Below are 57,671 nucleotides of genomic sequence, written 5' to 3'. Positions count from 1 at the left end.
CAGGGCATTCAGGCTTTCCGTAGCCTGATAGGTTAAGAGTTCCGGTTTGGTACTGACCAAGTTTTGCTTCCTGCTTTGCAAACTTCTTTTGTTCCCATAGCAAAGTTGGTTTTGTCCTGAAGCAAACTATAAACGCAAGTTTCATTTTTATAATTGCAAGCTTTGATTATAAAAATGGAACTTGCGTTTTTACAATCAAAGCTTGCAATTATAGTTTATATCCGATAAAAGATAAGTTTGCATAGGGAGAAAAGGAAGTTTTCCCCTTATACAGCATAACTTTGCCGGGCTTATTCAAGGCAGCAGGCAACAAGTGTTCATGTAAGAGCCTGTAAGATATCGTTTCACGGGATAAACTTCACGCACACGGGCTTATCTACTTTTATATTTTGATGTATGTCTGTCAGCAATCCCGTGTCTGCATCTCTTTTATAGACCTGAATCATATTGCTGTCCCGACAGGCGACTAACAGGTATTTTCCGTTGGGAGTAATAATAAAGTTGCGTGGATGAATCCCTGTCAGCTGATAACCGGCCTTTGTCAGCATGCCGTTTTCCGGATGAATGCTGAAGATCGCTATTCCGTCCGCTTTCAGGCGATTGCTTGCATACAGGAATTTACCATCCGGGCTGATGTGGATATCCCCGCTTCCTTTGGCTCCTGCTGTGTCAGCAGCTATTGTCTGGATTTCTTTTAGGTTTCCGTCGTTATATTCAAATGCGATTACTGTCCCCGACAGTTCGTTAATGAGATACGCATAGTGTCCGTTCGGTGCGAAAGTCAGGTGGCGGGGACCCGACCCTGCTTCTACTTTATAAGAAGCCGGATTTCCTTCTTTCAGGAGGATCTCTTCATTATCAGGTTTGGCGTTCGGATGGATGATAAACTTATGTATCTGATCCGTACCCAGATCGTCGGCAAACAAGTATTTACCGTCCGGTGTGATGCGGACACAATGCAGGTGCGGTTTCTCCTGACGCTCCTTGTCTGCTCCCGAGCCTTTGAACTTCACTACCGTAGAAGCGGGGAGGAGCGAACCGTCTTTATCAATCGGAAAAACAGAAATGCTTCCTCCGCTGTAATTGGCAGTGATCACATTACTGCCGTTGGTGATGATGTAGCAAGGATCTTCGCCTTCGGTTTTCTGCGTGTTCAGTAGCCGGAAAGTGCCCTCTTCCTTATTGAAAGCAAATGCGTTGGCAGCAGCTTGATCGTTGCTGAACTCACTGACTGCATAAATAAACTTTCCGTCGGCAGACGGTACAAGATAAGATGGGTTTTCTACTTCCGCCTCGCTGAGCGCAGTTGCCGTTCCGTTTTCTTCGTTGAACCGGAAACTGTAAAGGCCCTTACTGTCTCCCGAAGTGTAAGTACCGACAATCATTGTCAGTTCCGGTTCTGCTTCATGGGAACTTTCGGTTCGGGAAGCTTTTTTTGATGTACAACTAGATGTGGCCATACCGATAATACAGATTGTTGCAAGAATTTTTAGCATATATAGATTCTTTTCAGTTTGATTGCTATTTCTTTAACTACGGCAATTTCACTTCTGTGATCCCGATTCGGTCGTCACCCAGCACAATGCGTAAATCACTGGCAGTTGTCCCTTTGAAATGAAAATCCAAGAGCTTGTTATACTCTTTTACGATACCGGAATAGACGGTGAGGAACTGTCCTCCACCACTGGATAGTTGTATCTCGAAATTAGTATCCAGTCCATTTTCGCGGCTGAAAGCTATGGATACACCGTCTACTTTGGCTCCGTTCTGTAAGGCAAAGGTAATGTAATCTCCTTTATTACCCTCCCAGGAAGTAGTTAAATTATTGTCTATTACATTATTTGCTGTTTCGGCGTTGGTACTGGCGCTTACCGGACTACTGTCTTTATCAGCTTCGGTGGTAGGTATACGACCGGGTTCCACTACCGTCAGTGTGCCGTTCAGACGGATATCGGTAGAGGAAGCTCCGACCATCAGCGTGAAATCTCCCGGTTCTACTACCCAGTGCATATCGGCATTGAGCAATTCCAGTGCTTTGCGGTCAATAGGGAAAGTTACTTCCTTCGTTTCACCCGGTTGCAGGTGAACTCGTTCGAATCCGGCAAGGTTCTTTTCGTAAGTAGTGACGCTGCTTAGTACATCGCGTACGTAAAGCTGCACTACTTCGTCTCCCGCCCGTTTGCCTGTGTTTGTCACTTTGCAGGTGACGAATGTTTGCTGGTTAGGAGTGATGATGGCGGGAGAGATTTTCAAATCACTATATTCAAAAGTGGTGTAACTCAGTCCGTATCCGAACGGATATAATGCACCGTTGGCACGAGACATATTGCCTTCCATTCCCGGATTCTTGCCTCCGTCTATTTGTGAAGAGGGCTTGCAGGGGAAGTTGAAAGGTATCTGGCCTACCGTTTTCGGGAAAGTGACGGTCAGTTTTCCACCGGGATTGTACTCTCCGAAAAGTACATCTGCTACCGCCTTTCCACCTTTCGAACCCGGATACCATGCTTCGACTATGGCAGGAACAAACTTATCTGCCCAGTTGATAGAAAGCGGACGACCATTGATAAGAACGAGTACAACCGGCTTTCCCGTAGCTGCTACTGCTTTCAGCAAATCGAGCTGACGACCGGGAAGATCGAGACTGCTGCGGGATTTGTTCTCTCCGCAAGTGCGTTGCCCACCTCCCAAAACGACTACAGCTACATCCGCCTGCTTCGCTTGGTCGACAGCTTTTTCTATTTCTTTCTGCTCTTCATCGGTCAGAGGATAATCAATCAGTTCCGATTCCGGCCAGTTGGCATCTACCAGATCACAGCCCTTTGTGTAGAGTACTTCTGCCTTTCCTTTCATCTTTTCCTGAATACCTTTCAGTACGGAAGTGACCTCCACAGCCAGTGGACCGTAATGAGTCAGTGCATACGAATGTTCGTCTGCGTTCGGACCGCAGACTGCTATTTTTTGAATGCCCGAAGCATCTAACGGCAATATGTTTTTATCATTTTTCAGTAGTACGATAGATTCCCGGGAAGCCTGCAAAGCTATTTCCTCATTGGCTGCCTTCTCCACTTCTTCATCAGCCCCTTTCAAATCAATCTGGTAAGGATGATCGAATAATCCGACGAGGAACTTGACTCTCAGAATATCCCGTACACGGTCGTTGATGACCTCCTCGCTCAGTCCTCCTTCTTTGACCAGCTCCCTTAGTGGTAATACATACGAATCCGGTGAGCGGAAAGTACAGCGCACATTCAGTCCGGCTTCCACGCTTTGGCGTACCGCTTCTTTCATGTCCTTGGCTGTTCCGTGTTTGGTATAAAGGTATTCTACCGCATCACTGTCCGAAACCACATATCCACGGAAACCCATTTCTCCGCGCAGACGGGTGGTAAGCCAGTAATAACTGCTTTGAATCGGGAATCCGTCATAGTCATTGTATGAGCTCATGACTCCCAATAATCCGGCTTCGCGGATAACCCGCTTGAAAGGATAGACATGGATCATTTCCACTTCACGTGGCGACATTTGCGGGTCGACACGTGCCATGTCTTCGCGTGCTCCTTTATTATTACTATAGGCGATAAAGTGCTTTCCGGTTGCTGCTATCTGATGGTTGTGTTGCATACCACGTACCATTTCTATACCCAGTTCGGCAACCAGATAAGGAGACTCGCCGTATACTTCTTCGTAGCGTCCCTAGCGTTGGTCGCGACCTACGTCCAATATAGGTGCATACACATTGGTATATCCCAACATGCGTGCTTCCCGTCCGGTGATCAGCCCTACCTGGTGAATCAGCCGGCGATTCCAGGTATGTCCCAGCCCCAGTTGGGTAGGGAAGTTGGTAGCTTTATAACTTTCCACTCCGCGAATCCCTTCATTGGTGAAGTCGGTGGGAATGCCGAGTCTTGTTTCTTCTATAAAAAATCGCTGGACTTCATTCAATGCCCAGGCATGGCGGGAGGCGGGCCATATGTTTTCATTGTCGGAGGGAGGAAGTCCCCATTGCTGAAAACCATTCAGATGTTCGTCAATAGCTCCGATTCCGTCTTTCCACAGTTGGTTTTTCCATTCGGGAGTAGGCAGATCATCCTTTAATACTCTTTTGTATCCATAAAGCGTCACCATCTGACATGTTTTTTCTTCCAGTGTCATTTGGCTGAGCAGGTCTTCTATACGTGCGTCGATTGTGGCAGTCGGATCTTCGTACACGTCTTTGATTCCATTCTTGTTAAAGTCAATCCATCCTTTCTTATACATTTCTGTGCGGACAGGTTTATAAACAGCAGGTGTTTTAGTTGCCTTCTGTGCAGATAACAATGTGCTGCTTCCCAGAAAGAGTGCGGTGAATAAAAGTTTCTTCATGGTATATGATATCTTGTTTTTGATTTCTGCCTGTAAAGATAATGCCACTTATCGGAAAATAACAGCAATTTTCGTACAAATTGCCTGCACTGGGAGTCCATACAAGTGAGGTGAATATAATATTTGCTAATGAAAAGCCGGGAATAGGAAAACATTTCTTATCTTTGCAGCGTATTTAAAATTTCAGACCGTTATAAAGTCATGGGGTTGACTGGATTTGACAGCGGGCAGAAATGGTAGGTAAGCATGCAGTGGGTCGGTAATTTCCACTTAAATCTCAGTTATCAAAACTTTATCTGGCGAAACTAATTACGCTCTTGCTGCTTAATCGAATCACAGTAGATTAGCTTAATCCAGACACTAGGTGTCAGGACGAGACATCACTCGGAAGCTGTTGCTCCGAAGCATTCCGGTTCAGTGGTGCAGTAATATCGGGGATAGTCAGAAGCGGCCTCGCGTTTTTGATGAAACTTTAGAGGATAAGGCAGGAATTGATGGCTTTGGTTCTGCTCCTGCACGAAAATTTAGGCAAAGATAAGCATGTAGAAAGCTTATGATTTCCTCGTTTGGACGAGGGTTCGATTCCCTCCAGCTCCACAAATAATATTGATAATCAGGTGTTTATGTTGTTTGCACCCCAAAATGCACCCTGAAATAAAAATGATAGTCTGATTATCATTCTTTATATCAAAAACTATCTGCCTTTCTTAAATAAATTAACTATTGTGATGATTTGTGATATTCTATTTTAATTTTTATCTTTTTGTTTGTTCTTATCAAGGCGATTTCCTATCTTTGAAACATCATTAGGGCTTGACTGGAATTGACAGCGAGTTGGAATGGTATGTAAGCATGCAGTGGGTCGGTAATTTCCACTTAAATATCAGTTATCAAAATTTTATCTGGCAACGAAAATTATGCTCTCGCTGCTTAATCGAAGTATAGTAGATTAGCTTTATTTCCGCCAAAGTGGTAGAAACGAGATGTCACTCAAAAGCTCTTGTTCCGAAGCGTTTGATAAAGTGGCACAGTAAAATCGGGAATAGTTTGAGTTTTTCCTCGTAACTCTTACGAAATTTTAGAGGATAAGGCATAAGTTGGTGGCTTTGGTCTTGCTTATGTTCGAAAATTTTAGGCAAAGATAAGCATGTAGAAAGCATATGGTTTCCTCGTTTGGACGGGAGTTCGATTCTCCCCAGGTCCACAATACTTAGATAATTATTTTTTATGTATAAAAGTATTCCCGTACAGAATTTGATGTTCTGTACGGGAATATTTTTAAGTGTTCGATTTATATGAATGTTTCTTAACTATTTCTCTGTTATCGCTTTAGACATTAAAAAGAATGAATCCTCTCCTTCATAATAAACAATATCATAACAAGCATCTTCAGATCGATAAAGGGTTTCATCTTCCCTTTTTAATCCCAAAGTTTCTGTAAGATATTGTGGTATAGCATCAAACAATTTCTTTGGATTATCACCTATCGGAGAAGCACTCACATCAATCTTTACTTTAATCACAATTGCACACTCACATTCATGAAGAATGCCAACGGAATACGTTGCAAAAACCTGATTTATGCCCCAATCTCTATTATGCAAGTCAATCATTCCACTTGTTGGCATTTGTTTTATATTGTATAAATCCATAATTTTTGGAATGGTTTGACCAATTTTTAAGCTGTCAATGCCGTCGGATGTTAATTTATCGAATATTGATGCCAATGTTTTCTTTTCATCTATATAATCGGTGGCAACTCCCCAAGCATCATAATCAGACATGGAATGAGGTGCTATTAAAGAAGACCAAAAGGGTGAATAACTGGGAGCATCTGTAAATGGGGGAACTGAAATTTTGTAATAAGAGTTGTTGTCTATCGGATTCCCTTTTTTGTCAGCAAAGTAATATTTCTCATTTTCTGCCATTATGGCATATTGGGATAATGGGTAAAAACATGAAACGTTTTCTATTTTATTTTTAATTTCACCTTTAGAGTTTATTGCATATACATTCATATATTGATTGTCCCATTCATCTCTTAAATTGGCAATTGTATCAGCAACATATATCCAATCGTCTATAATACCTAAAGCTCGCGAATATTTAGGCTCTCCGATACTTTCTCCTTCTATGTTAAGTTGTCCCCATAATCCAGTTTTACTGTCTTGAAATAAGGCAACATTGTCAATGAAAGGTGAAATACTGTAAATGTTAGAAGGGAATCTCTGTGCTTTTTCGCCTTTTTCATTGAGTAAGAAGTTTTCTATTAAACAATATCCGTTTTCAAAAAAAGTGTATGAATATTGTTGGTACCCATTGGAACTGGCTTCAAATAATTCTTTTCCATTGGGGTCGATAACTAACCATTTGTCAGCTTCTTTGTTATATACAATAGCTTTTCCTTCATGGAAAGGGAAAGCGTTATCATAAATAGGTTCTATCACAACATTGCCTTGTGGATCTATATATCCGCATTTACGATTTTCTAACCGAAACCAAGCACGTTGCTCCGTAAAGAACGGAGATACACATAAGAATTCTTTCCCCTGATACGGAAGCAAATAAAAAGCAGTTTCTCCCGTTTCTGTTAGATAGTGAATACGTTCATCTGCAGAAACAACAGGAATTATTCCTTCGCTACATATGCCTCCTTGTTTATAACCTTTTGGAGTTCCTATCAATTTAGGAGTTGGAGTTGCGGAATAGTAAAGATATTGATTTGTATCATAATCCTGAATTCTAAACACTCCATTTACTGCATAAGACGGTCTTTTATCAAATTTGTTTTCAAACAAGATGTTTCCATTAACTCCAACCATGCCCCATTTCCCATGTTTTTCTTTTTGGAAAGCTACATGGGTCACTTCAGGGAAATCGGTATTTGACTTAAAAGAACAACTCGAAAGCATACCCATAAATATCACAAGCGATAAAAGCAAAGGACGAAAATACCAATTGATTGTTTTAGGTTTCCTTTCAGTATGAACATAGGGAATTTTGTCCAATGAATTTTCAGTATCCAAATCTCGCAGAACTTTTCGAATGGGTAACCCCTCTCTATTATCTTTATTGAAAATGCCATTCTTTATAAAAAGAGGCATAAACTCTTTTGCAAGGATCATTCCGCTTTGAGGATGTTTCGCAAAATAATCTCGCAACACACTGTTGATACTTGAAATACGTTCATTTTTCTTCATAATACGTCATATTATAAGTTATTCGGAATATGTCTTTCCATTAATTGTCACATTTGTTATACCACTTGTATCTTTACCTGCCATAGCAGCACCTTCCTTTACCGTCTGAATCAGAATAGAACCCATTTGTTCCAAAGCTCTGTTAAAATTTTCTTCTATTTGTTTTCTCTTTTGAGAAGGACTAAGGTAATCGCTACAATCCAACACTTTACCACTTTTATCGAGGGTAAAAACTTTTTCTAAGAATGAACTATTCCCATTCTTTTCATCTATTGTATATGCAACAGCGAAGGCTACAAATGCGCTATCACCATTTCCTATAAATGCGAGTTCATCAAAAATACCTCGTGTATCTAATAGCTTGACGCATCCTGGTATTGAATCTTTTTTATATGTATTATCCATTTGCCATACCTCAACAGGAATACTTGTCTTTTTTTCTGCCAAAATCCATTCCATTATTTTGTAACTTTCTCCTTCTTTTAAACTATCCTCAATGGAATGGACTACGTATTGTTTACCCCATTCTATGATTTGTTCATCGGAAGCGTTTGCAAACAGTACATCCTTCTGTGATGGTGAACAACCAAGATAAAACATCAAAATGAAAATAGAAGTAATAATTTTTTTCATAATGCCATATTATTTAAGTTAGAATTAAATTTTTTGATTAATCCATAAAAGGAGAAGCGATTAGACCTATTAAAATTACTATACAAAGTAGAATGATAATGATGATTGGGATCATCAGGCAACCGCCACATCCTTGTAGAAACTCCGCTTTACCTTTTGCAAACTCTATTTGGGCTTTCTCATATTCAGAAAGTCTTTCAGCATTTTGCTCCTTCATAACTTCATTGTTTGTTCATTGTTTATATCAATAACCATTAATGACTTCATTCATGTCATCTACAACTTTTATAACAATCCCGTCAGAATCCAATACAAAAAGTTTCTCTTCCACCACGTAACCGCCATAACTGTTTTTAGCCCTATATTTATGAAGAGCAAAATAAGTATTATTGTCTTTATTATATATACCAAAGGCTTCCCAACTTATTCCTTCATAACTATCAGGGTCTTTAAGATAATGCCGTTTAAGATAGACCCTTACTCCTGCCATAGCTTTTGTTTGAGATGGTCCTTTGTTGCTCCCGTAGTTTTCGATTCTATTGTTACCCTTTGAAGAAGTGCTGTATTCTCTACTTGAAATATTGAAAATTATAACCACAACAAGAAAAATCAATACCGCTATCCATTGTCGGCGTTCTTTATTTTTTTTATTTTGTATGTAGATGGGGTTTTGAATGATATAACCACAGGAAAGACATTTAATGTACTCTTCATTTTTTAACCCTTCATTAATTGTTAGATTTATACCACAATTGCTGCATTGCATTTGTTGTGGATAAGTATTTAGCTTTAATTGGTTATTTGGTATTGGGGCTTGTTTCGTCGAAGTACATGAACGAAGCGCAGAAAGCTCCTTGCGGAAATCAAGATTAGTTTTATTGAAATTTCCTTGCAAGTTAAGAGGGGGATTATATGTGCGAATCAATTCTTTTTCAACATTTGCATAATCATTATTTGCATAATAAAAAAGTAGCAGGTTGTCTTTCATCCATTCGGTCAGTGTACGTTCGTCAAATTCACCAAATGTAGTTTTTCCGTTTTGGGGAGAGTTTATGTCTCTTGGAATCAGTTTGAATCCCAATAAACATCCTAATGATTTGCGAATTGTGGAATTTCCGGCAGTGCCAGTGAAATGTTGTTTGTAGTCACGAATACGCAGACTTTTACTGCTTTTGCCTACATACACGACATTGTATTTCTCTTTTTTGTAATCAAAAGAGGTTAGTATAGGAGTGGTGGAAATTTGTACTTTTATGGGCAATGAGGACGTACTACGTAATACTATGATATAGTTACCGGGCTTGTCAGGTAAGACTGAAGCTCTCATTTTTTGAGGGTCAAATAAAGAAAATTCATCTTGTGAAATCATGTTGTTGGTTTCATATATAGCCGCCTGAGACCCCACTAAGCAGAGTTATACAAAAAGAAGCGTGGGTCTGCATGCCACGTCTTAGATGAAGGTCGTAGGAAAATACCTTGAGTACAGATATGGATATAGCAGCCCACGCTATAGCGTGAGAACCACTATGCTATCCTTGTACTCTTTGAAAATTTCCTACGTTTTCATCTACAAGATAAGCATAACGCTTCTAAAAATTCTAATATGTCTTGGAAAGAGCATACTCAATCCAATACAAAAATACAAAAAACAGCTAAATAAATGAAACCAAAGCCCCTGTTTTTTTATTACGTTTTACAATCTCAACCCTCTTTTCGGTTTGTTCTCTTCTTTTTGGGTGTGGCTTACACCCAGCTTTTCTTTGAGTTCCTGAAACTTCATTTTGAACCATTCGAGTATGGGTATGCCGTCAATGCACAGCCGGAATTTTCCCTTCTCCTGCGGGTTCCTCTCCACGGTTGCCGTCGAGTGCTCCGTCCTGAACTTCTCCTTGTGTTCCTTCGAATAGAGCCTTCCCTTGAACTCCACGGGTTGCAGGCTGACAATCCGCCTTGTCAGTTCCTCGGTGAACCCCACTTCCCGGCATTGTTCGGCTATGGGCAACAGTTCCTTCACGATAGGGAAATAGGTGTCTATCTGTTCCAGTCTGTTGTCGTATTCCCTGATTTTTTGCTGGTAGCTCCGGTCTATCTTGTTTATCTCGCTGTTGTGGCGGTTCTCCATTTTTGTCTGTTCCCTTTGTTCGACTTGTACTTGTCTTTGCAGATTGGCTATGTCCTGCTTCAAGCCCTCATTCTCCGCTTCCAGCCTCTTGACCTTGCTGCCGCCCAAAAGAGAACTCACCCCGTCCGCTATGGCTGTGGTTGCGTTCACCGCCGCACCCTTCATCTTCTGCACGTTGATTTCCCCCTTGACCTTTTTCAGCTTCTTCTGTGCTTCCTCTTCCAGCCCCAGCAGGTTTTCTATGTTCTCCTGCAGGCTGTCCTGCCGTTCCACCAGTTCCTTGTAATATTGCGAGGTCGGTATATGTTTTGCCAGCGAGCCGTCCACGCCTCTCTGCAAGCCGTACTTGTTCATGACTTGGGCATAGGTGTCCTGATAGTGTTTCAGCTTGTGCCTTGCCATGACGTCATCAGCGCACAGCCGCACATCCTGCGTGTTCTTCTTTCTGTACTTCTTCTTCCCGTTTTGTTCGTCTTGTCTGGCTTTCCTGCGCTCCCCGGTCACTATCGGTACGATAGTGGCGTGTATGTGCGGCGTCTTCTCGTCCATGTGCAGGACTGCCGACACGAGGTTCCGCTCGCCGTATGTTTCCCGGAGCCATTGCAGGTTGTCGTTGCACCAGCCGTCAAGTCTCCCGTCCTCTTCCATACGCTTCATGTCCTCGTTGCTTCCGGTGAGCAGCACCCGGATTGCCCTTACCTGGTTGGTACCTATCTTGCGTTTGATGCCTGCCGTCTCTATCCGGTGCGCTATCGCCTGCGTACGGTTCCTTACCCCTTCGGGGAACTGCACCAGTTCCCGGTTCAGGTGCGTTCGCGTTCTGTCCGCATTCTTCGGGTGTACGGTGCGCTCTATGTGTGTGGACATTGCGCCGTCCGCACCCTTTGCCTTTTCCAAATGCAAAACTGCATATCCCATAACTGTAATACATTTTTCGGTTAATACTTCCCCTGTCTTGCTTCCATGCCGCATGGCTCACGGGGTTTCAAAAGGGGCGGCGTCCCTTTTGCTCATTGGGGCTTTTTTAGCAATGCGTGCATTGCGTGAAGAAAAAGCCCTAATGAGCTATGGCTTTTTTTAAAGCCTTCCGTTGGCATGTGCGGTTACATCCTGATGCCTTTGCCTTTCCTCTCCGGTTGCCTTGCCTGCCGTTGCCTTTTCTCCGCTTCCGGCTTCTCCTGCCACCGTTCCGCTTGTCCTGACCGTTTACCACAAAGGAAGTCGTTCAGGTCGTTGTAGCCTCCGTATATGTGCGACGCGTCCCGTATGCGCATCCCGTATTCCTCCCGCAGTTCCTGAACGGCTTCCATTCCCGCCTTGTCGTTGTCGAGGAAGCAGTGGATGCGCCCGTAACCGCCCAATGGTCGGATTGCCTTGGAGAGGTTGGAAGTCGAGTTCAGCACGATGTAGTCCTGCCCGTCAAGTTTGGGGCGTCCGGGACACCTTTCCAGCCGCAGGGTGAGGAAGGAGAGGTAGTCCATGAAGCCCTCGAAGAGATAGCAGGTCTCCTTCGTCTGTTCCTGCCGTATGTGGGTGATGTCCTTCGGTGCTATGCACCCCTTGAAGAATTTGTTGCGTATCTCGTAGCCTCCCGAACGGTTGGGAAAACCGACGGCAAAGTAGGGCTTGCCGTCGGTTTGATAGCGCACCTCGCAACATTCTCTTTTTGCCAGTTCCGTATTTATCCCCCTCTGCCGCAGATAGGAGAATAGGGCGGGGGAAGAAAGCGGCGTCACCTCCAACTGTCGGAAGCTCGGTTTGGAGAAAGGTTGCCCGCCAAAAGAGAAGGAGACCGGGCGCACGTTTGGTGCCTGCTCCGCTATCCTTTCCAAGAGGTAGGGCAGGCTGTCGGATGCGTAGAGCTCCTGTGCCAGTGCGATGATGTTCCCGCCCCTGCCCGCGCCAAAGTCATACCATAGGTTGCGCTCGGTGTTCACCTTGAAGGACGGTTCGCACTCGTCCCTGAAAGGTGACTTGTACCATAGGCTGCCGCCCTGCCGTCTTACCGGGCTGTAGCCAAGACTGTGCAGATATTCCTCTATGCGTATCCGCTTCGCTTCATTCGTATTCATGTGGGTTTCTGTTTAAGTGGATATTGTTTTTTGTTTTCGCCCGTGCCTTCTGCATGTTGCGGGCTGCATCCGCTTTACTTTATTTCGCTATATATATGCACCCTGACTAAAGTAAAGCGGTTTCCGGGCTGTCATGCCCGTGCTGTTTTTCCTGTCGGCGGTGTGAACATCTTTTTTTGTTTTCGCCCGTACCTCTCTATATGTTACGGGCTATATCCACTTTACTTTATTTCCGTATATATATGGTACGTGACTAAAGTAAAGTGGTTTCTATGCCATACCGCTAATAGTGGAAATCGGGCTTGAAGGTGTATTTCCTGCCGTTCTCCTGCACTATCATCCGTTTGTTCTTCAATAGGGTAATGAGGTCTGTCACCCTGTTTCCGCCAAGTTTGACGCCCACAGAGGCGTAGGCATCCCTCAATACTCCCGCAAGTTCCTGATAGCCGTATTCGTCTTTCAGGGTGAATGCGGCTTCCAGTGCGATGCGGTGCTGCTGCTCGCTGATGTCCTTGTTGGGGTCGAATTTCCCCCTTCCTTTGCCCGGCTCCTTCTCCTTGAACCGGTAGCCGTCCAGCAGTTCGGGCAGTGCCTCCCCATTGATACGGAATGCGAACGGCTCGAAGTCCACCGCCCTGATGTGTGCGGCTTTGACCTTGCTTATGTCGGGGTTATTCTCGTCCTTCTCCACTTGCAGCACCGTTTCCGCCTTGTTGCTTAGCTCGGTTCCGATGTGACCCCTTGCGTTCTCGTCCCCCTTGTTCTGGTGCAGGACAGTATGGATGTGGATGTCCCTTTCCCCCGTCCATGTCATCAGATAGGAGATTACCGTTGTGGACTCACCGGGGTTGTTGATGTCGTGCACCATGTCCCGTATTCCGTCAATGACTACCAGCCCGATATTCTCGGTGCGGTAGATTGCCTCCCTCACGATTGCTATGCGCTCTTCGGGCGTGTACTTCCTTAGGACGAGGAATTCAAGGTCTTCATGGTTTCTGTCTGCGGGCAGTTCCGCCATGCGCAATATCCGTTTTGCCACCTTTGCGCAGTGGTAGGTGCTTTGCTCGGTGTCCACATAGAGTATTTTCCGCTTGTTTTCGGGCAGTTCAGCCGTGTAGCTTAGTACCGTCCCGTTTTTCAGTGCAGCCGCCACGATTGCGGAGACGTTGAACGTCTTCTTGCTCTTGGCTTTTCCGATTGACGCGCTGAAATTCCCCAGTGTGCCGATGACGGAGCCACGCACTTTCAGGATTTCGGGTGCCTTCTCGTAGTCTTCCGAAAGGTCGAGCCGTGAGGCTTGCCATAGGATTACCGCCTCTTCGGGCGTGACATTTCTTTCCTTGTTGTCCATACCGCACCTCCCTATCTGCGTCCCCCGCTTTTGTGTCCTGCCAGTTCCAGTGCCATGTCCGCATCGACGATGATTTTGCGTCCTATCTGCGTAATGGCTCTGTCTATCTTTCCGCTTTTTTTGATACGGTTTGCTGTGGGTATGCTGCACCCGAACAGCCGGGCTATGCCGCCTATCCCGTACACGTATTTCTTGTCCTTGTCGGCTGCCGGCTGGGCTGGCTTTGTTTCGCTTCCCTGCAAGGCATGGCGGTTCAGGAATATGAACTCTTCGCCCGTCATCTGCCATACGGGCTTTGATAAAAGGTCTCTAATTTCCATATCAGAATGAATTAACGTTTGTACTGCAAGCCCTGCGCATGGGCTTTTTACCTCGTTCGAACAGTGCAAAGTTACTTCCGGGTACGGGTGGTAAGGATGTGGATAGCGTGATTGTGGTGTCACGCTATCTCACTAAATATCAGAAGGTAATAAAGGGTGGTGGAAATTATTTTGAGTGGTAAAAGTGGTCGTGTCGTGGAGTGTCGGGACATATCACCGACTATCGGAATATTGACCGCATTTCCTTTGCAAATACCTGATTGCTGTCACTGGGAAAATCGGAAACGGGCTCTTTGTATTTTGACTTGTAGTATGCGTCGTCTATTTCCAGCAGGTTCATGATGTCCCCTTTCCATTTTTCTCTGTCCGGCTTGGGCAGCGTTTCACCCATAAGGAAAATGAGATAGCATACACGGGCTTTCTCCCTCGGTCTTATTTTCAGCCTGCTTTCGCATGGTTGCAGGTTCATGCTGGCGTAGAAGTCCAGTTCTGAAACGGCTTCGAACTGCTCGCCGTTGCATCTTTCGTAAACGGCTGACAAGAGTTTCATGGGGAAGTAGGCGGGTTGGCTTGTCAGTGTGGTGGCGGCTTCCTTTTCCTCCCCCTCCTTTTTCTTTTGGTCGGTCAGGTATTTTTCAAGGATTGCCAATAGTGAGCCGCCCAGCCTGCAAATGTCCCCACAACGGTTTTTCAGGCATTGCAGGGCTTCCCGCCTTGCCTGCCCCTTCTGCCTGTACAGTTCATCCAGTTTGGCTTTCTCCTTGTCGTATTCCCGTTTGCACCGTTCGTACCTTCTTTCCAGCAGTTCCTCTTCCTGACGGTCGTGTTCCCTGAAGCCTACCGCTTCCAAAGAGCCGTTGGCTTCCATGAGTTCCCGGTAATATCCGTTTGTGACTTTCATCTGTCTGTCGATGTCCCAGTCAAAACGGCTTTCATGCCGTCGGCAGACGTATTCGGTATCGAGACGGTCGAAAAACTCCCTGCAGGCGTTGTAAGTCGAGATGTTGCTCTCAATCTCACGTTTCAGACTGTTCAGCAATATGGAGAAGTGTGCGGTGTCCATTTCAAGCATGAGGCTGATGAGTGCCGTCTCAAAGGTCTGCGTGTCCCCGTACTGTTCATAGAAATCGGAAATGAACTGCTGTTTCTCAAAGGAGAAACTGCCGCCGGACATTATTTCGGTATATATCTTGTTGAGTTTCCCGTAGTGGGGTATCATTGATGTTATTCTTTCGTCCATAGTTATATCAGATTAAATTTAGTCATAGCGTTGATTTTAATCTCATCTGCTATATCAATATAGGGCTTCATCGCTTTGTAATCGCTGTGTCCCGTCCATTTCATTACTACTTGTACTGGAATGCCAAGTGCCAAAGCATTACAGATAAATGTTCGTCTTCCGGTGTGAGTACTTAATAATGCGTATTTAGGTGTAACTTCGTCTATTCGTTCATTTCCTCTATAATATGTTTCTCGTATTGGTTCATCTATTTCTGCCAGTTGTCCCAGTTCTTTTAAAAATTCGTTCATCCTTTGATTGCTTACAACTGGCAATGCCTTGTCATTAGGGAACGGCACACCTTTGTACTTTTCGAGTATTGCCTTGCTGTGGTCATTTAATTCAATAATAAGACTGTCTGCCGTCTTTATGGTAATAACTTCGATATGACCGTTTTTAACATCACTACGTTTCAAATTATACACATCGGAGTGACGTAATCCGGTGAAACAGCAAAATAGCAATACATCCCTTACTCTTTCAAGGTATTTCTTTGTTGGTGGTATTGGGCAGGTTCTTAGTTTATTTATTTCATTTTGGGTGAGGAATATCACTTTTTTGGGTGTACTCTTCATTTTAGGCGTGAATTTATCATAAGCCATGTTTTGGTGATACCCTTTTCGATTACTCCAACGTAAGAACCATTTTACGAATTTGATTTGTTTGGCAATGGAAGTGTTGCGCATGTTTTTTTCTGTACGCAAAAATTCTATATAGTCATTGAAATGTTTTTCCGTCCAACTGTCAAACGTAGTATTATGGTCAAATGTATAAATGTGTTTTTTGACTGTTGCAAACTTTTTGAGGGTTGAGGAAGACCAGTCATTTTGTTTGCTACATTCTGCTACAAATTCATTGAAAACTTTCATGAAGTCTAATTCAACCTTTTGCTTTTCCTCATGGTTTTCTTTCTTTTCCCCTTTTGTCTTTAGGTTGAACGCTTCCTTAATTTGTGCAGGGGTGGGTATTACATCTTGCACCTCGAATTCTTTGAACACATTCTGTATTTCGGTGTATTGCCGCAATAGTTCGGCGTTGATTTCGGATGCACTTTGCTTTAGCTTGTTGGTACAACCGTTTCTAACCCGTTGCTTGTCTGTGTCCCATTTTTCTACATCGATTCTATATCCCGTAGTAAATTCGATACGCTGACTGGCAAAGATAACACGCATACGGATTGGCACATTCTTTGTGACTGGAATACCGTCTTTTTTGCGGCTTTCCGGTGCAAAAATGATATTTCTTTTAATATTCATAATTGGGTGTGTTTGAAAATGACACCCAAAAATACACCCGAAAAATGAGATATACAATGATATTAAGAGATATTTAGATTAATGAAAGAAAGAGATAAATAACTGATTACATGATATTTGATATTCTGTGAAATTTTATAAAAAGGTTCGAGAGACACCCTCCAGCTCCACGATTTAGAAAATAAAGCTCTGAGTATTCAGAGCTTTATTTTTTTCTTTATACTCCTCTTGTTTCTCTGTTTTTACCACTGACCGGCTCTTCTCCTCTTTTTTAGATAAGGAGTCAATTTCTTATACATGTATTTACGTTTGTTCTCTTTTGGTATGCTATAAAAGAAGTTTTGTATTGTCAATAATTTTATGATTGTAATTGAATGCGGAATAATTGCAAATATACGCAAACAAGTCTTAATATTGAGACGTTATTGCCTTCTAATCTTTGAGAATGCTTAAATTTATATTTGTAACCGATAATTATCTTAGCAAAAATGGAAATCAATGTGAAACAAATTGAATTAAAGTTTCAGCGTTTCTTTACTGAAAACTTCCCAAAAGTAAAGAATTATGCACAGATGCTGCTTAGGTCAGAGATTGATGCAGAGGATGTAGCGCAAGATGTTTTCTATAAACTTTGGTTACAACCCGAGATATGGCTAGACAATGAAAAGGAACTGGATAACTATCTCTTTATAATGACTCGAAACATTATTCTGAATATCTTCAAACACCAGCAAATAGAACAGGACTATCAGGAAGGGTATCTTGAAAAGGCGGTACTTCATGAACTGATGGAAAGTGAGGACACGCTGAAAAACATATATTATGAAGAAATGCTGCTTGTCATTCGCCTGACTCTGGAGAAAATGCCGGAACGCCGGAGATTAATATTCGAGCTTAGCCGTTTTAAAGAACTTAGTTATAAAGAAATAGCGGAGAGACTCAATATTTCTATTCGCACGGTGGAGCATCAGGTTTATCTGGTGCTTATAGAATTGAAGAAAGTACTCCTCTTTTTATTTTTTCTGTTTTCATTTAAGTAGTGTTTTTGTTTTAGTTGTATTTAAAGTATAAAGGAGAAAAACGAGGATGAAAAATTATATTCAGCATATTATAGAGTTATTCGGGCATAATGAATATTCATTGGGCACGCGGAGAAGAGTGCAGCAATGGTTGGCAGATGAGAACCATGCGGAAGAAAAAAAAGAAGCACTCCATGCGTTGTGGCAGCAAGCGGGAGAACAGAAGGTACCCCGTGGCATGCAGCAGTCGATACAACGGATGCAACGAAATATAGGAATGCAGCCTGCCGGTTCCGATAAGAAGTATCAATTGCTTATATGGAGAGCGGCAGCTATTTTCTTGTTGGCAGTGTCGTCTGTTTCAATCTATCTGATGCTGGAGAAGGACAAGCCGCAAAAGGATCTGGTAGAATATTATATGCCGACAGCGGAAATACGTGAATTTACATTGCCTGACGGTACACGGGTGATGCTGAATTCGAAAAGTACTTTACTGTATCCCGAACAGTTTACTGGTAAAACGCGCAGTGTATATTTGATTGGTGAAGCAAATTTTCAGGTAAAGCAGGATAAAGAACATCCCTTTATTGTAAAAGCCAATGATTTTCAAATTACTGCTTTGGGAACAGAGTTTAATGTGAATGCCTACCCGGAGAATGATGAATTGACTGCAACTCTGCTGGAAGGAAGTGTGAAAGTAGAATTTAATAACCTATTATCTAATGTGATTTTAAAACCTAATGAGCAGATAACGTATAATAAACAGACCCGAAAGCGTAGCCTTCAAACGCCGCGAATGGAAGATGTGACTGCCTGGCAGCGTGGAGAACTGGTTTTCAGCAATATACATCTGGACGAGATTTTCACAAGCCTCGAACGTAAGTTCCCTTATACCTTTGTTTATAGCCTTCACAGCCTGAATGATAAAACGTATAGTTTCCGTTTCCAACAGAAAGCCACTTTGGAAGAAGTTATGCAGATTATAACTCAAGTAGCGGGAGATGTCAAATATGTAATCAGGGGAAATAAATGCTATATTACAGATAACGAATAAAGAATAATTGTTGAACCTTTTTTAATTTAATACATTATGCAAAAAAATATCCGGAAGAAATGGCCGTTTCTCCCGGATGTGAAATCATTCTCTTTTTAATATTAGCGTGTCTTGACGCTATTTCAATTGATCATAAAATAATAACCAATTAACTAATACTAAAAAGATGCTACAAATTTATGAAAAAATAGCAGATAATGTTGCTCAAAAGCGAGTATTTCTCATTTTTTTAGGTCTATTGTTGCTGCAGACCCTCGCTTTTGCTCAAAATGATAGTAAAATAACTATCAAGCAAAAAGATATCACTGCAGTAGATGCGTTGAAAGCTGTGGAACGGCAGTCGAAGATGTCTATTAATTACAGTGATTCCGAACTGAAAGGAAAGAAAATAGCCGAACTAAACTTGGAAAACGCATCAGTGGCAACTGCACTCGACGCAATCTTAAAAGGAACTGGTTTCTCGTATCAGATTCAGGGTAATTATATCATAGTTACCGAAAAGAAACCTGCTGCGCAATCTCAACAATCTCAGAAAATGATTAAGGGAAAAGTGACCGATGAGAATGGTGAACCTCTTATTGGGGTAAATATATCAGTGGAAGGTAGTTCTACGGGTACAATAACCGATTTTGATGGAAACTTTTCTATTAGCGGTCCCGGCAATGCCAGGCTGAGAGTATCTTATATAGGATATGCAACTCAAATGATTGCAGTTTCCGATAAAGAGTTTTATCCGGTTACCATGAAGCAGGATGCTGAGGTACTGGACGAAGTCGTTGTTACGGCATTAGGTATCAAGCGTGCGGAGAAAGCACTGTCTTACAATGTGCAACAAGTAAAAGGAGATGAAATAACCGCTATCAAAGACGCTAACTTCATTAATTCGCTGAACGGTAAGATAGCGGGTGTGAGTATCAACAAAAGTGGTAGCGGTGTCGGTGGTGCAACGCGTGTAGTAATGCGTGGTGCAAAATCCATCGAAGGAGACAATAATGCACTGTATGTAGTTGACGGTATTCCTTTGTTTAATACCAATATGGGAAACACCGACAGTGGTATCATGGGTGAAGGCAAAGCCGGAACAGAAGGTGTTGCCGACTTTAACCCGGAAGATATCGAAAGTATTTCTATTCTGAGCGGACCTTCGGCTGCTGCTCTGTATGGTAGTAGCGCGGCAAACGGTGTCGTCCTGATTACTACGAAGAAAGGACAGGAAGGGAAATTGCAGATATCATTTTCTTCTTCATCCGAATTCAGTAAGGCATATATGATGCCTGAATTCCAGAATACCTATGGAAATAAAGAAGGTATGTTCGAAAGCTGGGGCGATAAGCTGTCCAGACCTAATTCATATGATCCTAAGAGTGATTTCTTTAATACCGGAACTAATTTCATTAATTCATTGACACTGTCGACCGGTACAAAGCAGAACCAGACGTTTGCTTCCGTATCTTCTACGAATTCAAAAGGTATTGTTCCTAACAATGCTTATGATCGTTTGAATTTTACGATTCGTAATACAGCTACTTTTTGGATGATAAATTGCAGTTGGATTTAGGTGCATCCTACGTGAAGCAGAAAGATAAAAACATGGTATCGCAGGGACAATATTGGAATCCGGTGATATCCGCTTATCTATTCCCGCGTGGCGAAAGTTTCGATGATATCAAGACTTTTGAACGTTACGATCAGAGTCGTAACATTCCGATACAGTATTGGCCTATTGCCGATGCTACTTATGGTTCACAGAATCCTTACTGGACTGCTTACCGCAATATAGCAACCAATGAAAAGAGCCGTTATATGTTCAACGTCGGACTGACTTATAAGATCACAGACTGGATAAATCTTGCCGGACGTTATCGTATGGACGATACTCATGTCCAGTTCGAACGTAAGGTTTATGCTACTTCCGATCAAAAATTCGCCGAAGGCAGAAAGGGGCTTTATGACTATAGCAACTATAAAGACCGTCAGGAATACGCTGACTTTATGCTGAACATCAATAAGCAGTTTAATGACTTCAATGTTTCTGCCAACTTGGGTTATAGTTATTCTAACTACTGGTCGCTGGCAAGAGGTTATAAAGGAACATTGCTCGGAGTGACAAACCTGTTTGCAGCCAGCAACATCGACCCGTCCAACGGTCGTATTTCCGAAGATGGAGGTGACAGTCGCGTGCGCAATCACGCTATCTTTGCTAATGTCGAGCTGGGTTGGAGAAGCATGCTTTATCTTACTTTGACCGGACGTAATGACTGGAACTCAAGGTTGGTAAACACCGATGAAGAGTCATTCTTCTATCCGTCGGTAGGTTTGTCCGGCATTATCTCTGAAATGGTGAAACTGCCCGAATTTATTTCATATTTAAAGGTGCGCGGGTCTTATACGGAAGTAGGTTCTCCGGTATCTAAATCAGGACTTACTCCGGGAACAGTTACCACTCCGATAGTGGGCGGTGCGTTATCTCCCACAGGTATCTATCCGTTTACCGACTTCAAGGCAGAACGTACCCGTTCGTATGAATTCGGATTGAGTGTTCGCTTCTGGAACAAGTTGAGTGCAGAAGTCACTTATTATAAGTCGAATACATACAATCAGACATTTATCGGAGACTTGCCGGAGTTTTCGGGTTACAAACAAATTTATCTGCAGGCAGGTAACGTACAGAATCACGGATGGGAAGCCTCATTGGGATATAGAGACAGCTTCAAGGATTTTAGCTTCTCTTCAAACCTGACCTTCTCCCGCAATGTGAACGAGATTAAAGAAATGGTGGAAAACTACCATACCAGTATGAGCCCGGAACCTATTAACGTCCCGGAAGTAAGGAAAAACAACGGGCGTGTAATTCTGAAAGTAGGGGGCAGTATCAATGATATTTATGCCAATACCTTCTTGAAGAAGGATAGCCAGGGCTATGTTGAAATCAAGCAAGACGGCTCGTTCGGACTCGAGCAGGGTGAACCGGTTTTCTTAGGAAAGACCGTACCGGACTTTAATATGGGTTGGAGCAACTCATTATCATACAAAGGATTTGGCTTGAGTTTCTTGATCAACGGACGTTTCGGTGGTGTGGTAACTTCTTCTACCCAAGCTGTCCTCGACCGTTTCGGAGTATCAAAAACATCTGCCGAAGCGCGTGACGCAGGTGGTGTCTTATTGCCCGGACAGGGAAGAGTGGATGCTCAGAAATATTATCAGTTGATAGGTACGGGAGACTATACTACCTCCGGATATTATGTATATAGTGCTACCAACATCCGTCTGCAGGAACTGACTTTGAGTTATAAGTTCCCTAACCTTTGGTTTAAGGATATACTGAAAGATGTTACTTTGTCATTCATTGCCAACAATCCTTGGATGATCTACAGTAAGGCTCCGCATGATCCGGAACTGACTCCGTCTGTAGGAACATACGGTCAAGGTAATGATTATTTCATGCAACCGAGTGTAAGGAGTTTCGGTTTCGGTATTAAATTTAAATTATAATTGACCCATGAAAAAGATAAATCAATATAAACTATTGGCAGGCATTTGCGCTTTGGCGCTTTTTACTGCTTGTGACTTCGAAGAAATAAACACCAATCCATTCGAGATGACCAACGAAATGGGGATAAGAGATGGTGTTGCCATCGGAGGCGCCGTTGCAGCAATGCAAAGAGCTGTAGTTCCCGTAGGAACACAAGCTGACGATACAGAGGCTATTAATCAATATCAGGTTGCTTACAATTTGTCAGCCGATTCGTGGTGCGGATTTTTCGGACAGAATAACAACTGGTATAGCGGTAGCAACAATACTACCTATTACTTACAGGACGCTTGGGTGGCTGCTACTTATAAGAATTCGTATACAGAATTGCTTTCCTCATGGAAGGAAATCAGACAAGAATCCGAGAAAACCGGATCAATGGAAGTTTTCGCTTTGGCTCAGATTCTGAAGATTTCGGCATGGCATAAGACGCTCGAAACATTTGGACCGATTCCTTATACACATGCGGGTGAGCCTGCTTTGGTTATTCCTTTTGACAGTGAGAAAGACGCATTCAATGCTATGTTTGCTGACCTGACTGCTGCTATTGAGATATTGACAGCCAGAGTAGAACAAGGAGCAACCATTGTTGCCGATTATGATGCCGTATATGGCGGTGATACGAGAAAATGGGTCAAATATGCCAATTCGCTGATGTTACGGCTGGCAATGCGTATCAGTTACGCTGACGAAACGACTGCGAAGAAATATGTACTGCAAGCTTTGAAGCACGAAGTCGGCGTGATGACTGCTAAAGCGGACGAAGCGCAGATGAGCAGTGGAGCCGGAATGGTATTTCGTAACAACATAGAATGGTTGTCAAACCAATATAATGAATGTCGTATGGGATCCTCCATGTTTTCTTATTTGTTGGGTTACAAAGATCTGCGTCTGGGTGCTTATTTTGAAGCTTCTGCCAGCGCGTATGCAACAGAGGCTTATGACGGTAAAAAATATCAGGCAGTTCCTCCCGGCAATGCTTATCAGCAAAACACGATTTACACCGACTTCTCCAAGCCTAATATTGCTGCGAACACGCCTACTTACTGGATGCGTGCTTCTGAAGTGTATTTTCTCAGAGCGGAAGCTGCATTGAGATGGGGAGCAGAGTTTGGAGATGCGAAGGCACTGTATGAACAAGGTGTTGCCACATCCTTTGATGAAAACGGTGTCAGTTCGTCTGTAGATGACTATTTGGCATCCGGCTTGACTCCGATTGCCCATAATATGAGAGCCTCATATTATAGCTACAACGCTGCTGCTCCTACTGCCGCGACACCCGAATTCAGCGGTGGGACGGAAGAAAAACTGGAGAAAATCATTATTCAGAAGTGGATTGCTCTTTATCCTAACGGACACGAAGCATGGACCGAATGGCGCAGAACAGGTTATCCGAAACTGAACCAGGTGCAGACAAATCGTGGGCAGGGTGTGACCCGTGAAGGTGGTATCCGCCGTATGGTGTATCCTCTCAGCTTCTCTCAGTCGGCAGACGACAGAGCCAATTATGAAGAAGCTTTGAATCTTTTGGGTGGTGCTGATAAAGATAAAGCAATCACTCAGCTATGGTGGGATTGTAAAAATAGAATCTATTAATCTGTGATTTATATGAAAATGTTAAAACGAATCTTATATATACTTCCTATTATTGGGATGGTGTTTACGTCGTGTGTCGATATAGAAAGCAAAGACTTTGAGCATATCGGTGGTTACAATACGATGGATAACGAAGAAAGCGCACAATATTATGCGGATCTTCGTGCATGGAAGGCAACAAGCAAGGATTACGGTCGTCCCATTTTTTTCGGATGGTTTAGTAACTGGTCACCCGAAGGCCCTATCCGTAAGGGATATTTGGCATCATTGCCGGACAGTATCGATATGGTTTCGATGTGGAGCGGTCCGTTTGGTTTGAATGAAGCAAAATTGGCTGATAAGGAGATTTTCCAGAAGAAGAAAGGTGGTAAGATCACTGTCTGTTATATTTTGCATAATATCGGGACAGGTATTACGCCTACTTCCGTTTCAGAGAAAGTACAGGCTGAAAACCCGGAAGCCTCCAGTGAAGAGATCAATGAACTGGTAAAAAAGGCTACAGAAGAATATTGGGGCTTTACCAGTGGAGAGAAGGGTGCGGAAGATCACATTACAGCGATTCAAAAATATGCAAAGGCGTTGGTGGATACTATCGTAGCTACTGATTATGATGGTCTGGACATTGACTGGGAGCCGGATAACGGTGGTGACGGAGGAAGATATGTCGGAAGTTTGAAAGACCGCCGTGGTGGTCCGCGTGGAGAATTTCTGCATTATCTGGTAGAAGAGATAGGAAAATACTTTGGTCCGAAGGCAACTGAACGTCCGAATGGCAAGTACTACTATTTTATGATAGATGGTGAAATCTGGAATTCGAACAAGGAATCGGCTCCCTATTTCGACTATTTCATTACTCAGGCGTATGGAGATTCCAATCTTGACAGGAGAGTCAGTACCTTGCAAAGTTGGTGTGGAGAATACTATGACTATCGTAAGCATATCTTTACCGAGAACTTCGAGTCATCATGGGTGTCCGGTGGTGTTTTGCTGACTCAGGCAGCCTATAACCATGTCAATGGCCCGAAGGGCGGCGTAGGTGCTTTCCGACTCGATAATGACTATGATAATGCCCGTGATTACAATTTTGTGCGCCATGCGATACAAATCAATCAAGAGGCCTATAAGGAATATATGGACAGTCAATCTAATGAAAATACAGAACAGTAATGAAACGTATCAAAATCTTATATGCAAGTGCACTGGTTGCATTGTCTTTCTTCGGTGCTGGTTGTAACGATAGTGAAAGTGATCTGTTGACATCCAAACTTTATTTTGAGAGTAATGTGATAAGAGTGGAAGTGGAAGCGGATACTTATGACTGTGAATTGATATCACGTCTGTCAAATATGATGAAGAGTGATGTAAAGGTGAGCTATCAGATAGGCGGACAGGACCTAGTGGATGAATATAATCAAAAACATGGGACGACCGGACAGCTTCTGGCTGCTGATAACTATGAAATGCTGGGAGCTTCGTCGACCATTAAGGCAGGAGAACTTTATGCCAATCCATGTGAGTTGTTAGTGAAGAATATTACCAAAGGTGAAGATGGGGTGACTTATATTCTGCCTGTGTTAGTGAACAGTACGGATGTGGAAAAGATCAGCAGTACAAGTGTTACTTACATTGTTGTGAGGAAGCCGATTATCATTGATAAGGTGTACCGTGTGAATCCGGGGTGGTTTGATGTGCGTTTGCCGTCAGTGTACAAATCAACGGGTTCCGTCACTTTTGAAGCATTGGTTTATGCTTTGCGCTGGAAGAATTTGGGTACGATTATGGGTAATGAAGGTACTTTAATTATGCGTACCGGTGACTTGAATCACCCGGACAACGAACTTCAGATGGCGGGTAGTGTTGCGTTGCAGATGCCTGATGTGTCTGTGTTCCAGTTGAATAAGTGGTATCATGTGGCGTTCACTTATGATGCTTCTGCGGGAATGGCTACTCTCTATCTCAATGGTGAGAAAATAGCCGATAAGACTGTTGGCTCACTGACATTCGACTTGAACGAACGTTTCTGTATCGGCTATGCTTATGACTATGACAGTAGCCGTAAATGGAATGGATATATGAGCGAAGTACGTTTATGGTCAGTTGCACGTACTGCCAATCAGATTCGCGAAAATATGATGTTTGTTGATTCGAAATCAGATGGTCTGGTAGGTTATTGGAAAATGAATGGTGAAGACACCGAGCAACGTGACGGAGTATGGTATGTGCGCGATCAGTCGCCGAATCGTAACGATGCAACTTCAAACAATGGTCTGCGTGGTGAAAACGGTGGACGTCAGTCTTTCGTAGAGCCGACTGTGACAGAGATGAGGGTCAGACTTGAATAAGCTATAGGTTAGTTTTCAAAGTATATTAAGTGAAAAGAGGGCTGAATTCTGTATTGTGAATTCAGCCCTTATTTCTATTCATACGTAATACCGATTATTCCTTTGTGTCTTTGGGAATTACCAGGTGATATTTCTGTTATATTCTTTCTGTTTATTTTCAGATTTGTATTTGGAAACAAGCTTTTGATGCGTTGTATTCCTTCTTCCGTAATCTTGCCGGATAGCTCTAACCTTTCGATTTTCACTTTTGAAAGTTCGTCCGGTATATCAATTTCATTAATGAAGGTAAGCTCCAGCTGTTTTATTTCTTCAAGTTTCAGCAGTATGGAAGGGAACTCTTTCACTCTAAGGTTGATACCCCCGCCAAAACCTCCTGTTTTGGCGTCGGCTTTCAATCTGTTTATGAGTCTGGTGTTATCTGTGCTTTTCTTTCTGACCATCCAGCCGATTTGTGGTCTCAGGGCAAAACTCTCATTGTTTTGTTTGAGTCCGATGAAACCGGACCACAGTTCCAGTGGTGTTTCAATCACGGTATCATTGTATGCTTCAATATACTTTAAATCCACTTTTACTATCTCGCTCGGAAGTTTTTTACGACCCACAATCTGTTTTAGATTATTTCTTTTTCCTTCATTGTCATAAGGAAAGAATTTAATGATCCATCCATCAAAAGTCTCGGGAGCTCCACATGACTTTGGTGAATGACATTTAAACATATTACGCCAAAACTCTTGGTTAACGGTCCCCTTTGATGCCTTCACAAACTCCTCCAAAAGAGGTTCAAGTTGTGATGTCCACCATTCAAGTTTATATTCTTTTAGTTCTCTGGCTTTATTTAAAACTTTTTCCCAGTCTTGTGGTGTCCCTTCAAGCGTGATTTCCGGAATACCGCAAGCAATCATTATGGTGATAAATTCGAAGTATGATTTCACCGTTTCCATTATTGTTATCTCAGAAACGGTCTTTTCCAAAGAAGTCGTTGTAGAGAAATTACAAGTGAGTGTTTCGACCAGATTACCTCCTACTTCTTTTCTTATCTGTTCCGTAAACTGAGGGAGCATTTCTTCCCATGAAAGACTCGGGTCTTCCAGTTTTTTATTGGATTGTACAACTAAAGATTGTTTCCCGGAGAAATCTACAAAATATTTTCTCAAAGACTCATGGTTGGCATTCACATGTTGGGCAAAACCTTGGCTAATCAGTAACCAAATCATATCCGGTGATAAAACGAACGGTCTATGATCTGCATAAGCCTGATACATGCCGCGGAAAAAAGAATTATACCCAAAATGTACTAAACTGTCAGGAGATTCACTTTTGGCAATTACATTAAATGGAGGTTTCCAGATGTCTTTTTCTGTAATTCTAATGGTTAATTCATTATCAGATAACATCAGGTATCTGTAGATTTCATCGGGCGAAGCCACAGGATGCAACTTTTCGGGTTTGGAGAGTTGCTCAACTTCAAAAGTCGTTCCATTTTGAGCAGCTGCGGAAGTGCTGCATAGAATGAATAAATAGAATAGTAGTTTTTTCATAATACTAAATTTGTTTTATGGTTTGTACCTCAAATGTTTTCCTGTTGACAGATTATGGATAACAATATACAAATATACTATTATTAGAAATGGGATCGCAATGATATCGAATCTTTTTTATGACCTGTGTCTCTAAAAAAATAAATGCATATTATTCTAGAGATCTATTTATTCGGAAAATTGTAGTAAGTTTGCTCTGATAATCGAAGATAATGTCTCAGCGTAAGATCATACATATCGATATGGACGCTTTCTACGCCTCTGTAGAACAGCGCGATAATCCGGAACTTCGTGGCAAACCTCTGGCAGTGGGGCATGCCGAGGAGCGGGGAGTGGTAGCGGCGGCGAGTTATGAAGCCCGGCGCTATGGCGTCCGCTCAGCTATGGCTTCACAGAAGGCAAAGAAACTTTGTCCGCAATTGATATTTGTACATGGTCGAATGGATGTTTATAAGTCCGTCTCCCGTCAGATACATGAAATCTTTCATGAATATACCGATATAATCGAACCTCTTTCTTTGGATGAGGCTTTTCTGGATGTGACGGAGAATAAAAAAGGAATCTCTTTGGCGGTAGACATAGCAAAGGAAATAAAGCTCCGCATCCGTCAAGAACTGAATTTGGTCGCGTCAGCCGGTGTCTCTTATAATAAGTTTTTGGCGAAGATCGCCTCAGACTATCGAAAACCGGATGGCTTGTGCACTATTCATCCTGAACAAGCGCTTGATTTCATAGCCCGTCTTCCGATTGAATCTTTTTGGGGAGTGGGCCCTGTGACGGCAAAGAAGATGCATCTGCTGGGTATCCATAATGGACTTCAGCTACGTAAGTGTTCGCTTGAAATGCTGACTGCCCATTTTGGAAAGGTCGGGTCGCTTTATTATGAATGTTCCCGTGGCATTGACGAACGTCCCGTAGAGGCGGTTCGTATCCGAAAGTCTATCGGCTGTGAGCGGACATTGGAAAAGGATATTTCCGCCCATTCTTCCGTTATCATCGAACTATATCATGTGGCGGTAGAACTGATTGAGCGGCTTCAGCATAAAGAGTTTAAAGGGAATACATTGACTCTGAAAATTAAGTTTCATGATTTTAGTCAGATTACCCGAAGCATTACCCAATCGCAGGAACTGACTACCTTAGACCGTGTGCTGCCCCTTGCTAAAGAATTACTAAAAAGTGTGGAGTACGAACAACACCCGATACGGCTCATCGGACTTTCCGTATCCAATCCGAAAGAAGAGACGGACGAACAGCGCGGAGTTTGGGAACAACTGAGTTTTGAGTTTAGCGATTGGGAATAAAGCAGCCTTCAGATTGATAGTAACGACGGTTTTACGGAAGCTCGAACAGAGCCTCTGTTTACTTGGAACAGAGTGTCTGTTTACTTAGAATGAAGGCTCTGTTTGCTCTGAACAGAGCGTCTGTTTACTGGGGATAATAAGGTACTTATATACTTTTTCTTGAAGTCTGTACTTTTTTGTCATGAGGTTCGTATGATTTGCTCACCTTACTTTTTCAGAGATGTACTATCTTTGCCATACTTAAACGAACAAAAATACCATGAATCGAATGAAGCATTTTATTAGTTTTCTTCTGGTAGTTGCCCTTGGAAGTTTTTCTTTCAAAGCGAATGCCTATACTGAACGCAATATGCTGCAAAAAGCAGCAGACGAAACTACGTTGAAAAGTGTATTGGTAATGAAGCAGGCGTGGGTACCTTACCCGGCTTACACCGACCGTGCCGCATGGGATTCACTGATGGGACCTAACAAGCAACGTCTTATCGCAGCAGGAGAGAAGCTTCTCGATTACAAGTGGCAACTTATCCCCGCTACTGCCTATCTTGAATATGAACGTACCGGTAATCGTAAAATAATGGAAGTTCCCTATGATGCTAACCGTCAGGCATTGAATACGCTGATGCTGGCAGAACTGGCAGAAGGCAAGGGGCGTTTCATCGATCAGTTGCTGAACGGAGCTTACATGAGTTGCGAGATGAATTCATGGGTATTGTCTGCCCATCTGCCCCGACAAAGTAGTAAGCGTTCTCTTCCCGATTTCCGTGAACAAATTATTGATCTTGGTTCCGGTGGATATGGTGCATTGATGGCTTGGGTGCATTATTTCTTCCGTAAGCCTTTCGACAAAATCAATCCGGTTGTTTCTCTGCAAATGCGTAAAGCGATTAAAGAACGTATCCTCGATCCATATATGAATGATGATGATATGTGGTGGATGGCATTCAACTGGCAGCCGGGTGAGATTATCAACAACTGGAATCCTTGGTGTAATTCTAATGCTTTGCAGTGTTTTCTTTTGATGGAAAATAATAAAGACCGTCTGGCAAAAGCGGTGTATCGTTCGATGAAATCGGTCGATCAGTTTATCAACTTTGTGAAGTCTGACGGAGCTTGCGAAGAGGGAACTTCTTATTGGGGACATGCGGCAGGTAAGCTATATGATTATTTGCAAATACTTTCCGATGGTACAGGAGGCAACATATCTCTGTTCAATGAACCGATGATTCGTCGTATGGGAGAGTATATGTCCCGTTCTTATGTCGGTAATGGCTGGGTAGTGAACTTTGCCGATGCTTCCGCACAAGGCGGTGGTGATCCTCTGTTGATCTATCGTTTTGGTAAGGCTGTCAACAGCGATGAAATGATGCATTTTGCAGCTTATCTGCTGAATGGCAGAAAACCTTATGCAACAATGGGAAACGATGCATTCCGTTCCCTTCAGTCTCTGATTTGCTGCAATGATCTTGCCAAAGAAACGCCAAAGCATGATATGCCTGACGTAACCTGGTATCCCGAAACGGAATTCTGCTACATGAAGAATAAGAATGGAATGTTTGTGGCTGCCAAAGGTGGTTTTAATAACGAAAGTCATAATCATAATGACGTGGGAACTTTCTCTTTATACATGAATACGATTCCTGTCTTTATCGACGCCGGAGTGGGGACGTATACCAAACAGACATTCAGCAAAGACCGTTACACCATTTGGACCATGCAGAGCAATTATCATAACCTGCCGATGATTAACGGTGTACCGCAGAAATACGGTCAGGAGTATAAGGCGACAAACACTACTTGCAACGAAAAGAAACGCGTTTTCACTACTGATATAGCTAAAGCTTATCCGGCTGAGGCGAAAGTGAAGAACTGGAACCGTTCGTATGCACTGGACGACCGTAAGCTGACTATCACTGACAGTTACACTCTGAACGAAGCTGTAGCTCCCAATCAGGTAAATTTTATGACTTGGGGGAATGTGACTTTCCCTTCACCGGGTAAAATTCAGATTGAAGTAAAAGGGCAGAAAGTAGAACTGGACTATCCGGCCCAATTCAAAGCTGAACTGGAAACCATCCAATTGGATGATCCGCGCCTCTCTAATGTATGGGGCAAGGAGATTTATCGCATCACACTAAAAACAAACGAGAAAAAAGAGACTGGAAATTATAAGTTTGTTATTCAACAAGTGAAATAGAATTCAGCAGATAAAGTAGAAACAAGAAATAACGTATAAACAATTAAATCGCAGTAAGATGAAAAAAGTATTATTAGTCGGTCTTTTGGCTGTCGCCGGAGTAAGCGTAAGTGCTCAGAATCTGATCAAGAATGAAAAGTTTGCTACGGAAGTAACGAATAAGGTTACCAACCCTAACAAGGCTACAGCAGGTGAGTGGTTCATCATGAATAATGAGGCAGACGGTGTGACAACCATCGCTTGGGAACAAACCGGGGATGCCAAATATCCGAATGCCATGAAAATAGATAATTCGGGTGCAGAAAAGAATACTTCCTGGTATAAAGCTTTTCTGGGACAACGTATTACCGACGGCTTGGAGAAAGGTATCTATGTGCTGACTTTCTATGCAAAAGTGAAAGAAGCAGGGACTCCGGTCAGTGTATATATCAAGCAGACGAATGAAGAAAAGAATGATAACGGTAAGCTGAACACTACCTTCTTTATGCGTAGAGATTATGATGCTGATGCTCAGCCTAATGCTTCCGGTGCACAGTATAACTTCAAAATCAAGGATGCGGGCAAATGGACAAAGGTTGTTGTTTACTATGACATGGAACAGGTGGTGAATACTATCAGCAGTAAGAAGTCCAATCCTGATATGGAAGTGTCTGATACGGATGATGATGCTGCTATCCTGAAGGATTGTTACGTAGCTATCCTTGGACAGAATAAAGGTGGGGTAGTAGAAATCAGTGACGTGACTTTGAAGAAGAAATAAGAAGAAAATAAAAAAGAAAGAGCGGAGAACCAATCGGTTGCTCCGCTCTTTTCATGATATATATTAGTGTGTTTAATTACATGGCAGGCTGCTTCGTCAGCAGTTTTTGAAGTTTACCATTCAAGGTTTGGCACATAGCACCGTTTCCCATTGCTTGATAACGTTTAATACGGTACTGTAACATCATGATTTTTTCATTTGCATTCTTTTTCATAATTTGTTTCCTCTTTTTTTGCCCTCCACGTTTTGAAGAGCGGTTTTACATCTTGTTTTCTTTATTAACACTGCAAAGATACAAAATGTTTTTGAATTATATGCTGTAAAACATAAAAATCTTCTTTTTCTTATGAAATTTCTTTTTATAAGAGGTTCGAACACGGAGATGTTACAAACCTGTTACAATTTTCCCGCTGTTTTCCTTTGATGACAATATTATTCTTATCCATCACATTTTTATGTAGTTATCTAGGCATTCAGAAAATATTCTTGTATTTTTGTGAGACAGCAATCTTATTATCTAAAATAAACCAAACACTCTTATGAAAACATTCATCCATCTAGTATCTGTTTTGATTCTCTCGATTGTGCTGTTTGCCTGTAGCAATGCTCATTTCCTGAAAGAAGAGGATTATCGGAATCAAGTAACCAAAGACTTTGAACAAAAAAAACAGGCGCTTCCTCATGGAGACTTATTTACTGTTTTGTCAAATCCTGACTTGTCTGTGTATGAGCAGGAAGCTTTGATGTTTCTCTATGCGTATATGCCGATAGGGGATGTAACGGATTATTCGGGAGATTATTATTTGGAGAATGTTCGGCTATCCGGTCAGACACGTGCCGAGATGCCTTGGGGAGATAAGGTCCCGAACGAATTGTTCCGGCATTTTGTGTTACCTATTCGGGTGAATAATGAGAATTTGGATGACTCCCGCCGGGTATTTTATGGAGAATTGAAGGATAGGGTAAAGCATCTTTCCATGAAAGATGCCATTCTGGAAGTGAATCACTGGTGCCACGAAAAGGTGGTGTATCGTCCGAGCGATGCACGTACGAGTTCTCCGCTGGCATCGGTGAAGACGGCGTATGGACGCTGTGGAGAAGAATCCACGTTTGCTGTGGCTGCATTGCGTTCGGTAGGTATTCCGGCACGGCAGGTATATACTCCCCGCTGGGCGCATACGGATGATAATCATGCCTGGGTGGAAGCATGGGCAGATGGCCAGTGGTATTTTATTGGGGCTTGCGAGCCGGAACCGGTTTTGAATCTGGGATGGTTCAATGCTCCTGCTAGCCGGGGAATGCTGATGCATACAAAGGTATTCGGTCGCTATAACGGTCCGGAAGAAATTATGCTTGAAACTCCTAATTATACGGAAATCAATGTGACAGAGAATTATGCGCCGACAGCAAAAGCAATAGTGACTGTGACGGATGTGAGTGGAAATCCTATTTCCGGTGCCAGAGTTGATTTTAAGGTATATAATTACGCCGAGTTCTATACAGTAGCTACAAAATATACGGATGCTGACGGGCAAGTATCATTGACAGCCGGAAAAGGAGATATGCTGGTATGGGCTTCCAGTGAAGGAAAGTTCGGCTTTACCAAATTATCATTTGGAAAACAATCGGAGTTGGCCTTAGTGCTGGATAAAAAAGAAGGAGATATCTTTGAAGTGGATCTTGATATGGTTCCTCCTGTAGAGAATGCCAATTTGCCTGAAGTAACATCGGAGCAACGGGCAGAAAATGACCGGCGGATGGCTCTGGAAGACTCTATCCGCAATTCGTATATCGCTACTTTTCCGACTGCTGCGCAGATTGATTCTATAGTTTCCGGATGGAAAGGGACAAAAACTTCTAGTGTGAAGAAAAGTTTATGTTCTTTCTTAGTGGATGCCAGAGGAAATTATGATGTGTTAATTCGTTTTCTGCAGGAGGCTGATCGACAAGGAAAATTGCTGAAAGCTGCTGCGCTATTATCTATCATTAACGAAAAAGACCGTCGTGATGTTTCTTATGAGGTATTGATGGATCATTTCATGTATACAGAAGATGATTCTAATAGTTCATACGTGTGCGCTTTACCGGGGCCTGTTTGTATGAGTGATCCTCCGGAATTAAAAATACATGAAATTTTCAAACCACGTATTTCTATGGAGACATTGACTCCTTACAGATCTTTCTTCCAGTCAAAGTTTTCGGAAGCGGAAGTAGATACATTCCGTAATCGTCCACAAGCTTTGGTAGAGTGGGTAAACCGTTATGTGACTGTCGACGGAACGCATAATTCTCAGGGGATACCTGTTTCCCCGGAAGGAGTCTGGCGTTCTCGGGTGGCTGATTCACATTCGCGGGATATATTCTTTGTTGCGTTGGCACGTAGCATGAATATTCCTGCTTATATAAATAGTATGAATGGGAGTGTATCTTATTATATGACTTTTGAAGATAACGGTTATTTTTGGAATGAATCCGTGGATGTTAACTTCGATAAAGCAGAAAGCGTAGAAACGCCCAAAGGAATATATCGGATGTATGATGGAAACAAACCCATTGCAAATGGTGATGACAGAGTGAAGTATTATAGTAAGTTTACGATCTCCAGAATAGAAGATGGAAGGCCGATATTAATTGATTGTGATGAAAATAATCCTCAATTGAGGAATATAGGAGTATTGGATGCCGGTTATTATTTGCAGGTGACAGGTACGCGATTGGCTGACGGTGGTGTGTTGGCTAGAATTTCATCTTTTGTATTGCCGATGCAGAAAGATGACTTGAAATTGGAAGCTACAAAAGTTTCTTATCATTTACGTGAATCAGGTGAGAAAGTTGCTGTAATTGGCGGGTTTAATTCCGAGTCTCTTTTTACTCCAGTGGAAGAAATGGGGCAGAAGACAACACTTTTGGATAGGCAAAGTTTGTTGCAAGCTTGTGGCCGCGGCTACTTTATAGTCGGGATACTAGGTCCGGGGCAAGAACCCACCAACCATGCTTTGCATGATATTGCAGCTTTAAAATCTGACTTAGAGAAATGGAACCGGAAAATGGTATTGCTTTTCCCGGATGAAGCACAATGTAAGAAGTTCCATCCTTCCGAGTTTCCTGAGTTGCCTTCTACCGTTATTTATGGTATAGATACGGATGGAATTTGCAAACAGATAGTGGATAATATGAAACTGAAACATAAAAATAGTTTGCCGATATTCATCATTGCCGATACTTTCAACCGGGTAGTCTTTGTCTCTCAGGGATATACGATTGGTCTGGGAGAGCAATTGATGAAAGTAATACATGGATTATAAGGTGAAGCCAGAGTGCAATAATCGTTAATTCTTATTATTCATACATTGTTTTTGGAAAAGAATGATTACGTTTGCAGCAAATTATGGCAAAGTACATTTTTGGCATATTAGCATGCGCATTTCTGGCTTTGGGATTTACTCATATTTCCAACAAAGAATTGCAGGGATTTCAGAAAGAAACTGGAGTCCCGGCAATTGATATGTCCTACAATGAGGGAGCAAATTGCTGTATCTCTTCTGCCGGCTTTGATAAATCATGTAAAGAAACTCATTCGTTGCTGACTGACGGAACTTACGGCAGTAAAGTTAGCGACTGTATTTTTGATAATCTCTCTTTTCCAAGAAGCATTGTTCCTTTCAAGAATTTGAGGTTCAATACTACCAATACTGCAATTCTACAGATATTGAGCTCGTTGAATACGATGCTTCCGGAGAAACGTCTGAGCCATACTTGCTTTGATGTCAATTACACAAAATATTCGTGTAAATACTACGTCTATACATTAGCCCATATTCTTATTTAGGCTACATTGTTTTCCTTTGGCAGGGTGAGAAATGTCTTTCTCGCTGCCCCTCCTTATTATTTATTGTTCCTATAAACGTATGATATACTTCCCGGATACCAAGTTAGGTGCCGGGATCAAAATATTGTGTTTTTCGTTGTGAAACGGGAGTTACGTCGTATAGAAGCAAAGATGTATACCGAAGTGATTCAGGCAAGTAACATCTGCCGATTGTTTCTATATGGATGATGAGGAGTGCCCGATGGGATTAAACTTTCATGTGTGTCTAAATTTTATAATGATTATACCATTGGGCGCCTCTTCTTTTTTTGAATACTATTATATAACCTATATTTATATTGCTATGATTGATTTATTAATATCTACTTTTGCTATGATGGGACTAACCTTTCTCATCGGTTTTTTTGTTGCAGCGGTCATCAAGCTGATTGCCTATGCGGCAGATTCTTTTGATTTTTATAGTTCTCATCGTCTGGAACTGTTGAGGTTACACCGTTGGCGACAACATCGGCAGAAAGTAGAAAGGCTTGTAAGGCAGATGCCGCTTGAAGCCGAAGAGACTTTGGGAGATTACCGCGAAGATTTCAGTCGTGGAATCAACCGGAATTTTTCCGGCTATTCCGGTTATTATCATGGGGTAAGTCCGGGTGCTTCAGAAAAGAACCTGATGGATTATTATTATCCGCGGGATACACGTGAGTTCTTTCTCAAAGAAGAAGAGCTGGCACATACCAACAAAAAGAATTCAAAGAAATCTACTACCAACAAGCAATAAAATAACGTTTATTTATGGAAAATATTGATTTTGCCACCCTCTTTCAGGGCATTGGAACAATGATGGAAAGCGGCTGGCTGCTGGCTTCTGCCAGAGTCTTTCTGGTACTTTTGGGGTTGTTACTTATCTATCTCGGGTGGAAGGGAGTGCTCGAGCCTATGGTCATGATCCCGATGGGGCTAGGCATGGTAGCTATCAACTGCGGAACATTGATGATGCCGGATGGCACATTAGGCAACCTTTTTCTCGACCCGATGCTTTCGGATACGGATGACCTGATGAATACGATGCAGATAGACTTTCTGCAGCCTGTCTATACGCTGACATTCAGTAACGGGCTTATAGCTTGCTTTGTCTTTATGGGCATCGGAACACTGCTGGATGTGGGCTTCTTGCTTCAGAAACCGTTTGCGAGTATTTTCCTTGCTTTATGTGCCGAGCTTGGCACGTTCCTTACGGTACCCATCGCTTCCGCCCTTGGACTGACTTTGAAGGAGAGTGCCTCCGTTGCTATGGTAGGTGGTGCGGATGGCCCGATGGTATTGTTTACTTCGCTGGCTCTGGCAAAGCATTTGTTTGTCCCTATCACGGTAGTTGCCTATCTGTATCTGGGACTGACGTATGGAGGTTATCCTTATCTGGTCAAACTATTAGTTCCTAAACGTTTCCGTGCCATTAAGATGGTAAGTAAGAAGGCACCGAAGAACTATGACGCCAAAGTGAAACTGGCCTTTTCGGCTGTTCTTTGCGCAGTACTCTGCTTCTTGTTTCCGGTAGCTTCTCCATTGTTCTTTTCCCTGTTTTTAGGAGTTGCTGTCCGCGAATCGGGTATGAAGCACATTTATGATTTTGTCAGCGGTCCGTTGTTGTATGGTTCAACCTTTATGTTAGGCGTATTGCTGGGTGTGCTTTGCGACGCGCATCTGTTGCTTGATCCGAAAATACTGAAATTGCTGGTATTAGGTATCGTTGCCTTATTGCTTTCCGGTATCGGAGGAATTATCGGCGGATACATTATGTACATTGTCAAGCGGGGAAATTACAATCCGGTGATTGGTATCGCTGCTGTCAGTTGCGTACCTACCACCGCAAAAGTTGCCCAGAAGATAGTAAGCAAGGACAATCCGGATTCGTTCGTTCTGGGAGATGCCTTGGGAGCCAATATCTCAGGAGTAATCACCTCAGCTATTATTACGGGTATCTATATTACGATTATCCCTTATTTATAGCCTGAATGGTATCTGTCACTCTTTGGGCGGTGGTAACATTTCGTTCGTATTCGTCGATATGTACAGTGCCGCCCATCGATACTGATTCATTTTTATACTTCATATCGCTTTTGATGCTTTCACGTGCAGAGAAATGAAACTCCTGTATACCGGTTTCTGAGGCAATGCGAGCGATATTCTTCTCGTTTACGCCACATCCGGCAAGCAGGATGATTCTTCCGGAAGCCTGTTGCTGCAATTCTTTGAGTAAAGGAATGCCGATTTCGGCAGTAGGTTGCTGACCGGAAGTAAGAATGCGGTTGCAGCCCAGTTCGATAATCTGTTCCAAAGCCTTTTCAGGATTGCAGCATACATCAAAAGCACGGTGAAAGGTAACCGATAAGCCTTGCGAGGCCTTCATTAACTCTTGCATCGCAGGAAGGTCGATCTCTCCGTTTGCTGTCAGACAACCGAATACAACTCCGTCAGCTCCTAATTGCCGTGCCATTTCGATATCTTTCAGCATCGTCTTCACTTCGATGGGAGAATAAAGGAAATCTCCTCCGCGCGGGCGGATGATGACATGCAGACGAGTCGTTGTCAGCATCTCACGTGCTGTCGATATCTCTCCGTAAGAAGGAGTCGTTCCGCCTTCCGGAATACCTGCACATAACTCTACCCGATTGGCTCCGCCTGCCTGTGCTGCCAGGCAGCTTTCTACTGAATTGGCACAGACTTCAAATTGAAACTTTTTCATAAGCTGATACTTTTAGACTGCATGTTGCTGTGCGATACCGCCAACATGAAAGATAAATGGTGATAAGCTAAAAAAGGGCGAATTGCTTCGCCCTATATTGAATCTTCTTTTGAATATTTACTTATTTAGCGAAACTAACCGCACGTGTTTCACGGATCACGGTGATCTTCACCTGTCCCGGATAAGTCATCTCATCCTGAATCTTCTTGGCGATTTCACCGGACAAGCTTTCAGTCTGTTTATCGTCGATCTTGTCCGCACCTACAATTACGCGGAGTTCACGTCCTGCCTGAATAGCATAAGTCTTGGTTACGCCCGGATAAGCCATGGCCAATTGTTCAAGGTCATTCAGACGCTTGATATACGCCTCTACGATTTCGCGGCGTGCGCCCGGACGTGCACCGGAGATAGCATCACAAACCTGTACGATAGGAGCCAGCAAACTGGTCATTTCCGTTTCGTCGTGGTGAGCGCCGATAGCGTTGCAGATATCCGGTTTTTCTTTGTACTTCTCGGCAAGTTTCATACCCAGCAATGCATGTGGCAATTCCGGTTCTTCATCGGGTACTTTACCGATATCATGCAGCAGACCTGCACGTTTTGCCTTCTTCGGGTTCAGTCCCAGTTCCGATGCCATCACAGCACAAAGGTTGGCTGTTTCGCGGGCATGCTGCAACAAGTTTTGGCCATACGAAGAGCGATATTTCATCTTACCGATAATACGGATCAGTTCCGGATGCAGACCATGGATACCAAGGTCGATTGTCGTACGTTTACCGGTTTCGATAATTTCCTCTTCGACCTGTTTGCGTACTTTAGACACGACTTCCTCGATACGTGCCGGATGGATACGTCCGTCTGTTACCAGTTGGTGAAGAGCCAGACGGGCAATTTCACGGCGAACCGGGTCAAAAGCAGAAAGAACGATTGCTTCCGGAGTATCGTCTACAACGATTTCAACGCCGGTAGCGGCTTCCAGTGCACGGATATTGCGTCCTTCACGTCCGATAATACGTCCTTTGATTTCGTCCGATTCGATATGGAATACTGTCACGGAGTTTTCGATGGCAGTTTCGGTAGCTACCCGTTGGATAGACTGGATAACAATACGTTTTGCTTCTTTGCTGGCAGTCAGTTTCGCATCATCCATGATGTCATTGATAAATGACTGTGCCTGCGTTTTAGCTTCTTCTTTCAGTGATTCGACCAGACGTTCTTTTGCTTCATCGGCAGACAGACCGGAGATTGTTTCCAGCTTTTCTATTTCCTGATGTTGCAGTTTGTCCAGTTCTTCTTTTTTCTTATCAACGATCACAAGCTGTGCTTCCAGGTTTTCCTTTACAGCTTCGGCTTCCAGTTTCTTGCGCTGGATTTCCTCTTGACGCTGGCTAAGCACCATTTCGCGTTGTTTCAGTTTATTTTCCGCCTGCTGAATTTTTTGATTACGCAGTGCCACTTCTTTTTCCAAATCAGCTTTCTTGTTCAGGAATTTCTCCTTTACTTCCAGCAATTTGTTTTTCTTAATTACTTCAGCTTCAGTTTCCGCATCTTTCAGAATACTATCGTATTTAGACTTCAGTACGTACCGGAAAAGTACATATGAAAGGATTCCTCCTACGACGAAGCAAGCAATTGCTGTTGCTATTATTGCTATCATTCTTACATTAATTTAGTTATATAAATAAAAACGCACCGCCAAATATCAAAACAGTCATTGCTCGGATATTCTGCAGTGCGTGGTGTTTTCTTTATCAGTGAATAGCTCGGTGGCATTATTCTTTTTGGAAATAATCCTCCAGCAATTCCGTTAGTTCTTTTACCTTTTCCGTATACGGAGTGGTATCGTTACGTTGCATTAATTGCAGTTTCTCCAACGAGAACTGATAGGCTACCATGGCAATAATCTTTTCCGGTTCAAGGTTTTTATAGTATTCCCGGTACGCATTAAGCCTGATGTTTACCTGCTTGGCTGCTTCCCGTACCATTTCTTCTTCCTGTCGGTTAATGGTTAACGGGTAGTTTGAGTCTGCTATTTGCAGGTTTATCTTTATTTTATCGTTCATACATCTTTCTTCTTTACTCGTTTAATAAAGCGATGCATTTATCGACTTCACGCACTAATTTTGACAATCGCAGCTTCGTCTCTTTTACGTCGCTGCCGTTAAGGCTGATTGTCGTAGCTGTTTTTAGGTTTGTATAGTTGACTTCCAATTCATCATACTGAGCTTGCACCTTCTCGTTCTTTAACTTTTCGTTTTCAAGAAGTTTTCTCAACCCAGCATTTTCACGCTTTAATTCATCGTGCAAATACATTAAATGCCGTAGCTGCGTTTCAAAGGTACTCAATAACTTTTTTTCTTCTTCTGTCATTACTACACCAAAATTGTACACAAAAATACGATTAACTCTGATATTACAAAAACTTTTCGGGAGAAAATATGCTTTTTAGCCTTAAAATAGTGGATTACATGGGTGAAGGAGATAAAATACATGAGACTATCTGTGTAAATCTTTTCTTTATGAACAACCCGGCAGGTACAAAAGGTACATTAGGTACACCCTATAATTTTTTCACACACAGGCGTGCGTATGTGCGCACGTATATATATCGCGTATATAATTAATGTTCGTGCGTGTGTGTGCTAAAGGAAGCCTTAGAAAAGTGTACTTATTGTACCTGTTGATAACTTAGTGCTTTGCATGAGCCAAAGCTAAGCTTTACGACTCTTAAAGCATAGCTTTGGCTCACTCAAAGCACTGCTTTATACATTCCCCCTTTTCAAACTGCATTATTCATGAATCTCATGACTTTATTCTTTATCTTTTCTTGGTGATCACTTGTTTGCTACCCCTCTCTTCGTTACCCTGGTGCATTCTAAATAAACTCTTCTTTTTAGTGGTTTCGGTCTTTTAATTCGTTCATAAAATAATGTGGTTTCTATTATTATTGAGTTTCCTGTCGGTGGATAATCAAGAGATGAAAATAATTATTTGTTGAAGGAAAATTTCCTTTTCAGATGGAAAATAGGGCATTTTTGCGTCATAATGAACAAATATTGTCCTTTATTGATTTGTCGTTTTCCTTTTTTACAGAGATTTTCCAGTAAGTTTGCGTACCGAACTAACGGACTCAAATTATAAACATAAATATTTGTATCAGCTAACCATGAAAAAGTATTATTTACTATCTCTTATTTCTGCTTCTTTGATTGGAGCAACTTGTATTCAATGTACTTCTCCCAAACAAAAGACAGGAGAGAATACTCTTCCGCAAAAGAGTGAACTGTTTGTATCATTGCCTGATTATTGTCCGACTCCGGACGGTATGGCTATTGCTCCTAATGGAGATTTGATTCTGGCATGTCCCAATTTTGCAGATATCACACAGCCTGCTTGTCTGATGCGTATTACTAAGGACGGATCGGTTTCGAAATGGCTCGATGTTCCTGTGTTGGAAGAAACCGGATGGGCTTCTCCGATGGGGCTTGCCTTCAACGAAGAAGGTGACTTGTTTATCAGTGACAATCAAGGCTGGAGCGGTGCAGAGAAAGCAAAGAACAAAGGACGTGTACTTCGTTTGAAGTTTGAAAATGACCAGTTGAAAGAAACCATTACGGTAGCATCCGGTCTGGAGCATCCGAACGGTATTCGTATTCGTGACGGAAAATTATATGTGACTCAAAGTTCATTGTCGCAGATAAAAGACCCTTCCGGTCTGCTTGTCAGTGGCGTATACTGTTTTGACATGAACGATCGTGACATTGTAGTAACCAACACTTCGGCTGATAAGAACTTGCTGACTACGGTAATCACCAAAAATCCCGAAGTGCAGTACGGACTGGACGGAATTGTATTTAACGAGGCAGGCGACCTTTTTGTAGGCAACTTTGGTGACGGTGCTATTCATCGTATCAAGATGGACGCGGAAGGAAAAGTAGTCAGCAACGACGTCTGGGCACAGGATACGACTCAACTTCGTACTACAGACGGTATGTGTATCGACGATAAAGGTAACATCTGGGTAGCAGACTTCTCTGCAAATGCCGTTGCGCGTGTAGATAAAAACGGAAAGATTGAGCGCATTGCGCAAAGTCCCGATTGCGACGGAAGCGATGGCGGACTGGATCAGCCCGGCGAACCGATCGTATGGAACGGTCAGGTGATTGTATCCTGCTTCGACCTGGTGACCGGACCGGACAAGGTGAATACCAAACACGATAAGCCTTTCACATTGGCTAAACTGGCATTGGAGTAATATCCCGCGCAAATCTACTATCATCAATCTAATAAAACACATTATTAATAATATGAAACACTATCTATCGACATTTGCCGGTTCTGCTATCTGTGGCGGCTTTGCATTCGGCATCTGGCCCGAACTTTGGAAGACATACGGTCTGATGGGAGGCTGGCTGGCGGCAACGCTGATTATCGGCATCATGTGGTATATGAATCACTATAATGGAGCGATTCTGAATCCTCCGGGAAAAATATGGCTGGATCAGGGCTGGTGCATTGGTTCTGCCGGGATCACTTGGGGAATTGTCCGCTTTCAGGGAGATATTACTAATTTCTTTTATGCCGTACCCACGCTGGTATGCTGCCTGATTGGCGGCGCATTGGCCGGAATTGTGGTATGGAAAATCCGTTCGTGCGATTGTGCCCGGAAAATAAATTAAGGAGGAGGATACAATGAGTGAATGGTTGCAAACCTACAATGAATGGTTGGGCATGTATAATGCCGGAATCATAACAAGTATTTTCGGTGCTTTTGCCGTGACGTTTACCGTATTGATGAGCTGGCCTAAATTGGTGAAGGACTTCGGTCCGATAGGCGGTTTTATGGCAGCTGCCCTTATCATTGGTACTTTCTGGCTGGTGAATCACAAACTTCCCGGTTTCGGTTTTTCTACCGGGCTGCTGAATGATGCCGACGGTTTACCGATGCAATTCAGTCTCATTCATCAGGGAAACCGTGGCAGTGCTCCCTGGGTAGACATGGGATGGGCAATTGCGATGGGCTTTATTCTGGCTGATGTGCTGTGTGCGCCGAAAGGTACGCGCAGCGGATTACTGAAAGAAGCGTTTCCCCGTTGGCTGGTGATTATTCTGGGTGGTATTGCCGGAGGAATCTTTGTCGGACTTACCGGATATACAAATGCGGCACTCTAAATCAATTAACTGAAAAAGGAAAATATAACATGTATATATTAGCACACGATCTGGGTACTAGCGGGAACAAAGCAACTTTGTTCGATGAATCGGGGCTTTTGGTAGCTTCGCGTACTGCTGCTTACCCTACCGACTACGCTTCCGGCAACCGGGCGGAACAGAATCCGCACCATTGGTGGAAAGCTATTGTAGACACAACACAGGCACTTCTCGAACTGGTATCGCCCAATGATATCGCAGGAGTAGCACTTAGCGGACAAATGATGGGATGTCTTTGTGTGGATAAGAACGGTCAGCCGCTTCGTCCGCACATGCTCTACTGTGACCAGCGTTCGCAGGAAGAAGAAGCAAAGTTGACCGATAAGATAGACCCGCTGCATTTCTATGAGATCACGGGACACAGAATCAGCGCTTCCTACTCTGTAGAAAAACTGATGTGGGTGAAGAAGCACGAACCGGAAATCTTCGCGCAGACAGCAAAGATGCTGAATGCAAAAGACTATATTAACTACCGTTTGTGTGGTACTATTGCCACTGACCCTTCAGATGCTTCGGGTACGAACGCCTATGATCTGAATCGTTGGCAATGGAGCGAAGAAATCATTGAAGCGGCAGAACTCGATCTTTCTTTATTTCCGGAAGTCCGTTCTTCTATCGATGTCATCGGGGAAGTGACAGGCGAAGCAGCCCGTGAAACAGGATTGCTTGCCGGAACTCCCGTCATCTGTGGTGGTGGCGACGGCAGCTGTGCCGGAGTAGGAGTAGGCTGTGTGGCTCCGGGCAATGCATACAATTATCTGGGGTCTTCATCCTGGGTAGCACTGACGGTGGAAAAGCCGATTGTGGACGAACAGCGTCGCACGATGAACTGGGCGCACGTAGTACCGGGTATGCTGCATCCGTCGGGAACAATGCAGGCGGCAGGTTCTTCTTACAACTGGATGATTAACCAGTTGTGTCAAAACGAACGGACACTGGCGGCTCAGTCAGGACGCAGCGTATTCGAACTGATTGACGAACAAATTATCTCATCTCCGATCGGTGCCAACAAGCTACTCTTCTTACCCTATATGCTGGGTGAGCGTACTCCTCGCTGGAATGTTGATGCCAAAGGTGCATTCATCGGTCTGACGCTGGGGCATACACACGGAGATATGTTGCGCGCCGTCATGGAAGGCATCACTTTAAATCTCGGATTTATTGTGAACATCTTCCGCAAGCATGTTCCTATCGATCAGGTAACAGTGATTGGCGGATGTGCACAGAATCCGATCTGGCGTCAGATGATGGCAGATATCTATCAGGCGGAAATCCGCGTACCCAATTATCTGGAAGAAGCGACTTCGATGGGAGCTGCTATTCTGGCAGGTATCGGTGCGGGTATATTTAAGGACTTCTCTGTGATCGACCGTTTTGTTCGTATTGAACAGACCGTACAGCCGATTCCGGAGAACGTGAAGAAGTATGAAGCCTGGATGCCTGTTTTCGATCAGGCTTATCATGCATTGTGTGAGATGTACACCGAGATAGCGAAAACTGAACTATAAATTATATAATCGAATAAGAATACAATGAAAACTGTGATTGTGCCGGCTCCCGGCAAAATTGAAATACGAGAGGTGGAAACACCTGCAATCAATGCATATCAGGCATTGGTAAAAACAGAAATGGTGGCATTGTGTAACGCTACCGACAGTAAACTGATTGCCGGACATTTTCCCGGCGTAGATGCATATCCGTTGGCTCTGGGACATGAGAATGCCGGAATCGTAGTAGCGGCAGGCGAGAAGGTTCGCAACTTTAAAGTAGGCGATCGTGCGATCGGCGGCCTCATTTCCGACTTTGGCGCGCAAGGCATTAATAGCGGCTGGGGCGGTTTCAGCGAATATGTAGTAGTGAATGACTTCGAAGTGCTGAAGGAAGAAGGACTTGCCACACCCGAACAGGGATGCTGGGACAGCTTTGAAATTCAGAATTCGGTTCCTTCGCATGTGCAGCCGGAAGAAGCGGTAATTTCCTGTACCTGGCGTGAAGTACTGGGAGCTTTCAAGGATTTCAACCTGACTCCGGGAAAGAAAGTGATTGTAGTAGGTTCCGGTCCGGTAGGATTGAGCTTCGTAAAGCTGGGCAAACTCTTCGGCCTGGGGCAGATTGATATTGTTGATATGCTTCCTGCCAAACTGGAAGTTGCCCGCCGTATGGGAGCCGACAATGGATATACACCTGCCGAAATCAGCACACCGGAATTTATAGCAGCCGCCAACCGCTCTTACGATGCAGTGATTGACGCCGTAGGACTCGATGTAGTAGTCAATTCCGTATTGCCGTTGGTAAAGATGGGCGGAGACGTCTGTGTGTATGGTGTTATGACGAAAAATCCGACATTCGACTTGTCGAAAGCACCTTATAACTTTGACCTGCACATGCATCAGTGGCCTACCCGTTCGGAAGAGAAAGCGGCTATGACCACGCTGGCTCAATGGATTGAGGAAGGCAGACTTTCTGCATCCGACTTTATCACACACCGTTTCAAGATAGAAGAAATTGAAGAAGCCTTTGCTGCAGTGAAACGTGGCGAAGTATTGAAGTGTGTATTGATTTTTTAACTAACATAATTAAATACCTTATAAGAATGGAAACTAAGAATATAAACGAAGTAATTGCAAATTTATCAGTAGAACAATTGGCAGGAATGATTGACCATACATTCCTTAAACCTTTCGGAACAGCCGAAAATATAGAAAAACTTTGTGCCGAAGCCCGTCAGTATAAGTTTGCGATGGTAGCTATCAATCCTGCGGAAGTAGAAACTTGCGTGAAATTGCTCGAAGGTTCCGGAGTACGTGTAGGAGCAGCTATCGGTTTCCCTCTGGGACAGAATACGGTAGAATGCAAAGCATTTGAAACTCGTGATGCCATTGCCAAAGGTGCCACAGAAATAGATACAGTGATCAATGTCCGTGCTTTACAGAAAGGACAGACTGACATCGTAAAGAAAGAAATCGAAGATATGGTTTCTATCTGCAAACCTGCCGGAGTGATCTGTAAAGTGATTCTTGAAACTTGCTATCTGTCTGACGAAGAGAAAGAGACAGTATGCCGCATTGCCAAAGAGGCCGGTGTAGACTTTGTGAAAACTTCTACCGGATTCGGCACAGCGGGAGCCAATGTGCATGATGTAGCGTTGATGCGTCGTGTAGTCGGTTCGGAAATTGGTGTGAAAGCTGCGGGCGGTATCCGTGACCTGGAGACTGCTTTGGCTTTAATTCAGGTGGGAGCTACCCGTATCGGTACTTCAAGCGGTATTCAGATTGTGGAAGCCTATAAAGAATTGAAGAAAGGCATGTAATATCTCTTTTTCAGGATGGTAATTAAGGTAAATAAGAAATCAAAATGATAAAATCAAGATTAATGAAGCTGTTGAAGTGGGGGATGGCATGTTGCATGCTCGTCTCTGTCGTTGCCTGGCAAACGAAAGACACTTCTTTTCAGCCGATCGACACAAACGGTTTTATCGCCGAAATGCAAAAGCAGTTTGCAGAAGTGCAGGCGATAAGGAAGAAAGATAATCATAGAGAAGAATTAGATCGTAAAATGAGAGATACGCACCGGATGCTGATGCACACCTATCCGGTCTATTACGATTGGTGGCTGCAGGACGGACAAGATGCGAAGAATGAAAAAGATGGCAAAGATGTCAATTGGTTTAGAGGCACTCTCAGCCGTCAGCTTTCCATGCGTTTGCAGAAGCTGAATGTCACTACTACCGTCAATGATACTCCGGAAAGTATTACAGCCGCTTTTCAGGCCTATCTGAAAGCATGTGAAGCAAGACGTGCAAAGCGTCTGGCTTCATTCACTGCCAACAGTCCGGAAATTGTATTCACAAAGTTCAGAACACTGCGTCCTTCCTTCTTCGCTTATACCGAAGGAGCTTCGGATGCCCGTGCCGAATGTAATTACATTGCAGGCGGTACATTGTCGAAGATTAAGATGAACGGCATCTGGGCGGAAGAGGAAACACTGATGACAGATGAAGATGGTGTATATCGTGATCCGAATCTGCATTTCGATGGTCAGCATCTGCTTTTCTCATGGAAGAAGTCGGCTAAGGAAGACGATTTCCATTTGTATGAGATGGACCTGAAGACTCGCGATATCAAGCAGTTGACTTTCGGTAAGGGACATGCTGATATCGAAGGAATCTATTTGCCCGATGAAAATATCCTTTTCAACTCCACCCGTTGCGGAAGTGCGGTAGACTGCTGGTTTACCGAAGTCAGCAATATGTACTTGTGTGACAGAGAAGGACGCTATATGCGCCAGGTAGGTTTCGACCAGGTGCATACCGTTACTCCTACATTGCTCGATGACGGTCGTATCGTTTATACCCGTTGGGATTATAACGACCGCGGACAGGTATGGGCACAACCGTTGTTCCAGATGAATCCTGATGGAACAGGACAGGCGGAATATTACGGTATGAACAGCTGGTTCCCGACGACGGTGGCACAAACCCGCCAGATTCCCGGTACTCGTAAAGTGATGACTGTATTTATGGGACATCATACTCCTCAACATGGTAAATTGGGTATTATCGATCCCGAAGCCGGACGTGACGAGAATGAAGGAACGATGTTCGTAGCTCCGCTTCGCAAGCCCGAAGCAGAACGTATCGACAGCTACGGACAGTTTACTGATCAGTACCAGCATCCTTTCCCGATGAATGAAACGGATTTTCTTATTTCTTATACTCCGCTGGGATATTATGTCGGACATCCGATGGAATTTGGAATCTATTGGATGAATGTAGACGGAGAACGTGAATTGCTCGTTTCCGATTCGAAGATATCCTGCAACCAGCCTATATTGGTGGCTCCGCGCACCCGTCCCTTCCAGCGTTCGTCTTCGGTAGACTATACGAAGAATGACGGTGTGTATTATATGCAGAACATTTACGAAGGCAATGGTTTGAAAGGTGTGAAACCGGGAACGATCAAGCAGCTTCGTGTGGTAGAAATACAGTTCCGTGCGGCAGGTATCGGTGAAGTGAACGGTGATGATAAAGGAGGAGGTGCATTGGCCAGTTCTCCGGTAGGAGTAGGTAATGCTGCCTGGGATGTGAAGAGAGTGATAGGAGTGACCGATGTATATCCGGATGGCTCTGCTTTCTTTAAAGTTCCTGCACGCAGACCGTTATATTTCCAGGCATTGGATGAAAATGGCCGTGTGGTACAGACTATGCGCAGCTGGTCTACCCTCCAGCCGAACGAGGTACAGAGTTGTGTGGGATGTCATGAACATAAGAACACCGTTCCGGTGGCAGGACATCCGGTATCTATGGCAATGAACAAAGGTATTAAGGCTTTGACACCGGAAGATGAAATGGGAGAACGTAACTTCAGCTATCTGAAAGAAATTCAGCCGATCTGGGACAAGCATTGTATTTCTTGCCATGACGGAGTGAAACAGCCGATGAGTCTGAAAGGCGAGTTGCAGGTGTTTGATAAGCGAAGCAAGAGAAAATATGCACAGTCTTATCTGAGTCTGACGCATGCCCGTATGGATGGTCCCGACGGTCCGTGGAGAGGCAATGCCCATCATCCGGAAGTAAACTGGATCAGCGCTTTGTCCGAGCCGACTTTGTTACCTCCTTATTTTGCAGGGTCTAACACAAGTAATCTGATCAAACGTCTGGAAGAAGGTCATGGAGGCACCAAACTGACTCCGCAGGAGATACGTAAAGTTTCTCTCTGGATCGACTTGCTCGTTCCTCAGATCGGAGATTACCGTGAAGCGAACAACTGGTCACAACATGACCTCGAATATTACGACCGCTACGACAAGAAACGGAAAGCAGCTCGTGCGGAAGAGCAGGAGAATATTCGCCAGTACATTCAATCCCTTCAAACTAAACAACAGAAATAATGAAAAAGATATTAATACCTGTTAGTATCATAGCTGTACTTCTTTGCACTGCTGCGAAAGATGCTGATCAGACAGTTATTTCGCCGGATCGTCTGTTTTTGGCGGATAATGGAAAATCCTTGTTTGTTACCAACAGAGCAGGCAGCGAACTGATAAAAATGTCGGCTGACGGAAAGGAGATGGAACAAAAAGTGGAGTTCTCTTCTCCGGTCAACGCCATGACACAAGACCCTGACGGAAACCTCTGGGTAGTGTGCGACGGAAACTACGGCATGATGTACCAACTGGACGGAAAAAAACTTTCGATACAGTCTAAAATAAAAAGCGGTGCTACTCCTTCGGATATTTTGTACAACCCTTTGTCTCAATCACTTTGGGTAGCACAACGGTTCAACAACGAGCTGTGGGAGATAGACCCCGCAACACGTAAGGTAAAAGCGAAAATCACTGTCGGACGTGAGCCGGTGGCAATGGCTTCCTTTGCCGGTGACTCTTGTCTGCTGATAGCAAACAATATGCCGGAAATGCCGTCTACAGCCTATCCGCTTGCAGCCCAGCTCGATATCGTCGATGTGTCTTCAAAGAAGGTGGCAAGCCGTATCATGCTTCCCAACGGTTCTACAGATGTGAAATCGATAGCGGTAGACAAGAATCGTGCGTATGCGTATGTCACTCACTTGATTGCCCGTTATCAGTTGCCTACCAATCAGCTGGATCGCGGATGGATGGCTACGAATACGTTGTCCATTATCGATCTGAAGGCGAGAAAGCTGCTGACTTCCGTATTGTTGGATACTCCCCAAAAAGGAGCTGCCAATCCGTGGTCGGTGATTGTCACCCCGGATGACAAGCAGATTATTGTAGCTGCTGCCGGAAGTCAGGAGCTGGTTCGCATTGACCGCATTGCCCTGCACGAACGTCTGGCGAAGGCAAAACAAGGAGTGATGGTGACACCTTCCGTGAAGTCCTGGAATAATATACCGAATGATGCCGGTTTTTTGTATGGCATCCGCGACTTTATCCCTACACAGGGTAAAGGTCCCCGTTCGGTTGTTGCTACCGGCAATAAGATTTATACAGCCAATTATTATACTTCGGAACTGGTTTCTATGGATATGAACGGCAAGAATCTCAATAAACAAGTTTTGGGTGCTCCGCTGGCTTTCACCAAAGTAGGCAAGGGAGACATGTATTTCCATGATGCGACAATCTGCTTCCAGAACTGGCAGAGTTGCGCTACCTGCCATCCGAACGATGCGCGCATGGACGGACTTAACTGGGACTTGCTGAACGACGGCATGGGAAATCCGAAGAACACGAAGACACTGTTGCTTTCACATCAGACTCCGCCTTGTATGGCTACCGGTATCCGTAAGAATGCTGAAGTGGCAGTACGTTCGGGTGTGAAGTACATTCTGTTTATGGAAGGAAATGATGAAATCTATGAATCTATCGACGAATATCTGAAATCTCTGAAACCATTGCCAAGCCCTTATCTGGTGAATGGCAAACTTTCCGGGAAAGCGAAGAAGGGAAAGAAGATATTTGAAGAGAACTGTGCAAGCTGTCATTCAGGCGAATACTACACAGACCAGAAACAGTATAAGGTAGACTGGACCACCGGACCGGATAAAGGGTTGTCGATGGACGTTCCTGCTTTGAACGAATGCTGGCGTACGGCTCCTTATCTTTATGACGGACGCAGCTACTCGATGAAAGATATGCTGAAGATACACGGACCTCATAAGCCTGTTACTGAAAAGGAACTGGAAGAGTTGGAGGAATATGTATTATCCCTGTAGTGAGTAATCGGTGCTTGAAAGCTTCTTTATAATAATACTAATTCAGACTTATTATTTATGACAAGAATATATATTTCGATTTTGGCAGTTCTGTTCTCTGTGTCTCTGTTTGCACAGACAAAGACATTTGCCGGAGCCGATTATTCGCAAGGGATCGTATTTGTGATGGAAAACAACCGGATTGTATGGAAACACAAAGCCCCCGATTCAAATGACTTATGGATATTGCCTAATGGCAATATCCTTTTCACCACCGGACACGGAGTGCTCGAGATGACTCGTCAGAACGATACCATCTTTCATTATGAGTCCCAAAGTCCGATTTTTGCCTGTCAACGTTTGAAGAACGGCAATACATTTGTCGGTGAATGTGTGTCCGGACGGATGCTGGAGATATCTCCGAAGGGGAAGATTGTGAAGGAAGTCTGCATTTTGCCGGAAGGCGTGAAAGATGGCGGATTCGCCTTTATGCGCAATGCCCGCCGGTTGGATAACGGACATTTTCTCGTGGCACATTATGGAGATCAGTGTGTGAAGGAATATGATACGAACGGTAAAGTCGTGTGGAAGCTGGATGTTCCCGGCGGTCCGCATTCTTTGACCCGCCTGCCTAACGGACATACGTTGATTGCCGTAGCAGATAAGGACGGAAATCCCCGTTTGATAGAAGTAACCGGAGAAGGAAAGACGATTTGGGAACTGTCGAATGCGGATATTCCCGGAAAGCCTTTGAAATTCCTCGGCGGCTTTCAGTATTTCTCCGACGGACGTTTTCTGATTACGAACTGGACAGGACATGTGAATCCGAAAGATAAAGTGCATTTGCTGTTGGTAGACCGTCAGAAGAATGTGCTCTACTCTCTGGAGAACACTCCGGAGCTACAGACAATGTCTTCCGTGTATAGCGCGGATATACCGGCAGGAGTAGCTTCTTTTCATTAATCCATGCATCGTGCATGAAATATCACTGAGGTTTTCAATATGAAGTATCATCGAATAAAATGTGAAATCTATAAAGCGGAAGGGAAAACTTGGGAACGGATGGCAGAAGAATTACTTCTGTCCACCGTTCGTAGGGAGAGAGTCGTCCGCCTTATTTTCTTTACTGCCTGTAAGGATAATCAGGAATACCGGCAGCAACGAACTTTTCTGGAACAATGGGCAGACAGCCATTTTCCGTCTCCCCGACCGGTTGTTTCGGTGGTGGCCCAAAAGCCTTTGGAAGGTGAGTTGGTGCTGGAAGTACATTCATTACCGTTATCGGTTGATGAGGCAGTGACGCTGGAAGAGCGCTTTGCCTCTTCTGTCCGCTATCTGCGGATAACGTCTGCCGATTATCGGGAAATCATAGCGGGAGGACTTTGCGCTGATGATTTGAATCTCCCCATTCGTGAACAGTCGGAACAGACTTTCCGGAAAGCGGAAGAAATCCTGAAGGCGGAACAGATGAATTTTGGTGATATCGTCCGTCAATGGAATTATCTGGAAGGCATCACGGATATTGCACATGGCAATCAGTGCTATCAGGATTTTAATGATGTTCGTTCCCAGTTCTATGCTACTTCGGAGTGGCAGTCGGGGTATCCGGCAGCAACGGGAATCGGAGCGCAGCATGGTGGTATACAGATCGACTTCAATGCAGTGAGCGGAAAGATTGGGATTATTCCTTTGGATAATGACTGGCAAAGAGCCGCACATGTTTATTCGGATGAGGTACTGATTAGTCATCGACCGGATACGGAGAAAGGAACCCCTAAATTTGAAAGAGGCAAATCACTGTCCGACCATCAGCAGGAAGTGATTTATATTTCCGGGACGGCTGCTATTCGGGGCGAGGAAAGTATGGTGACCGGAGATGTGCTTTGGCAAACAGAGATTACTCTTGAAAATATCCAGCATCTGATCGGTCTGGAAGAGGGAAAGGAGAAACTACCGGAACATTCCGGTAAGCTGGAGCTTCTCCGCGTATATCTCAAAAACGAGAAAGATGCGCAGATTGTGAAAGAAGATATGGATAAACTTTGTCCGGGCGTTCCTGTCGCCTATCTTTATGCAGATGTGTGCAGGGAGGAATTACTTGTAGAGATTGAAGGTATTGCTCATTTATAAAAAGCATATCTTACTGATAGAAGATAATCACTTATAACGGAAAAACGAATGAAACTGATTCGACTGATAGCTTCACCGGTGTTAATGTATGTATTGGCGGGACTCTATGCACTTATATTGGCGGCAGCCACATTTGTGGAAAACTCGTATGGACCTGCTGCTGCCCGCGAACACTTTTATTATGCTCCCTGGTTCATCCTGTTGCAGTTGTTGCAGGCTGTCAATCTGCTGGCCATGTTTCTTCAGGGAAGCTATTTCAAAAGAATCAGTAAAGGAAGTTTGATTTTTCATGGGGCTTTTGTATTTATTTGGTTGGGGGCTGCTGTTACTCACTATGTAGGAGTAACAGGAATCATGCACATCCGTGAGGGGGAAACGGTGAGTAGCATGATGCGCGATGAAGGTGCAGGGATGGGTAACGCCTCCCTGCCTTTCTCCGTTACTCTGGATGATTTCAGGTTGCAACGCTATCCGGGTTCCCATAGCCCGATGTCTTACGAGAGCGATCTGGTGATAAAGAAGGGGGATGAGGCTCCAGTGCAGGCAACTGTCCGTATGAATAAAGTGATTGATATAGACGGATACCGGTTGTTTCAGTCGTCATTCGATCCGGATGAGCAGGGAACCATTCTGTCCGTCAGTTACGATCGTCCCGGAATGCAACTTACATATATAGGATACTTTTTGCTGTTTGCAGGCTTTGTGCTTACATTATTCAGTAAGAAATCCCGTTTCGGTCGTCTGCGCAGGGAATTGGGAGAGATGAAGAAAAACATGCCTTACTGTGTACTGTTTCTCTTGGCCTTGTCCGGTGTAGCCGGTGGGCAGACAGTACACGCACAGCAACCTTGTGTGTCTTCTCAGCACGCCGGGAAATTCGGAAGCCTGGTAGTGCTGAATCCTAATGGGCGCCTCGAACCGGTCAATAGCTATACCTCCGCTATTCTGCGTAAGCTTTATGGAGCCGATAAACTGAATGGCATCAACTCTGACCAGTTTTTCCTGAACCTGCTCTCTTTTCCCGACGAATGGGGAGCCTATCCTTTTATTAAAGTCGATAACAAAGAACTACTCCAGCGGTTTGGCAGGAGCGGTAAATACATTGCCTGGGAGGACGTTTTCGATTCGGAAGGCAACTATATCCTGACCGATGAAGTGAATGATATCTACGCCAAACCCGCTTCGGAACGGAAACGGATGGACTCGGATTTATTGAAACTGGATGAATCTGTGAATATCGTATATCGTATCATGCAACATCAGTTACTGCCACTTTTCCCGGACGAGAATGATGCACAGGGGAAATGGTATTCGGCAGGAGATGAACTGAATGTTTTTCAGGGAAAAGATTCTTTGTTTGTTTCCAAAATCATGGATTGGTATATCTATGAGCTGGGGAATGGAGTTCGTTCCGGCAATTGGGAGGAAGCGGACAAGATTGTCGGCATGATGAATATTTTTCAGCAGGCAAAGAGTAAGACTCCCGCTATTGACAACCAGAGAGTGAAAGCGGAACTTCTTTATAATCAGCTGAATTTGTTTTTCTGGTGTCGTCTGGCTTATCTTATCTTAGGCGGAATTTTACTTTTTATAGCCTGTGGTGAGATTATTGCAGACTTTAAATGGGGAAAAAAGGTATGCGGCATTTTAATTGCTCTTCTGGTGATCGCCTTTTTGGCTCATACATCCGGTGTATTGTTGCGTTGGTATATCAGCGGGCGTGCACCTTGGGCAAATGCTTACGAGTCCATGATCTGTACTTCATGGATGCTGGTAGGTGGCGGACTTTTGTTTGCCCGCCGGTTCCGTATTCTCCCCGCACTTGCAGGGTTATTAGGTGGAATAATGCTTTTTGTGGCAGGATTGAACCACCTGAATCCCGAAATTACTCCTTTGGTGCCGGTACTTCAGTCGTACTGGTTGATGTCTCATGTCGCCATTATCATGATAGGCTATGTATTCTTTGCGCTTTGCGCTCTGACGGGACTGTTTAATCTCATTTTGATGAGTCTGCTCTCTGCCACCAACCGGGTGAAGCTCCAATTTCGTATCCGTGAGTTTACCTTACTGAATGAGATGGCAATGATCCTCGGTCTATTCTTTATGACAGCAGGAACATTTCTAGGTGCCATCTGGGCGAATGTCTCGTGGGGAAGATACTGGGGATGGGATCCCAAAGAAACATGGGCTCTGATTTCCATCGTTGTCTATGCACTGGTGCTCCATATCCGTTTTATCCCTCTGCTGAAAGGCAAGACAACCTGGTGTTTCAATCTGCTTTCAGTGGTTGCTATTCTTTCTGTTATCATGACCTGGTTTGGAGTGAATTACTACCTGAGCGGTCTGCATTCTTACGGAAAGACCGAAGGAGGAGATTTACTGCTATGGATATGGGGAGCAGGGTTGTGTGTCGTACTTGCTTTGGGGCTCTTTGCACGCAGGCGTTTGAATACCGAAGTATGATTCGGGAAAATTGCAGTTTTACCTAAATACGTTTAGGGAATCAATTGTTTTTTGTAGTATCGGGAGACGTAGAAGTGTTTCCTGTTTGGGAATGGGCTATTGCCAGATAGCAATTTGCCGTTTGCGACTGAATATGTTGTTTGCCGGTACTGTTACTACTGTGTATCTTAATGAGGAAGAACGCAAAAGTAAGGTCGGTATATGGCGAGGTGATTGATGCGGATGATTTGGAGAATAGAGATTTGATAAGAAAGATGATTAGTGAATAGTAATACTACAATGTTACCATTCGTGCCAATGCAAGTATTCTTCAGAATTTAAAATATGAAAAAAGAAGTCAGACATAAGCTAATATACAATGGTATTAAATGCAATAACTAGAATAAAGAAACTGATAATATATGACTGGTAGGTCATGATAATGCGGTTAATAAGTAGGAATAAGCCGCAAAATATGCGGCTTATTCCTACTTATTAACCGCAAATTTACTGAAAACTCCAATGAAATGCTTATTTTTGCAAAAAGGAGGTATGATATGTTCATTCATGACACAGAGAATTGGACTTCGTTCAGATGGAATGCTGATACATTATCTGACGTAAGTTTTCTTTTCTGTTATTTCCTAAGAAGTGGATTTATCGCATAAGGATACTTACCACATACTCTTATTTACTATAAGAAGCCTTCACAAAAGGAGCTTCCAGCAAATAGTCTATACTCTTTTTTACGCTTTCCATTACAGGGCAGCTATAATCTTCTATTTCGGCAACGATATTTTTCACTCCTGCTGTTTTTGCATTATTAAAGATGGCATCGAATCCTACCATACCACTTTGACCCAGTTCTCTGTGGTCTTTGATGTGAAGCATGGTGAAGCGTCCCGGATATTTATTGAAATAATCTACCGGACTGTGCTGACCTCTGACTATCCAATATACATCCATCTGAAAGAAGACATACTCAGGATTGGTATTTTCAATCATATAGTCCAACATAACCGCTTTGTCTTCCACTTTCTGAAATTCATGTGCATGGTTATGATATCCGAATTTCATACCGTTCTGCTGACATCTTTTGCCTATTTCATTGAAATAGTCGCAATACATCTTCATCTCTTTCATTGTTTTAGGAACACCGATTCCCGGGTTTACGATATATTTCATACCGGCGGCTTTATGGGCGGCTATGCTTTGATCCCACCATTTCAAAGATTCGGAGAAGTCTCCGGAAGCCACTTCTTCGCCTGACAATCCTCTTGAACAATGTGAAGACAGCACTGTCATACCGGCTTTTTCTACTGCACTCTTGAATTCTTCGGGAGTTTTACCATAGAACTTTCCGTTGTCATAATTGGCTGCTTCAATACTGGTATATCCCATCTCAGCTAAATCTTTAAGAACAACATTGAGATCAGTTCCTTTATTGATTACATCTCTGACAGAATAGAGTTGGATAGAAACCTCTTTTTTCTTTTTGGCGTTCATTGCTTGTGGCAAGGCTACTAATAAAGCGAATAGTACTAATAAATATCTGGCTTTCATCGTATGATACATTAATTTGTGAATTTATTTACATGAACTCCATTGAAGAACGCTATCATTGAGACAGTTCTTCAATGGAGTTGTTTAAAACAGATTAGCAATAGAATAGTAATTTTAATCCAGAACCTTCACGCGGATATTACGGAACCAAA

General features: G+C 43.5%; 43 protein-coding genes, 2 other RNA genes and 2 pseudogenes (1 of these 47 running past the window's edge). 28 read left to right on the top strand and 19 right to left on the bottom strand.

The annotated features are described in order from the left end of the window. Positions 1-36, top strand: partial view of a DUF5107 domain-containing protein gene (locus tag HMPREF2794_RS25120; protein WP_055270117.1) — the final stretch only. Its footprint begins 3,246 nt before the window's first position; the window shows 36 of its 3,282 coding nt (coding positions 3,247-3,282); its start codon lies off the left edge, out of view; the stop codon is at positions 34-36. A 308-nt stretch (positions 37-344) separates the two neighbouring features. On the opposite strand, the gene HMPREF2794_RS25115 is transcribed toward HMPREF2794_RS25120, so the two are convergent. After that, the gene (locus HMPREF2794_RS25115; RefSeq protein WP_010536988.1) at positions 345-1,496 is read right to left on the bottom strand and encodes a lactonase family protein; all 1,152 of its coding nucleotides are present in this window, start codon (positions 1,494-1,496) and stop codon (positions 345-347) included. Positions 1,497-1,533: 37 nt separating this feature from the next. Next, positions 1,534-4,362 (bottom strand): annotated as a pseudogene (locus HMPREF2794_RS25110) (glycoside hydrolase family 3 C-terminal domain-containing protein). Positions 4,363-4,565: 203 nt separating this feature from the next. On the opposite strand from HMPREF2794_RS25110, the gene ssrA (HMPREF2794_RS25105) reads away from it, so the two are divergent. Continuing rightward, positions 4,566-4,962, top strand: a transfer-messenger RNA (tmRNA) gene (gene ssrA / locus HMPREF2794_RS25105). 209 nt (positions 4,963-5,171) lie between these two features. Then, positions 5,172-5,569, top strand: a transfer-messenger RNA (tmRNA) gene (gene ssrA, locus HMPREF2794_RS25100). A 103-nt stretch (positions 5,570-5,672) separates the two neighbouring features. Here the strand turns inward: ssrA (HMPREF2794_RS25100) and HMPREF2794_RS25095 are convergent. The 8 genes from HMPREF2794_RS25095 to HMPREF2794_RS25060 all read right to left on the bottom strand — a co-directional run bounded on the left by HMPREF2794_RS25095 (position 5,673) and on the right by HMPREF2794_RS25060 (position 14,060). Further along, positions 5,673-7,562 (bottom strand): WG repeat-containing protein, encoded by a 1,890-nt coding sequence (locus HMPREF2794_RS25095; protein ID WP_032952789.1) that lies wholly within the window; start codon positions 7,560-7,562, stop codon positions 5,673-5,675. Between the two features lie 18 nt (positions 7,563-7,580). Next, the gene (locus HMPREF2794_RS25090; RefSeq protein ID WP_032952788.1) at positions 7,581-8,195 is read right to left on the bottom strand and encodes a hypothetical protein; all 615 of its coding nucleotides are present in this window, start codon (positions 8,193-8,195) and stop codon (positions 7,581-7,583) included. A gap of 37 nt (positions 8,196-8,232) precedes the next feature. Beyond that, a complete protein-coding gene (locus HMPREF2794_RS25085; RefSeq protein WP_005680237.1) occupies positions 8,233-8,412 on the bottom strand; it encodes a hypothetical protein in 180 nt (59 codons plus the stop codon). A gap of 27 nt (positions 8,413-8,439) precedes the next feature. Continuing rightward, the gene (locus tag HMPREF2794_RS25080; RefSeq protein WP_185113169.1) at positions 8,440-9,564 is read right to left on the bottom strand and encodes a GIY-YIG nuclease family protein; all 1,125 of its coding nucleotides are present in this window, start codon (positions 9,562-9,564) and stop codon (positions 8,440-8,442) included. A gap of 324 nt (positions 9,565-9,888) precedes the next feature. Beyond that, positions 9,889-11,235 carry a MobV family relaxase gene (gene mobV, locus HMPREF2794_RS25075; protein WP_032952791.1) on the bottom strand — a complete coding sequence of 449 codons (1,347 nt, stop codon included), beginning with the start codon at positions 11,233-11,235 and terminating at the stop codon, positions 9,889-9,891. 185 nt (positions 11,236-11,420) lie between these two features. Continuing rightward, complete coding sequence (locus HMPREF2794_RS25070) at positions 11,421-12,389, bottom strand: toprim domain-containing protein (protein ID WP_070753016.1); 969 nt, start codon at positions 12,387-12,389, stop codon at positions 11,421-11,423. A 283-nt stretch (positions 12,390-12,672) separates the two neighbouring features. Further along, complete coding sequence (locus HMPREF2794_RS25065; protein WP_032952785.1) at positions 12,673-13,740, bottom strand: AAA family ATPase; 1,068 nt, start codon at positions 13,738-13,740, stop codon at positions 12,673-12,675. Positions 13,741-13,751: 11 nt separating this feature from the next. Next, positions 13,752-14,060 carry a DUF3853 family protein gene (locus HMPREF2794_RS25060; protein ID WP_080705338.1) on the bottom strand — a complete coding sequence of 103 codons (309 nt, stop codon included), beginning with the start codon at positions 14,058-14,060 and terminating at the stop codon, positions 13,752-13,754. Positions 14,061-14,098: 38 nt separating this feature from the next. Between HMPREF2794_RS25060 and HMPREF2794_RS29175 the strand changes: the two genes are divergently transcribed. Further along, positions 14,099-14,242 (top strand): hypothetical protein, encoded by a 144-nt coding sequence (locus tag HMPREF2794_RS29175; protein WP_168166634.1) that lies wholly within the window; start codon positions 14,099-14,101, stop codon positions 14,240-14,242. Between the two features lie 38 nt (positions 14,243-14,280). Here the strand turns inward: HMPREF2794_RS29175 and HMPREF2794_RS25055 are convergent, their stop codons facing one another. After that, positions 14,281-15,300: a hypothetical protein gene (locus HMPREF2794_RS25055; protein ID WP_032952783.1), complete on the bottom strand. Its 1,020-nt coding sequence runs from the start codon at positions 15,298-15,300 to the stop codon at positions 14,281-14,283. Between the two features lie 2 nt (positions 15,301-15,302). After that, positions 15,303-16,595: a site-specific integrase gene (locus tag HMPREF2794_RS25050; protein ID WP_032952781.1), complete on the bottom strand. Its 1,293-nt coding sequence runs from the start codon at positions 16,593-16,595 to the stop codon at positions 15,303-15,305. A 488-nt stretch (positions 16,596-17,083) separates the two neighbouring features. Here HMPREF2794_RS25050 and HMPREF2794_RS25045 point away from each other — a divergent pair, with 488 nt between their 5' ends. From HMPREF2794_RS25045 to HMPREF2794_RS25020, 6 genes and pseudogenes are all read left to right on the top strand, one after another. Then, positions 17,084-17,635 (top strand): RNA polymerase sigma-70 factor, encoded by a 552-nt coding sequence (locus HMPREF2794_RS25045; RefSeq protein ID WP_010536991.1) that lies wholly within the window; start codon positions 17,084-17,086, stop codon positions 17,633-17,635. A 46-nt stretch (positions 17,636-17,681) separates the two neighbouring features. Next, the gene (locus HMPREF2794_RS25040; protein ID WP_070753014.1) at positions 17,682-18,668 is read left to right on the top strand and encodes a FecR family protein; all 987 of its coding nucleotides are present in this window, start codon (positions 17,682-17,684) and stop codon (positions 18,666-18,668) included. A 166-nt stretch (positions 18,669-18,834) separates the two neighbouring features. Continuing rightward, a pseudogene (locus HMPREF2794_RS25035) lies at positions 18,835-22,160 on the top strand (TonB-dependent receptor). A 7-nt stretch (positions 22,161-22,167) separates the two neighbouring features. After that, complete coding sequence (locus HMPREF2794_RS25030; RefSeq protein WP_070753012.1) at positions 22,168-23,796, top strand: SusD/RagB family nutrient-binding outer membrane lipoprotein; 1,629 nt, start codon at positions 22,168-22,170, stop codon at positions 23,794-23,796. Positions 23,797-23,808: 12 nt separating this feature from the next. Further along, positions 23,809-24,963: a glycoside hydrolase family 18 gene (locus HMPREF2794_RS25025; RefSeq protein ID WP_010536995.1), complete on the top strand. Its 1,155-nt coding sequence runs from the start codon at positions 23,809-23,811 to the stop codon at positions 24,961-24,963. After that, a complete protein-coding gene (locus tag HMPREF2794_RS25020; RefSeq protein ID WP_055270107.1) occupies positions 24,963-26,138 on the top strand; it encodes a DUF1735 and LamG domain-containing protein in 1,176 nt (391 codons plus the stop codon). The genes HMPREF2794_RS25025 and HMPREF2794_RS25020 overlap by 1 nt, the downstream gene beginning before the upstream one ends. Before the next feature lie 74 nt (positions 26,139-26,212). Here the strand turns inward: HMPREF2794_RS25020 and HMPREF2794_RS25015 are convergent, their stop codons facing one another. Next, entirely contained in the window at positions 26,213-27,676 is a 1,464-nt protein-coding gene (locus tag HMPREF2794_RS25015) for a DUF4419 domain-containing protein (protein ID WP_070753010.1), read from the bottom strand. 212 nt (positions 27,677-27,888) lie between these two features. Here HMPREF2794_RS25015 and dinB point away from each other — a divergent pair, with 212 nt between their 5' ends. From dinB to HMPREF2794_RS25000, 3 genes are all read left to right on the top strand, one after another. Further along, positions 27,889-28,980, top strand: coding sequence for a DNA polymerase IV (dinB, locus tag HMPREF2794_RS25010; RefSeq protein ID WP_010536998.1), 1,092 nt, complete (start codon positions 27,889-27,891; stop codon positions 28,978-28,980). Between the two features lie 259 nt (positions 28,981-29,239). Continuing rightward, positions 29,240-31,174, top strand: coding sequence for a heparinase II/III domain-containing protein (locus HMPREF2794_RS25005; protein WP_070753008.1), 1,935 nt, complete (start codon positions 29,240-29,242; stop codon positions 31,172-31,174). Between the two features lie 58 nt (positions 31,175-31,232). After that, entirely contained in the window at positions 31,233-31,934 is a 702-nt protein-coding gene (locus HMPREF2794_RS25000) for a DUF4627 domain-containing protein (protein WP_055270101.1), read from the top strand. A gap of 76 nt (positions 31,935-32,010) precedes the next feature. Here the strand turns inward: HMPREF2794_RS25000 and HMPREF2794_RS29170 are convergent, their stop codons facing one another. Then, the gene (locus HMPREF2794_RS29170) at positions 32,011-32,148 is read right to left on the bottom strand and encodes a hypothetical protein (RefSeq protein WP_008764567.1); all 138 of its coding nucleotides are present in this window, start codon (positions 32,146-32,148) and stop codon (positions 32,011-32,013) included. A gap of 325 nt (positions 32,149-32,473) precedes the next feature. Between HMPREF2794_RS29170 and HMPREF2794_RS24995 the strand changes: the two genes are divergently transcribed. From HMPREF2794_RS24995 to HMPREF2794_RS24980, 4 genes are all read left to right on the top strand, one after another. Beyond that, the gene (locus HMPREF2794_RS24995) at positions 32,474-35,239 is read left to right on the top strand and encodes a transglutaminase domain-containing protein (protein ID WP_070753006.1); all 2,766 of its coding nucleotides are present in this window, start codon (positions 32,474-32,476) and stop codon (positions 35,237-35,239) included. 83 nt (positions 35,240-35,322) lie between these two features. Then, on the top strand, positions 35,323-35,763 hold the full coding sequence (locus HMPREF2794_RS24990) for a hypothetical protein (RefSeq protein ID WP_010537002.1): 441 nt from the start codon (positions 35,323-35,325) through the stop codon (positions 35,761-35,763). Positions 35,764-36,106: 343 nt separating this feature from the next. Then, positions 36,107-36,538, top strand: a complete 432-nt coding sequence (locus tag HMPREF2794_RS24985) for a hypothetical protein (protein WP_070753051.1) — start codon at positions 36,107-36,109, stop codon at positions 36,536-36,538. A 14-nt stretch (positions 36,539-36,552) separates the two neighbouring features. Next, positions 36,553-37,767, top strand: a complete 1,215-nt coding sequence (locus HMPREF2794_RS24980; protein ID WP_010537004.1) for a sodium ion-translocating decarboxylase subunit beta — start codon at positions 36,553-36,555, stop codon at positions 37,765-37,767. On the opposite strand, the gene HMPREF2794_RS24975 is transcribed toward HMPREF2794_RS24980, so the two are convergent. From HMPREF2794_RS24975 to HMPREF2794_RS24960, 4 genes are all read right to left on the bottom strand, one after another. Next, the gene (locus tag HMPREF2794_RS24975) at positions 37,751-38,503 is read right to left on the bottom strand and encodes a copper homeostasis protein CutC (RefSeq protein ID WP_010537005.1); all 753 of its coding nucleotides are present in this window, start codon (positions 38,501-38,503) and stop codon (positions 37,751-37,753) included. The genes HMPREF2794_RS24980 and HMPREF2794_RS24975 overlap by 17 nt on opposite strands. Positions 38,504-38,624: 121 nt before the next feature. After that, the gene (rny, locus tag HMPREF2794_RS24970) at positions 38,625-40,160 is read right to left on the bottom strand and encodes a ribonuclease Y (protein ID WP_010537006.1); all 1,536 of its coding nucleotides are present in this window, start codon (positions 40,158-40,160) and stop codon (positions 38,625-38,627) included. 115 nt (positions 40,161-40,275) lie between these two features. After that, on the bottom strand, positions 40,276-40,566 hold the full coding sequence (locus HMPREF2794_RS24965; protein ID WP_010537007.1) for a cell division protein ZapA: 291 nt from the start codon (positions 40,564-40,566) through the stop codon (positions 40,276-40,278). A gap of 13 nt (positions 40,567-40,579) precedes the next feature. Further along, positions 40,580-40,873, bottom strand: coding sequence for a hypothetical protein (locus HMPREF2794_RS24960; RefSeq protein WP_010537008.1), 294 nt, complete (start codon positions 40,871-40,873; stop codon positions 40,580-40,582). Positions 40,874-41,669: 796 nt separating this feature from the next. On the opposite strand from HMPREF2794_RS24960, the gene HMPREF2794_RS24955 reads away from it, so the two are divergent. From HMPREF2794_RS24955 to ccsA, 11 genes are read left to right on the top strand one after another with little or no spacing between them, the layout of a single operon-like run. Next, positions 41,670-42,758 (top strand): SMP-30/gluconolactonase/LRE family protein, encoded by a 1,089-nt coding sequence (locus HMPREF2794_RS24955; RefSeq protein ID WP_010537009.1) that lies wholly within the window; start codon positions 41,670-41,672, stop codon positions 42,756-42,758. Between the two features lie 52 nt (positions 42,759-42,810). Further along, positions 42,811-43,182, top strand: a complete 372-nt coding sequence (locus tag HMPREF2794_RS24950; protein WP_055270095.1) for a Lin0368 family putative glycerol transporter subunit — start codon at positions 42,811-42,813, stop codon at positions 43,180-43,182. 13 nt (positions 43,183-43,195) lie between these two features. Beyond that, on the top strand, positions 43,196-43,675 hold the full coding sequence (locus HMPREF2794_RS24945; RefSeq protein ID WP_010537011.1) for a Lin0368 family putative glycerol transporter subunit: 480 nt from the start codon (positions 43,196-43,198) through the stop codon (positions 43,673-43,675). Between the two features lie 29 nt (positions 43,676-43,704). Further along, positions 43,705-45,222, top strand: coding sequence for a xylulokinase (gene xylB / locus HMPREF2794_RS24940; RefSeq protein WP_055270093.1), 1,518 nt, complete (start codon positions 43,705-43,707; stop codon positions 45,220-45,222). 24 nt (positions 45,223-45,246) lie between these two features. Further along, a complete protein-coding gene (locus tag HMPREF2794_RS24935; protein WP_055270091.1) occupies positions 45,247-46,281 on the top strand; it encodes a zinc-dependent alcohol dehydrogenase in 1,035 nt (344 codons plus the stop codon). Between the two features lie 26 nt (positions 46,282-46,307). Beyond that, complete coding sequence (gene deoC / locus HMPREF2794_RS24930) at positions 46,308-47,024, top strand: deoxyribose-phosphate aldolase (protein ID WP_010537014.1); 717 nt, start codon at positions 46,308-46,310, stop codon at positions 47,022-47,024. Between the two features lie 44 nt (positions 47,025-47,068). Then, positions 47,069-49,603 carry an HzsA-related protein gene (locus HMPREF2794_RS24925; protein WP_070753004.1) on the top strand — a complete coding sequence of 845 codons (2,535 nt, stop codon included), beginning with the start codon at positions 47,069-47,071 and terminating at the stop codon, positions 49,601-49,603. Beyond that, positions 49,603-51,405, top strand: coding sequence for a YncE family protein (locus HMPREF2794_RS24920; protein WP_070753002.1), 1,803 nt, complete (start codon positions 49,603-49,605; stop codon positions 51,403-51,405). Before HMPREF2794_RS24925 ends, HMPREF2794_RS24920 begins: the two co-directional genes overlap by 1 nt. A 57-nt stretch (positions 51,406-51,462) precedes the next feature. Beyond that, a complete protein-coding gene (locus tag HMPREF2794_RS24915; protein WP_055270089.1) occupies positions 51,463-52,347 on the top strand; it encodes an aryl-sulfate sulfotransferase in 885 nt (294 codons plus the stop codon). A gap of 39 nt (positions 52,348-52,386) precedes the next feature. Beyond that, positions 52,387-53,514: a chorismate transformation FkbO/Hyg5 family protein gene (locus HMPREF2794_RS24910; protein ID WP_070753000.1), complete on the top strand. Its 1,128-nt coding sequence runs from the start codon at positions 52,387-52,389 to the stop codon at positions 53,512-53,514. 48 nt (positions 53,515-53,562) lie between these two features. Next, positions 53,563-55,977 carry a cytochrome c biogenesis protein CcsA gene (gene ccsA, locus HMPREF2794_RS24905; RefSeq protein WP_070752998.1) on the top strand — a complete coding sequence of 805 codons (2,415 nt, stop codon included), beginning with the start codon at positions 53,563-53,565 and terminating at the stop codon, positions 55,975-55,977. A gap of 666 nt (positions 55,978-56,643) precedes the next feature. On the opposite strand, the gene HMPREF2794_RS24900 is transcribed toward ccsA, so the two are convergent. Further along, positions 56,644-57,519, bottom strand: coding sequence for a sugar phosphate isomerase/epimerase family protein (locus HMPREF2794_RS24900; protein WP_070753049.1), 876 nt, complete (start codon positions 57,517-57,519; stop codon positions 56,644-56,646). Positions 57,520-57,671 lie beyond the last annotated feature (152 nt).

This window comes from Bacteroides sp. HMSC067B03, from assembly GCF_001811315.1.
Lineage (GTDB): Bacteria > Bacteroidota > Bacteroidia > Bacteroidales > Bacteroidaceae > Bacteroides > Bacteroides faecis.
Note: the sequence above shows the minus strand (reverse complement) of the source record. Positions and strands in the feature narration are given on the sequence as shown.

Bases quoted from the DNA above. Each gene is read 5' to 3' on its own strand.
- mobV (WP_032952791.1), bottom strand. From the start codon at position 11,235: ATGGGATATGCAGTTTTGCATTTGGAAAAGGCAAAGGGTGCGGACGGC.
- HMPREF2794_RS25000 (WP_055270101.1), top strand. From the start codon at position 31,233: ATGAAAAAAGTATTATTAGTCGGTCTTTTGGCTGTCGCCGGAGTAAGC.
- HMPREF2794_RS25080 (WP_185113169.1), bottom strand. From the start codon at position 9,564: ATGATTTCACAAGATGAATTTTCTTTATTTGACCCTCAAAAAATGAGA.
- HMPREF2794_RS24965 (WP_010537007.1), bottom strand. From the start codon at position 40,566: ATGAACGATAAAATAAAGATAAACCTGCAAATAGCAGACTCAAACTAC.
- HMPREF2794_RS25040 (WP_070753014.1), top strand. From the start codon at position 17,682: ATGAAAAATTATATTCAGCATATTATAGAGTTATTCGGGCATAATGAA.
- HMPREF2794_RS29170 (WP_008764567.1), bottom strand. From the start codon at position 32,148: ATGAAAAAGAATGCAAATGAAAAAATCATGATGTTACAGTACCGTATT.
- HMPREF2794_RS25090 (WP_032952788.1), bottom strand. From the start codon at position 8,195: ATGAAAAAAATTATTACTTCTATTTTCATTTTGATGTTTTATCTTGGT.
- HMPREF2794_RS24910 (WP_070753000.1), top strand. From the start codon at position 52,387: ATGAAGTATCATCGAATAAAATGTGAAATCTATAAAGCGGAAGGGAAA.
- HMPREF2794_RS24995 (WP_070753006.1), top strand. From the start codon at position 32,474: ATGAAAACATTCATCCATCTAGTATCTGTTTTGATTCTCTCGATTGTG.
- HMPREF2794_RS24900 (WP_070753049.1), bottom strand. From the start codon at position 57,519: ATGAAAGCCAGATATTTATTAGTACTATTCGCTTTATTAGTAGCCTTG.
- HMPREF2794_RS25060 (WP_080705338.1), bottom strand. From the start codon at position 14,060: ATGGAAATTAGAGACCTTTTATCAAAGCCCGTATGGCAGATGACGGGC.
- HMPREF2794_RS24925 (WP_070753004.1), top strand. From the start codon at position 47,069: ATGATAAAATCAAGATTAATGAAGCTGTTGAAGTGGGGGATGGCATGT.
- HMPREF2794_RS24950 (WP_055270095.1), top strand. From the start codon at position 42,811: ATGAAACACTATCTATCGACATTTGCCGGTTCTGCTATCTGTGGCGGC.
- HMPREF2794_RS25025 (WP_010536995.1), top strand. From the start codon at position 23,809: ATGAAAATGTTAAAACGAATCTTATATATACTTCCTATTATTGGGATG.
- HMPREF2794_RS25020 (WP_055270107.1), top strand. From the start codon at position 24,963: ATGAAACGTATCAAAATCTTATATGCAAGTGCACTGGTTGCATTGTCT.
- deoC (WP_010537014.1), top strand. From the start codon at position 46,308: ATGGAAACTAAGAATATAAACGAAGTAATTGCAAATTTATCAGTAGAA.
- HMPREF2794_RS25055 (WP_032952783.1), bottom strand. From the start codon at position 15,300: ATGGACGAAAGAATAACATCAATGATACCCCACTACGGGAAACTCAAC.
- xylB (WP_055270093.1), top strand. From the start codon at position 43,705: ATGTATATATTAGCACACGATCTGGGTACTAGCGGGAACAAAGCAACT.
- HMPREF2794_RS25065 (WP_032952785.1), bottom strand. From the start codon at position 13,740: ATGGACAACAAGGAAAGAAATGTCACGCCCGAAGAGGCGGTAATCCTA.
- HMPREF2794_RS29175 (WP_168166634.1), top strand. From the start codon at position 14,099: ATGGGCTTTTTACCTCGTTCGAACAGTGCAAAGTTACTTCCGGGTACG.
- HMPREF2794_RS24960 (WP_010537008.1), bottom strand. From the start codon at position 40,873: ATGACAGAAGAAGAAAAAAAGTTATTGAGTACCTTTGAAACGCAGCTA.
- HMPREF2794_RS24980 (WP_010537004.1), top strand. From the start codon at position 36,553: ATGGAAAATATTGATTTTGCCACCCTCTTTCAGGGCATTGGAACAATG.
- HMPREF2794_RS24920 (WP_070753002.1), top strand. From the start codon at position 49,603: ATGAAAAAGATATTAATACCTGTTAGTATCATAGCTGTACTTCTTTGC.
- HMPREF2794_RS25115 (WP_010536988.1), bottom strand. From the start codon at position 1,496: ATGCTAAAAATTCTTGCAACAATCTGTATTATCGGTATGGCCACATCT.
- HMPREF2794_RS25045 (WP_010536991.1), top strand. From the start codon at position 17,084: ATGGAAATCAATGTGAAACAAATTGAATTAAAGTTTCAGCGTTTCTTT.
- ccsA (WP_070752998.1), top strand. From the start codon at position 53,563: ATGAAACTGATTCGACTGATAGCTTCACCGGTGTTAATGTATGTATTG.
- rny (WP_010537006.1), bottom strand. From the start codon at position 40,160: ATGATAGCAATAATAGCAACAGCAATTGCTTGCTTCGTCGTAGGAGGA.
- HMPREF2794_RS24975 (WP_010537005.1), bottom strand. From the start codon at position 38,503: ATGAAAAAGTTTCAATTTGAAGTCTGTGCCAATTCAGTAGAAAGCTGC.
- HMPREF2794_RS24915 (WP_055270089.1), top strand. From the start codon at position 51,463: ATGACAAGAATATATATTTCGATTTTGGCAGTTCTGTTCTCTGTGTCT.
- HMPREF2794_RS24985 (WP_070753051.1), top strand. From the start codon at position 36,107: ATGATTGATTTATTAATATCTACTTTTGCTATGATGGGACTAACCTTT.
- HMPREF2794_RS24935 (WP_055270091.1), top strand. From the start codon at position 45,247: ATGAAAACTGTGATTGTGCCGGCTCCCGGCAAAATTGAAATACGAGAG.
- HMPREF2794_RS24955 (WP_010537009.1), top strand. From the start codon at position 41,670: ATGAAAAAGTATTATTTACTATCTCTTATTTCTGCTTCTTTGATTGGA.
- HMPREF2794_RS25030 (WP_070753012.1), top strand. From the start codon at position 22,168: ATGAAAAAGATAAATCAATATAAACTATTGGCAGGCATTTGCGCTTTG.
- HMPREF2794_RS24945 (WP_010537011.1), top strand. From the start codon at position 43,196: ATGAGTGAATGGTTGCAAACCTACAATGAATGGTTGGGCATGTATAAT.
- HMPREF2794_RS25005 (WP_070753008.1), top strand. From the start codon at position 29,240: ATGAATCGAATGAAGCATTTTATTAGTTTTCTTCTGGTAGTTGCCCTT.
- HMPREF2794_RS25050 (WP_032952781.1), bottom strand. From the start codon at position 16,595: ATGAATATTAAAAGAAATATCATTTTTGCACCGGAAAGCCGCAAAAAA.
- HMPREF2794_RS25095 (WP_032952789.1), bottom strand. From the start codon at position 7,562: ATGAAGAAAAATGAACGTATTTCAAGTATCAACAGTGTGTTGCGAGAT.
- dinB (WP_010536998.1), top strand. From the start codon at position 27,889: ATGTCTCAGCGTAAGATCATACATATCGATATGGACGCTTTCTACGCC.
- HMPREF2794_RS25085 (WP_005680237.1), bottom strand. From the start codon at position 8,412: ATGAAGGAGCAAAATGCTGAAAGACTTTCTGAATATGAGAAAGCCCAA.
- HMPREF2794_RS24990 (WP_010537002.1), top strand. From the start codon at position 35,323: ATGGCAAAGTACATTTTTGGCATATTAGCATGCGCATTTCTGGCTTTG.
- HMPREF2794_RS25070 (WP_070753016.1), bottom strand. From the start codon at position 12,389: ATGAATACGAATGAAGCGAAGCGGATACGCATAGAGGAATATCTGCAC.
- HMPREF2794_RS25015 (WP_070753010.1), bottom strand. From the start codon at position 27,676: ATGAAAAAACTACTATTCTATTTATTCATTCTATGCAGCACTTCCGCA.